The sequence below is a fragment of the Microbacterium sp. C23T genome (genome assembly GCF_053345975.1).
Genome location: NZ_JBKFBD010000008.1, coordinates 57,672 through 115,068 on the forward strand (window position 1 = coordinate 57,672; position 57,397 = coordinate 115,068).

50 protein-coding genes (2 of these 50 only partly in view) are annotated in these 57,397 nt (G+C 70.8%); 25 read left to right on the forward strand and 25 right to left on the reverse strand.

From position 1 onward, the window contains the following. From ACLBXX_RS06325 to ACLBXX_RS06340, 4 genes are all read right to left on the reverse strand, one after another. On the reverse strand, positions 1–1,203 hold the 5' portion of the coding sequence (locus ACLBXX_RS06325; RefSeq protein ID WP_387142269.1) for a dihydrolipoamide acetyltransferase family protein. The gene continues 162 nt to the left of window position 1, outside the view; only the first 1,203 of its 1,365 coding nucleotides appear in the window; its start codon is at positions 1,201–1,203; its stop codon lies off the left edge, out of view. Positions 1,204–1,317: 114 nt separating this feature from the next. After that, positions 1,318–2,283 (reverse strand): alpha-ketoacid dehydrogenase subunit beta, encoded by a 966-nt coding sequence (locus ACLBXX_RS06330; RefSeq protein ID WP_447657388.1) that lies wholly within the window; start codon positions 2,281–2,283, stop codon positions 1,318–1,320. Positions 2,284–2,357: 74 nt separating this feature from the next. Then, a complete protein-coding gene (locus ACLBXX_RS06335; RefSeq protein WP_447657331.1) occupies positions 2,358–3,488 on the reverse strand; it encodes a thiamine pyrophosphate-dependent dehydrogenase E1 component subunit alpha in 1,131 nt (376 codons plus the stop codon). Positions 3,489–3,583: 95 nt separating this feature from the next. Continuing rightward, complete coding sequence (locus ACLBXX_RS06340) at positions 3,584–4,672, reverse strand: histidinol-phosphate transaminase (RefSeq protein WP_447657332.1); 1,089 nt, start codon at positions 4,670–4,672, stop codon at positions 3,584–3,586. A gap of 108 nt (positions 4,673–4,780) precedes the next feature. Between ACLBXX_RS06340 and ACLBXX_RS06345 the strand changes: the two genes are divergently transcribed. Next, on the forward strand, positions 4,781–5,170 hold the full coding sequence (locus tag ACLBXX_RS06345) for a phage holin family protein (protein WP_045301844.1): 390 nt from the start codon (positions 4,781–4,783) through the stop codon (positions 5,168–5,170). A gap of 1 nt (position 5,171) precedes the next feature. On the opposite strand, the gene ACLBXX_RS06350 is transcribed toward ACLBXX_RS06345, so the two are convergent. From ACLBXX_RS06350 to ACLBXX_RS06360, 3 genes are all read right to left on the reverse strand, one after another. Beyond that, positions 5,172–6,674 carry a hypothetical protein gene (locus ACLBXX_RS06350; RefSeq protein WP_447657333.1) on the reverse strand — a complete coding sequence of 501 codons (1,503 nt, stop codon included), beginning with the start codon at positions 6,672–6,674 and terminating at the stop codon, positions 5,172–5,174. Further along, the gene (locus ACLBXX_RS06355) at positions 6,671–6,973 is read right to left on the reverse strand and encodes a hypothetical protein (protein ID WP_447657334.1); all 303 of its coding nucleotides are present in this window, start codon (positions 6,971–6,973) and stop codon (positions 6,671–6,673) included. Before ACLBXX_RS06355 ends, ACLBXX_RS06350 begins: the two co-directional genes overlap by 4 nt. A 139-nt stretch (positions 6,974–7,112) precedes the next feature. Beyond that, positions 7,113–9,731, reverse strand: a complete 2,619-nt coding sequence (locus ACLBXX_RS06360; RefSeq protein ID WP_447657335.1) for an ExeM/NucH family extracellular endonuclease — start codon at positions 9,729–9,731, stop codon at positions 7,113–7,115. Positions 9,732–9,891: 160 nt separating this feature from the next. Here ACLBXX_RS06360 and ACLBXX_RS06365 point away from each other — a divergent pair, with 160 nt between their 5' ends. Next, a complete protein-coding gene (locus tag ACLBXX_RS06365) occupies positions 9,892–10,395 on the forward strand; it encodes a low molecular weight protein-tyrosine-phosphatase (protein WP_310286741.1) in 504 nt (167 codons plus the stop codon). 47 nt (positions 10,396–10,442) lie between these two features. Then, positions 10,443–11,825: an adenylosuccinate lyase gene (gene purB, locus ACLBXX_RS06370; protein WP_447657336.1), complete on the forward strand. Its 1,383-nt coding sequence runs from the start codon at positions 10,443–10,445 to the stop codon at positions 11,823–11,825. 92 nt (positions 11,826–11,917) lie between these two features. Here purB and ACLBXX_RS06375 read toward each other — a convergent pair whose 3' ends face one another. The 5 genes from ACLBXX_RS06375 to ACLBXX_RS06395 all read right to left on the reverse strand — a co-directional run bounded on the left by ACLBXX_RS06375 (position 11,918) and on the right by ACLBXX_RS06395 (position 18,143). Further along, positions 11,918–12,262 (reverse strand): amino acid transporter, encoded by a 345-nt coding sequence (locus tag ACLBXX_RS06375; protein WP_375870307.1) that lies wholly within the window; start codon positions 12,260–12,262, stop codon positions 11,918–11,920. Continuing rightward, complete coding sequence (locus ACLBXX_RS06380) at positions 12,259–12,987, reverse strand: acyl-CoA synthetase (protein WP_447657337.1); 729 nt, start codon at positions 12,985–12,987, stop codon at positions 12,259–12,261. Before ACLBXX_RS06380 ends, ACLBXX_RS06375 begins: the two co-directional genes overlap by 4 nt. Positions 12,988–13,083: 96 nt before the next feature. After that, a complete protein-coding gene (locus tag ACLBXX_RS06385) occupies positions 13,084–14,469 on the reverse strand; it encodes a pyridoxal phosphate-dependent decarboxylase family protein (RefSeq protein WP_447657338.1) in 1,386 nt (461 codons plus the stop codon). 90 nt (positions 14,470–14,559) lie between these two features. Continuing rightward, positions 14,560–14,958: a hypothetical protein gene (locus ACLBXX_RS06390; RefSeq protein WP_447657339.1), complete on the reverse strand. Its 399-nt coding sequence runs from the start codon at positions 14,956–14,958 to the stop codon at positions 14,560–14,562. 23 nt (positions 14,959–14,981) lie between these two features. Next, positions 14,982–18,143, reverse strand: coding sequence for a M36 family metallopeptidase (locus ACLBXX_RS06395; protein ID WP_447657340.1), 3,162 nt, complete (start codon positions 18,141–18,143; stop codon positions 14,982–14,984). Between the two features lie 311 nt (positions 18,144–18,454). On the opposite strand from ACLBXX_RS06395, the gene adhP reads away from it, so the two are divergent. Both adhP and ACLBXX_RS06405 read left to right on the forward strand, forming a co-directional pair. Further along, on the forward strand, positions 18,455–19,525 hold the full coding sequence (gene adhP / locus ACLBXX_RS06400; protein WP_447657341.1) for an alcohol dehydrogenase AdhP: 1,071 nt from the start codon (positions 18,455–18,457) through the stop codon (positions 19,523–19,525). A 167-nt stretch (positions 19,526–19,692) separates the two neighbouring features. After that, on the forward strand, positions 19,693–20,130 hold the full coding sequence (locus ACLBXX_RS06405) for a hypothetical protein (RefSeq protein ID WP_447657342.1): 438 nt from the start codon (positions 19,693–19,695) through the stop codon (positions 20,128–20,130). Positions 20,131–20,207: 77 nt separating this feature from the next. Here ACLBXX_RS06405 and ACLBXX_RS06410 read toward each other — a convergent pair whose 3' ends face one another. Together ACLBXX_RS06410 and ACLBXX_RS06415 are read right to left on the reverse strand one after the other, a co-directional pair. After that, on the reverse strand, positions 20,208–20,516 hold the full coding sequence (locus tag ACLBXX_RS06410) for a SelT/SelW/SelH family protein (protein WP_447657343.1): 309 nt from the start codon (positions 20,514–20,516) through the stop codon (positions 20,208–20,210). Next, entirely contained in the window at positions 20,513–21,325 is an 813-nt protein-coding gene (locus ACLBXX_RS06415) for an alpha/beta fold hydrolase (RefSeq protein ID WP_447657344.1), read from the reverse strand. Before ACLBXX_RS06415 ends, ACLBXX_RS06410 begins: the two co-directional genes overlap by 4 nt. A 162-nt stretch (positions 21,326–21,487) precedes the next feature. Between ACLBXX_RS06415 and ACLBXX_RS06420 the strand changes: the two genes are divergently transcribed. Beyond that, positions 21,488–22,243, forward strand: a complete 756-nt coding sequence (locus ACLBXX_RS06420) for a YrzE family protein (RefSeq protein ID WP_447657345.1) — start codon at positions 21,488–21,490, stop codon at positions 22,241–22,243. A gap of 41 nt (positions 22,244–22,284) precedes the next feature. Next, positions 22,285–22,464, forward strand: a complete 180-nt coding sequence (locus ACLBXX_RS06425) for a CsbD family protein (RefSeq protein WP_310286763.1) — start codon at positions 22,285–22,287, stop codon at positions 22,462–22,464. A 63-nt stretch (positions 22,465–22,527) separates the two neighbouring features. Here ACLBXX_RS06425 and ACLBXX_RS06430 read toward each other — a convergent pair whose 3' ends face one another. Then, entirely contained in the window at positions 22,528–23,427 is a 900-nt protein-coding gene (locus ACLBXX_RS06430) for a LysR family transcriptional regulator (protein ID WP_447657346.1), read from the reverse strand. Between the two features lie 118 nt (positions 23,428–23,545). Between ACLBXX_RS06430 and ACLBXX_RS06435 the strand changes: the two genes are divergently transcribed. Together ACLBXX_RS06435 and ACLBXX_RS06440 are read left to right on the forward strand one after the other, a co-directional pair. Beyond that, on the forward strand, positions 23,546–23,968 hold the full coding sequence (locus tag ACLBXX_RS06435; RefSeq protein WP_447657347.1) for a DJ-1/PfpI family protein: 423 nt from the start codon (positions 23,546–23,548) through the stop codon (positions 23,966–23,968). Further along, a complete protein-coding gene (locus ACLBXX_RS06440) occupies positions 23,965–24,231 on the forward strand; it encodes a hypothetical protein (RefSeq protein WP_447657348.1) in 267 nt (88 codons plus the stop codon). Before ACLBXX_RS06435 ends, ACLBXX_RS06440 begins: the two co-directional genes overlap by 4 nt. Positions 24,232–24,288: 57 nt before the next feature. Here the strand turns inward: ACLBXX_RS06440 and ACLBXX_RS06445 are convergent, their stop codons facing one another. After that, positions 24,289–24,744 (reverse strand): GyrI-like domain-containing protein, encoded by a 456-nt coding sequence (locus ACLBXX_RS06445; protein WP_447657349.1) that lies wholly within the window; start codon positions 24,742–24,744, stop codon positions 24,289–24,291. Positions 24,745–24,840: 96 nt separating this feature from the next. Here ACLBXX_RS06445 and ACLBXX_RS06450 point away from each other — a divergent pair, with 96 nt between their 5' ends. Beyond that, positions 24,841–25,653 carry a shikimate 5-dehydrogenase gene (locus ACLBXX_RS06450; RefSeq protein ID WP_447657350.1) on the forward strand — a complete coding sequence of 271 codons (813 nt, stop codon included), beginning with the start codon at positions 24,841–24,843 and terminating at the stop codon, positions 25,651–25,653. Positions 25,654–25,756: 103 nt separating this feature from the next. On the opposite strand, the gene ACLBXX_RS06455 is transcribed toward ACLBXX_RS06450, so the two are convergent. Next, positions 25,757–26,692, reverse strand: a complete 936-nt coding sequence (locus ACLBXX_RS06455) for an aldo/keto reductase (protein ID WP_447657351.1) — start codon at positions 26,690–26,692, stop codon at positions 25,757–25,759. 112 nt (positions 26,693–26,804) lie between these two features. Between ACLBXX_RS06455 and ACLBXX_RS06460 the strand changes: the two genes are divergently transcribed. The 4 genes from ACLBXX_RS06460 to ACLBXX_RS06475 all read left to right on the forward strand — a co-directional run bounded on the left by ACLBXX_RS06460 (position 26,805) and on the right by ACLBXX_RS06475 (position 32,196). Continuing rightward, complete coding sequence (locus ACLBXX_RS06460; RefSeq protein WP_447657352.1) at positions 26,805–27,692, forward strand: LysR family transcriptional regulator; 888 nt, start codon at positions 26,805–26,807, stop codon at positions 27,690–27,692. Next, positions 27,689–28,165: an ATP-dependent endonuclease gene (locus ACLBXX_RS06465; protein WP_447657353.1), complete on the forward strand. Its 477-nt coding sequence runs from the start codon at positions 27,689–27,691 to the stop codon at positions 28,163–28,165. Before ACLBXX_RS06460 ends, ACLBXX_RS06465 begins: the two co-directional genes overlap by 4 nt. A gap of 164 nt (positions 28,166–28,329) precedes the next feature. Then, the gene (locus ACLBXX_RS06470) at positions 28,330–30,612 is read left to right on the forward strand and encodes an esterase-like activity of phytase family protein (RefSeq protein WP_447657354.1); all 2,283 of its coding nucleotides are present in this window, start codon (positions 28,330–28,332) and stop codon (positions 30,610–30,612) included. A 141-nt stretch (positions 30,613–30,753) separates the two neighbouring features. Then, entirely contained in the window at positions 30,754–32,196 is a 1,443-nt protein-coding gene (locus ACLBXX_RS06475) for a DUF1254 domain-containing protein (protein WP_447657355.1), read from the forward strand. A 66-nt stretch (positions 32,197–32,262) separates the two neighbouring features. On the opposite strand, the gene ACLBXX_RS06480 is transcribed toward ACLBXX_RS06475, so the two are convergent. From ACLBXX_RS06480 to ACLBXX_RS06490, 3 genes are all read right to left on the reverse strand, one after another. Continuing rightward, complete coding sequence (locus tag ACLBXX_RS06480) at positions 32,263–33,513, reverse strand: alpha/beta fold hydrolase (protein WP_447657356.1); 1,251 nt, start codon at positions 33,511–33,513, stop codon at positions 32,263–32,265. Positions 33,514–33,568: 55 nt separating this feature from the next. After that, the gene (locus ACLBXX_RS06485; RefSeq protein ID WP_447657357.1) at positions 33,569–34,108 is read right to left on the reverse strand and encodes a hypothetical protein; all 540 of its coding nucleotides are present in this window, start codon (positions 34,106–34,108) and stop codon (positions 33,569–33,571) included. 166 nt (positions 34,109–34,274) lie between these two features. Beyond that, complete coding sequence (locus tag ACLBXX_RS06490) at positions 34,275–35,792, reverse strand: MATE family efflux transporter (RefSeq protein WP_447657358.1); 1,518 nt, start codon at positions 35,790–35,792, stop codon at positions 34,275–34,277. A 369-nt stretch (positions 35,793–36,161) separates the two neighbouring features. Between ACLBXX_RS06490 and ACLBXX_RS06495 the strand changes: the two genes are divergently transcribed. Further along, positions 36,162–37,406, forward strand: coding sequence for a DUF222 domain-containing protein (locus tag ACLBXX_RS06495; protein WP_447657389.1), 1,245 nt, complete (start codon positions 36,162–36,164; stop codon positions 37,404–37,406). On the opposite strand, the gene ACLBXX_RS06500 is transcribed toward ACLBXX_RS06495, so the two are convergent. Further along, positions 37,403–38,320, reverse strand: a complete 918-nt coding sequence (locus tag ACLBXX_RS06500) for an EamA family transporter (protein ID WP_447657359.1) — start codon at positions 38,318–38,320, stop codon at positions 37,403–37,405. The two genes, ACLBXX_RS06495 and ACLBXX_RS06500, sit on opposite strands and share 4 nt — an antisense overlap. Positions 38,321–38,393: 73 nt before the next feature. Here ACLBXX_RS06500 and ACLBXX_RS06505 point away from each other — a divergent pair, with 73 nt between their 5' ends. After that, positions 38,394–39,305, forward strand: a complete 912-nt coding sequence (locus tag ACLBXX_RS06505) for a LysR family transcriptional regulator (protein WP_447657360.1) — start codon at positions 38,394–38,396, stop codon at positions 39,303–39,305. 28 nt (positions 39,306–39,333) lie between these two features. On the opposite strand, the gene ACLBXX_RS06510 is transcribed toward ACLBXX_RS06505, so the two are convergent. Further along, positions 39,334–40,005: a FadR/GntR family transcriptional regulator gene (locus tag ACLBXX_RS06510; RefSeq protein ID WP_447657361.1), complete on the reverse strand. Its 672-nt coding sequence runs from the start codon at positions 40,003–40,005 to the stop codon at positions 39,334–39,336. A 111-nt stretch (positions 40,006–40,116) separates the two neighbouring features. On the opposite strand from ACLBXX_RS06510, the gene ACLBXX_RS06515 reads away from it, so the two are divergent. Next, positions 40,117–41,376: an MFS transporter gene (locus ACLBXX_RS06515; RefSeq protein ID WP_447657362.1), complete on the forward strand. Its 1,260-nt coding sequence runs from the start codon at positions 40,117–40,119 to the stop codon at positions 41,374–41,376. Between the two features lie 13 nt (positions 41,377–41,389). Here ACLBXX_RS06515 and ACLBXX_RS06520 read toward each other — a convergent pair whose 3' ends face one another. Together ACLBXX_RS06520 and ACLBXX_RS06525 are read right to left on the reverse strand one after the other, a co-directional pair. Further along, positions 41,390–42,667, reverse strand: a complete 1,278-nt coding sequence (locus tag ACLBXX_RS06520; protein ID WP_447657363.1) for an MFS transporter — start codon at positions 42,665–42,667, stop codon at positions 41,390–41,392. 7 nt (positions 42,668–42,674) lie between these two features. Then, the gene (locus ACLBXX_RS06525) at positions 42,675–43,241 is read right to left on the reverse strand and encodes a dihydrofolate reductase family protein (protein WP_447657364.1); all 567 of its coding nucleotides are present in this window, start codon (positions 43,239–43,241) and stop codon (positions 42,675–42,677) included. 181 nt (positions 43,242–43,422) lie between these two features. Between ACLBXX_RS06525 and ACLBXX_RS06530 the strand changes: the two genes are divergently transcribed. Together ACLBXX_RS06530 and ACLBXX_RS06535 are read left to right on the forward strand one after the other, a co-directional pair. Next, a complete protein-coding gene (locus ACLBXX_RS06530; protein WP_447657365.1) occupies positions 43,423–45,963 on the forward strand; it encodes a transglycosylase domain-containing protein in 2,541 nt (846 codons plus the stop codon). A gap of 142 nt (positions 45,964–46,105) precedes the next feature. Next, positions 46,106–49,180, forward strand: a complete 3,075-nt coding sequence (locus tag ACLBXX_RS06535; RefSeq protein WP_447657366.1) for a hypothetical protein — start codon at positions 46,106–46,108, stop codon at positions 49,178–49,180. A gap of 137 nt (positions 49,181–49,317) precedes the next feature. Here ACLBXX_RS06535 and dnaB read toward each other — a convergent pair whose 3' ends face one another. Further along, a complete protein-coding gene (gene dnaB / locus ACLBXX_RS06540; protein WP_375870274.1) occupies positions 49,318–50,691 on the reverse strand; it encodes a replicative DNA helicase in 1,374 nt (457 codons plus the stop codon). A gap of 606 nt (positions 50,692–51,297) precedes the next feature. On the opposite strand from dnaB, the gene ACLBXX_RS06545 reads away from it, so the two are divergent. The 6 genes from ACLBXX_RS06545 to ACLBXX_RS06570 form a co-directional block, all read left to right on the forward strand. After that, the gene (locus tag ACLBXX_RS06545; RefSeq protein ID WP_447657367.1) at positions 51,298–52,275 is read left to right on the forward strand and encodes a hypothetical protein; all 978 of its coding nucleotides are present in this window, start codon (positions 51,298–51,300) and stop codon (positions 52,273–52,275) included. Positions 52,276–52,395: 120 nt separating this feature from the next. Continuing rightward, positions 52,396–53,871 carry a chaplin family protein gene (locus ACLBXX_RS06550; protein ID WP_447657368.1) on the forward strand — a complete coding sequence of 492 codons (1,476 nt, stop codon included), beginning with the start codon at positions 52,396–52,398 and terminating at the stop codon, positions 53,869–53,871. A 326-nt stretch (positions 53,872–54,197) separates the two neighbouring features. After that, entirely contained in the window at positions 54,198–55,472 is a 1,275-nt protein-coding gene (locus ACLBXX_RS06555; RefSeq protein WP_447657369.1) for a GNAT family N-acetyltransferase, read from the forward strand. 75 nt (positions 55,473–55,547) lie between these two features. Next, the gene (locus ACLBXX_RS06560; RefSeq protein ID WP_447657370.1) at positions 55,548–56,486 is read left to right on the forward strand and encodes an ABC transporter ATP-binding protein; all 939 of its coding nucleotides are present in this window, start codon (positions 55,548–55,550) and stop codon (positions 56,484–56,486) included. Further along, positions 56,483–57,301 (forward strand): ABC transporter permease, encoded by an 819-nt coding sequence (locus ACLBXX_RS06565; RefSeq protein WP_447657371.1) that lies wholly within the window; start codon positions 56,483–56,485, stop codon positions 57,299–57,301. Before ACLBXX_RS06560 ends, ACLBXX_RS06565 begins: the two co-directional genes overlap by 4 nt. A gap of 82 nt (positions 57,302–57,383) precedes the next feature. Continuing rightward, positions 57,384–57,397: the start of a sensor histidine kinase gene (locus ACLBXX_RS06570; protein ID WP_387142414.1), read on the forward strand. 1,168 nt of this gene lie beyond the right edge of the window; the window shows 14 of its 1,182 coding nt (coding positions 1–14); its start codon is at positions 57,384–57,386; its stop codon lies beyond the right edge, outside the window.

Sequence of the window (57,397 nt, forward strand, 5' to 3'; positions counted from 1 at the left end):
GGTGCCGAGCGCCACGATCCCGGCCTCGCCGGGGTTGATGATCGGGGTGCCCGCATCCATGCCGAAGACGCCGATGTTCGTGATGGTGATCGTGCCGCCGTGCTGGTCGGCCGGGGTCGTCTTGCCCTCGCGCGCCGTGAGCGTCAGCTTCTCGAGCGCACGGGCGAGCTCGCGCATCGACAGGTCCTGCGCGTCCTTGATGTTGGGCACGAGCAGGCCGCGCGGGGTCGCGGCGGCGATGCCGAGGTTCACGTAGCGGCGCACACGGATCTCGGCGCCGTTCTCGGCATCCACCCACGCCGCGTTCACCATCGGGGTGCGCCGGGCCGCCCAGATGACGGCGCGCGCCATGATCAGCAGCGGCGAGACCTTGATGTCGGCGAAGTCGGGCGACGTCTTCAGGCGCTTGACGAGCTCCATCGTGCGGCTGGCGTCGACGTCCGTCCACACCGAGACGTGCGGCGCGGAGTACGCCGACTGCACCATCGCCGACGACGTGGCCTTGCGCACGCCTCGCACCGCAATGGTCTCCTCGCGGCCGGCCGCGTCGGGCGCGGGCGTCGACGGTGCGACGGTTGCGGGACCCGGCGCGGGCGCGGGCGCCGAGACCGGGATGGTCTCCTCGCGCACGTCGCCCCACTCGGGCGTCTCGATGTTGCGGAAGACGCTGGCCTGCGACGCGTGTCGCACGACGTCCTCGCGGGTCACCTCGCCGGCGGGGCCGCTGGGCGCGACGGCCGAGAGCTCGACGCCGAGGTCGCGCGCGAGCTTGCGGATCGGGGGCTTCGCGATGACGCCGACGGATGCTGCGACCCGCTCCTCGGCCGGAACCGCGGGCTTGCGCCGCCGCGACTGGACGTGTCCGCCCGTGCCGTAGCCGACGAGCACCGCACCCTCGCCGGCGGCCTCGGCGGGCTCGCCGTGCTCGGACTGCCCGACGGTGGCCGGGGGCGCAGCATCCGTCGCCGAAGCGATCGTGATGATCGCGGCGCCGACGTTCACGGTCGTTCCCTCGGCCGCGAGCAGCTCGCCCACGGTGCCGGCGAACGGCGAGGGCAGCTCGACGAGCGACTTCGCGGTCTCGATCTCGACGAGGACGTCGTTGACGGCGACGCTGTCACCAGGGCCGACGCGCCACTGGACGATCTCGGCCTCGGTGAGGCCTTCACCGACATCGGGGAGGACGAACGTCTGGGTGCTCATGCGGAGCTCCTTTCGATCCCGCCCTTTTCGCGAGAGTACAGCTGGTCGCCGAGAGGTGGGGAAGCAACCCGCATCTCGGCCACCAGGTGTTCTCTCGCGGTCAAAGGGTGGAGGTCAGTAGGCGAGGGACCGGTCGACGGCCTCGAGAATGCGGTCGGCGTCGGGGAGATACGACCCCTCGAGCTTGGCCGGGGGGAACGGAGTGTCGAAGCCCGACACGCGCAGCACGGGGGCCTCGAGCGCGTAGAAGGCGCGCTCCATGACGGTCGCGGCGACCTCGGAGCCGAGCGAGGTGAAGCCCGGCGCCTCCTGCGCGTAGACCATGCGGCCGGTGCGGCGGACGGAGTCGAGGATGGGCCCGTAGTCGACCGGCGAGAGCGAGCGGAGGTCGATGACCTCGATGCTGGTGCCCTCGGCCTCGGCGAGCACGGCGGCCTGCAGCATCGTCGTCACCATCGCGCCGTGGCCGACGAGGGTGATGTCGGTGCCGCGACGGACCACGCGGGACGCGTGCAGCGGCAGGGCGCGCGCCGAGGTGTCGACCTCGCCCTTCTGCCAGTACTTGCTCTTCGGCTCGAGGAAGATCACCGGGTCGGGCGAGGAGATGGCGTCCTGGATCATCCAGTAGCCGTCGTTCGGCGTGGACGGGCTCACGACCCGGAGGCCGGCCGTGTGCGTGAAGTACGCCTCGGGGCTCTCCTGGTGGTGCTCGACGGCGCCGATGTGCCCGCCGTACGGGATGCGGATGACGACGGGCATCTGCAGCGCGCCCTCGTGGCGGTTCGTGAGCTTGGCGAGCTGCGTCGTGATCTGGTCGAACGCCGGGAAGACGAACCCGTCGAACTGGATCTCGACGACGGGGCGGAAGCCGACCATCGCGAGTCCGATCGCGGTGCCGACGAGCCCCGACTCCGCGAGCGGGGTGTCGAGCACGCGCTGCTCGCCGAACTCGGCCTGCAGGCCCTCGGTCACGCGGAAGACGCCGCCGAGCTTGCCGATGTCCTCGCCCATGAGCAGTACCCGGTCGCTGCCGGCGAGCGCCGCGCGAAGTCCGGCGTTGATCGCCCGGCTGAACGGCATGATCTGCACCGTGGGCGTTGCGGCCTCCGCGGCTGCCGCAGCCTCCACCGCCGGTCCCTGAGCCTGTCGAAGGGTCACGCTGCGCCTCCTTCGAAGGATGCCTCGTAGTCGGCGAGCCACTGCCGCTGCTCGTCGATCAGCGGGTGCTGCTCGGAGTACACGTGCGCGAACATGTCGTCGCGCTCGAGCCCGCCCAGAGCGTTGGTGCGGGTGCGGACGTCGTCGGCGAGCGCCTGCGACTCGGCCTCGACGTCGGCGAAGAACGCCTCCGAGGCACCGCGCCCGATGAGGAACGCCTTCATCCGCGCGATCGGGTCGCGGCGGCGCCACGACTCCTCCTCGTCGGAGGTGCGGTACTTGGTGGGGTCGTCGCTCGTGGTGTGCGCGCCGAGGCGGTAGGTCATAGCCTCGATCGCCTGCGGTCCGCCGCCGGCGCGCGCCTCGTCGAGTGCGGTGCGCGTCACGGCCCAGCTCGCGAGCACGTCGTTGCCGTCGATCAGCGTGCTCGGCATGCCGTAGCCCTCGCCGCGCTTGTACAGCGGCGAGCGCGACTGCGTCGCGACGGGCACCGAGATCGCCCACTGGTTGTTCTGCAGGAAGAACACCTCGGGCGTGCGGTAGCTGTTCGCGAAGACCATCGCCTCGTGCACGTCGCCCTGGCTGGAGGCGCCGTCGCCGTAGTAGACGATGACGGCCTCGTCGCGGTCGAGGTCGCCGGTGCCGCAGCGGCCGTCGAAGACGAGACCCATCCCGAAGCCCGTGGCGTGCAGCGTCTGCGACCCGAGCACGAGCGTGTAGATGTGCGTGTTGCCGTTCTTCGGGTCGGTCGGGTCCCACCCGCCGTGCGTCAATCCGCGCATCACGCGGATGATGTCGATCGGGTCGACGCCGCGGATCTTCGTGACCACGTGCTCGCGGTACGACGGGAAGAGGTGGTCCTGTGCGCGCGCGGCGCGGGCCGAGCCCACCTGCGCGGCCTCCTGTCCGTAGCTCGGCGGCCAGAGGGCCAGCTGCCCCTGCCGCTGGAGGTTCGTCGCCTGCACGTCGAACGCGCGGATGACGGCCATATCGCGGTAGAAGGTCTCGAGGTCGGCATCGCCGAGACTCTCGACGGCCTCCCGATACGGTTCGGCGGCAGGGCTCGGCGCGAACGTTCCGTCCGCCTCCAGGAACCGCACCAGGGCGTGATCGTCGACCGGGATCATGAATTCACGCTATCTCTCCGTGCATGCGCGATTCTGCATGCGTTCGACAACGGTTGTTGAGATCCACCGCACGCGATCGACAACCGCACCGGCAGTCATCCCTCGCCGCGGGCGGCGACCGTCGCCGCGATCCGCAGCACCTGCTCGACGGATTCCTCCTCGCCGACCGAGATCCGGATGCCGTCCCCGGCGAACGGCCGCACGATCAGTCCGGCCTCCTCGAAGGTCGCCGCGAACGCCATCGTGTCGTCGCCGGTGGGCAGCCACACGAAGTTGCCCTGCGCGACGGGGACGTCCCACCCGGCCTCTCGGAGGCCCGCCGCCAGCCGGTCGCGACGATCGGCGATCACGTGGACGCGCTCGAGCAGCTCGTCCTCGGCGTCGAGGCTCGCGAGCGCGGCCTCCTCGCCGTGGGCGGTCACCGACAGCGGGATCGCGGTGCTGCGGGCGGCGTCCAGCACGCGAGGGTGTCCGATCGCGTACCCGACGCGGAGCGCGGCGAGACCGTACGCCTTCGAGAACGTGCGGAGCACGACGACGTTGGGCCGGTCCGACCCGCCGAGCACGCGCAGCCCGTCGACCGACTCGGGGTCGGTGACGAACTCGGCGTAGGCCTCGTCGAGGATGACGAGCACGTCGGACGGCACCTTGTCGACGAAGGCGTCGAACTCGGCCTGCGTGACGATCGGGCCGGTGGGGTTGTTGGGGCTGCACACGATGATCGCGCGGGTGCGGTCGGTGATCGCCGCCGCCATGGCGTCGAGATCATGGCGGGCGCCCTCGGCGAGCGGCACCTGCACGGCGGTGGCACCGGCGACGACGGCGAGCCAGGGATACGCCTCGAACGAGCGCCAGGCGTACATGACCTCGTCGCCGGGGCCCGACGTCGCCAGCACGAGCTGGGCGAGGATGGAGACGCTGCCGGCACCGATGTGGACGGAGTCGGCGCCGACGCCGAACCGCTCGGCCAGCCGCTCGCGCAGCCGTGCGGCCGTCGCATCCGGGTATCTGTTGAGCGCCGACGCGTTCCGAACCCGCTCGAGCACTCCGGGCAGCGGGTCGAACGGGTTCTCGTTGCTCGACAGCTTGAACGCGTCCGCACCGGCCTGCCGGCCCTGCTTGTACGGCGGCAGGGCGGCGACCTCGGGGCGCACGCGGACGGGGATCTCGGGAGCGTCGGTCACGCCCCGAGTCTACGAGCGGGGGATCAGATGCGCCTCCTGTCCCCGGCCCCGCAGGGCACGGTGTGGCTCCTATCGGTCGCGGGCGCGGGCGTGGAAGACTGGCGGACTATGGGCTTCCTCATCCGCGTGGTCATCAACGCCTTCGCGATCTGGGTCGTCACCCTGATCCCGGCGCTCCAGGTCTCGGTCATCCCGTTCCCGCCCGGCGAGACGCTCCAGCTGATCCTGACGCTGCTGATCGTCGCCGCGATCTTCGCGCTCGTGAACACGATCATCGGCACCGTCATCAAGGTGCTGGCGTTCCCGCTCTACATCCTGACGCTGGGCCTCATCGGCCTCCTCATCAACGCGTTCCTGCTGTGGCTCACCGCGTGGTTCACGAGCTTCTGGAACTGGGGCCTGCGGGTCGAGGACTTCTGGTGGGGCGTCGTCGCGGCGATCATCATCACCCTCATCAACTGGGTCGTCGGCATCATCATCCGCCCGCGCAAGGACTGACTCACCCCGCACCGCGGGTCGCCGCGTACTCGGTCACCTCGACCGATTCGGCGCGCGCGAGCTCGGCGAAGACGCCGCGCAACGCGTCGACCCGCGGGTCGGTCGAGGCATCCACCAGGGCCGCCGTCTCGGCGTAGGCGTTGAGCCGATGCGCGGGCAGCCGGGGCTCGTCGGTGCCGACGTCGGGATCGAAGACCCGCTCCGCGACGAAGCTCCCGGGCGCGCCGACCGCGGCGGCGTGACCGCCGCCCGCGAGGCCGGCGACCGGGTCGTCGGTGTGCCGCAGCGTCACGCTGAGGGTGCCCGATCCGACGTCGGTGTCGACGGGCGACCCGATCGAGACCAGCGTCTGCGTGTCGTAGCCGCCCTCCAGCGCCAGGTGCCCGGCGATCATGGCCCCCTGCGAGAACCCGAAAAGGTGCACGGCGTCGCCCGGCTGCACGCCCGCCTGGGCGAGCGCCGCCTGGGTGGCCGTGTACGAGTCCGACCTCTGCCCCGCGTACAGCTCCACGTTGGAGGCGTTGTCCCAGGGTTCCTCGCCTCCGACGTCGAACGACTGCATGCCGGCGAGGTACACGGCGTACTGCCGCGATCCGTCGGGCATCGTGTACCGCTCGACGCGCACTCGCGAGTCACCGGCCCCCGGCATCCGTTCCGTCACGGCGGCCAGGCTCTGCGGCGCCACCGATGCGGGCGACCGCGACGGCGGGGACGCGGCGATGCCGGCCGAGGTCGCGCCCGCCGGCGGGCCTGCTGCGACCGGGGTCACCGTGACCGGCCCCGCCGTGCCCGAGAGCCGCGCGTCGCGGGACACCAGGCCGGCGCCCGAGAGCCCCACGACCGCCGCGCCGCCCAGGGTGAGCAGCCCCGCCGCACCGCCGACAACGACCGAACCGGGGTCGCTGACCTCGCCACCCGCTGCGACGCCCCACTGCGTGGCCTGGCGGACGAGCTCGGACGGCCACATAACGGCGCGCTCGAACTGCGCTCCGAGGGCCATGCGCCACGCGTCGGGGTGCGCGTCGACGAGAGCGGTCATGCGGGCGTCGAGGCGCTGCGCACGGTCGGTGTCGCCGGCGAGCGCGGCGGCGCGGTGCGCCGCCTCGATCTCCACCATCTCGTACGCCCAGCCGGCCTGCCTCAGTGCCGCGGCGATCTCGTCGGCCTCGACCTCCACCGCGTCGAGCTTCGCGGCGAGGACGGATGCTGCGGCCCGCGCATCTGCGGTGTACTCGGGGTGCGCCCCCAGCTCGGCGCGGAGCGCGCGCAGTCGCCGGCCGATCGAGGTGAGCTCCTCCCGCGAGGTGTCGAAGCGGACCGCCGCTGCCGAGAGCGTCGCGGTGTCGACGGCGACGGCGCCCCCGCCGCGGATCTGCAGGCCGTCGTCGACGCGCGGCCAGTGCTCGGCGAGGAGGCCGATGGCGCCCTCGTTCGGGCCGAGGCGCCCCACCTCGGGCGCCAGCTCGGGATCGAGGAGGTTCGGGCCGGGCTTCGTGTCGCTCATCGCGCCGCCCCCGGGAAGAGGCCGGGGAAGGAGCCCGCGAACGCGGCGCGGTCCCGTGCCCGGGAGACGTCGTACCGGGCCGTCTCGGCCAGGCACGCGAGGCCGGACACGTCGCCCGCCCACGACGTCGCCCGATCGTGGAACGCGGTGGCGGCCTTCGCCTGCCAGTCGACGGCGTCGGCGAGCCCGCGGGCGACGAACGCGGCATCGGCGATCCGGTCGATGATCCGCGCGAGCTCGCGCGCGACCTGGGCGAGATGGTGAGAAGCCGCATCGGCGGCCGGTTCAAGCAGTGTCACCCGTCGATCGTCGCGGGGAGCGACCTTCCCGTGGCCGCGCGAGCGACGATCTGTTCACGGCGCAGCGCCCCACCCCGGATGTGGAGGAGGGGCGCCGCTCCTTTCAGAGCGACGCCCCTCCGGGCGGAGCGATCGCGGGCTACTTGCCCACGACCACCTCGACCGTGTCGGTCGCGGTGTTGCCCGCGGCATCCGTCGCCGTCCAGGTGAAGCGGTAGACGGCGCCCTTCGCGGCCTTGACCGTGAACGTGTCGTCGTCGACCTGGGTCCACGACGCCTTCGCGCCCGAGACGCTCACGTCGGTGAGTTCGACGGTCACGTCGCCGCGGTCATCGGCCGCGTCGATCGTGAACTCCACCGTGCGCATCTTGTTGTTCGGCGGCCAGATCAGCTCCGGGTCGGCCGTCACATCGATGGTCGGATCCGTCGTGTCGGGCGGCGTCAGGTCGAGCCCGACGATCACCGGGTCGTGGTCGCTCGAACGGTAGGCGTCCGGCGCATACAGCGCGTCCTGGGCCGGGAGCTTGAACGACATGTCGTAGTCGATCAGGCTCGGCTCGTCGGAGTTGATGTGCCACGACGAGACTCCCGACACGTCCGCGGTGAGCGCGGGCTGCGCGAGCGCGTAGTCGAGGTAGCCCAGCTGGCCGTCGAAGATGTACGAGTACGCGTGCTCGCCGTTGAACTGCTTCTCGAGGTCGGTGAAGCCGCCCGCGACGAACGCGTCGATCGAATCCTCGTGGTCGTACGAGTTCAGGTCGCCGATGACGATCGCACGACCGTCAGGAGCCACCGTCTCGTTGAGCCACTTCGTGAGCGCCGTGGCGGCCGCCGTGCGCGACGCGCTGCAGTTGCCCTGGCCGTCACCGAGGTCGGGGCTCTCGGAGCATGCCGAGCCCTTCGACTTCAGGTGGTTGACCGACACCACGAACTCCTCGCCCGTCTCGGTCGACGCGAACCGCTGCGTGACCGCGGGGCGGTGCCGCGCGTCCGACCAGGTCGGGTCGACCGCGCTCGTCATCAGCTGGTACGCCCCGACGGGGGTCACCGTCGACGGCTTGTAGATGACCGCCGTGGTGATCGCGTCCGTGCCGATCACGCCGGTGATCACCGGCACGTAGGTGCCCGGACCCACCTTCGTGTTCAGCGCGTCGGCCAGCGCCTGGACCGCGGTGCCGTTGTTCTCGATCTCGAGGAGGCCGAACACGTCGGCGTCGATCGCGGCGAGCGCAGCGACGATCTTGTCCTGCTGGCGCTGGAACTCCTCGGCCGTGTCCGCACCTCGGTAGTAGTCGTCGTCGTTCGAGTTGGTCGGCGTCGGATCGATCGAGGTGAAGTAGTTCAGCACGTTGAAGCTCGAGATCTTCAGGTCGCCGCCCACGTCGGGCACGCCGGTCCGCGCGTTGGCGACGGTGAAGTCGGCACCCTCGGTCGGCTGGACCCCCCACGTGTCGAAGCGGTAGTCCAGGATGCCGGTGGCGTTCTGGACGAGGTCGCCGCTGCGGAACGAGTGGTCGAGCGTGAAGACCGCGCCGTCCGGGTGGATGGCCGGGTCGGGGTTCTGGCTGCCGCGGCCATCGTCCAGCGTGATGCTGTTCTCGAGGTTGGCGGCGGCGAGCGCGTTGGCCGCAGCCCCCGGCTCGACGACCGCGGTCGGCGTGTCGAGGCGGCCGTTGGTGAGGGTGATCGTGCCGAAGCGGCCGTATTCGAACGTCTCGCCGATCGCGAGGTTCTGCGGCAGCGTCACGTACATGCCCTCGAGCGCCTCGCGCTGCGCGTTCGTCGCCGGGAGGGTGAGCGGCGTCGCCGTCGGCAGCGCCTGGTCGGTCGCGCACACCTCGACGTCGGCGGCCACGACCTGCGTGAGGCCGAAGAACTCCGCGACCTCGCCGGCGACGCTGACGCTGTCGCCCACGTCCACCGGCGCGCCGCCCGGCGCGTACACGAAGATGCCGTCGGAGGTCGCGGCGTTGCCGTCACCCGCGTCCTGCACGTAGTACCCGTCGAATCCGCCGGTCTGGAAGTCGCCCACGACGACGCCCTCGATCAGCACGTCCTGCCCCTGGATCGGCGACGCCGCACCGGAGCCCTGGACGGAGCCGATCGTCACGGGGGTCGCTGCGCAGTCCGCCACGGGCCCGGGATCGGGGTCGGGAGGAGTCAGGTGCCAGCCGAGGCCGTCGAACGTGTCGTTGGCGAAGCCGGTCCATTCGACGGCGGGATCGAACGCGTCCGAGCCGTTCGTGTCGCCCTGCACGATGTTCGCGTTGCGGCGCAGCGTGTTGTCCATCGTCGACGCGAGCCCGGTGCCCCACTGGGAACCGGGGTCGACACCGATCTGACCGATGACGTCGACGATCTCGGTGCCCTTGACCAGGGCGACGGCGTCATTGCCGTTGAAGAGCCCGAGGTTCGCCGACTGGTCGGCCTGAGCCAGGATGGCCGCGTTGGCGAGCGCGTGGGAGAACACGAAGACATCCCCGCCGGCGACCGTGCCGGTCAGGTTGATCGTCAGGCTGACGGTGGCGCTTCCGTTGGAGTACTGCTGCAGCTTGTATCCCGCGGCGGCGAGGTCGACCGCCGTCGTGCCGGGGTTGTAGACCTCGATGGCCTTGTTGTTCGACGAGCCTTCGACGTACTCGCTGATGAACAGATCACCGGATGCTGCGGCCGCGGGCGCAGCGAATGCCACGACTCCTCCGGCGGCGAGCGCCGCGGCTGCGATCGCAGCGGCGATGGGACGGGGTGCTGGGGACACGAAACCTCCACAGGATGACGGCGGTCTGTGGACCGCGTGGGGAAGGACAGCCTGGTCGCCGCCCATTCGTCACAAGCTAGGGGAGCAGCATCCGTCATCGAAAGACCCTGAGAGGAGAACTCCTTAACGTTCGGTGTCTGCTCGGTCCAGAATGGAACTCATGACCGCGACCGACGCGACGCCCTTCCGCGTCGTGTTCGTGTGCACGGGGAACATCTGCCGCTCGCCGATGGCGGAGGTGGTGTTCCGGGGATTCGCGGATGCCTCGGGCCTCGGTTCCCGCGTCGCCTCGACGAGCGCCGGGACCGGCGACTGGCACGTCGGCGAGCAGGCCGACCTCCGCACGATCGAGGCGCTGGAGCGCGCCGGCTACGACGGTTCGCACCACCGCGCGCGGCAGTTCACGCACTCGGACTTCGCGCGCAGCGACCTCGTGGTGGCGCTCGATCGCAGCCACGAGCGGATCCTGCGCGGCTGGGCCCGCACCGAGGGCGACGCCGACAAGATCGCCCTGCTGCTGGCGTTCGATCCCTCGGCCCGCACCCTCGACGTCCCCGACCCGTACTACGCGGGCCCCGGAATGTTCGACGAGGTGCTCGGTATGATCGAGAGCGCGAGCCGGGCGCTCTTCCGGCAACTCGAACCCGCCATCCGCCCGGTGTGAAGACACCGGATCGACGGTCGTCTTCGGCGATACCGACGGGAGCCCCCATGACTTCTCTGCCTCCTCAGCCGCTCAGTCCCCTCGACGGGCGCTACCGCCCCGCCGTGAGCGAGCTCGGCGAGTACCTCTCGGAGGCGGGCCTGAACCGCGCCCGCGTCGAGGTCGAGGTGGAGTGGCTCATCGCCCTCACGGATCGCTCGCTGTTCGGCACGTCGCCGCTCGCCGACGCCGACAAGGAGCGCCTGCGGGCGCTCTACCTCGAGTTCGGGCAGGCCGAGATCGACTGGCTCGCCGAGAAGGAGTCGGTGACCCGGCACGACGTCAAGGCCGTCGAGTACCTGGTGCGCGACCGCCTCTCGGCGCTCGGCCTCGACGCCATCGCCGAGCTCACGCACTTCGCGTGCACCAGCGAGGACATCAACTCCACGTCGTACGCCCTCACCGTGCAGCGCGCGGTGCAGCGCGTGTGGCTGCCGAAGCTGCGCGCCGTCATCGCCGCACTCGCCGAGCTCGCGGTGAACCACCGCGACGCCGCGATGCTCTCGCGCACGCACGGCCAGCCGGCGACGCCCTCGACCATGGGCAAGGAGCTCGGCGTGTTCGCGTGGCGCCTCGCCCGCGTCGCCGACCAGATCGAGGCCGGCGAGTACCTCGCGAAGTTCTCGGGCGCCACCGGCACGTGGTCGGCGCACCTGTCGGCCGCGCCCGACGTGGACTGGCCCGAGGTCTCGCGCGCGTTCATCGAGGGCCTGGGCCTCGACTTCAACATCCTCACGACCCAGATCGAGTCGCACGACTGGCAGGTCGAGCTGTACGACCGCGCCCGTCACGCCGGTGGAATCCTGCACAACCTCGCGACCGACATCTGGACGTACATCTCGATCGGCTACTTCACGCAGATCCCGGTGGCCGGCGCCACCGGCTCGTCGACGATGCCGCACAAGATCAACCCGATCCGGTTCGAGAACGCCGAGGCGAACCTCGAGATCTCGGGGGGCCTCCTCGCGACCCTCTCGCAGACGCTCGTCACGAGCCGCCTGCAGCGCGACCTCACCGACTCGACGACGCAGCGCAACATCGGCGTCGCGTTCGGGCACTCGCTGCTCGCGCTCGACAACCTGCAGCGCGGCCTCAAGGAGATCTCGCTCGCCGAGGACGTGCTGCTGGCCGACCTCGACCAGAACTGGGAAGTCCTCGCCGAGGCCATCCAGACGGTCGTGCGCGCCGAGATCGCCGCCGGCCGCTCGCAGATCAGCGACCCCTACGCGCTCCTCAAGGACCTCACCCGAGGCCGTCGCGTCGGCGCCCACGAACTCGCGGAGTTCGTGCGCGGACTCGACATCGGCGACGAGGCGAAGGAGCGCCTGCTCGCCCTCACGCCCGCGACCTACGACGGGCTCGCGTCGCAGCTGGTCGACGAGCTCGGCTGACCTGGATCCGGCGTCCTCGGGACGCGAAAGGGGCGATCTCCGCGTGCGGAGATCGCCCCTTTCGCGATTCTCGGCGCGGGGTGTCGCGAAGCTCAGGCCTTCGGGTCGCCGGATGCTGCGGCATCCGGCTTCTCGCCCTGCTCCGGCTCGTCGGACTTCTCGTCGAAGAGCACCGGCTTGTCGATCTGCTTCGTCACCTGGGCGGGGTCGACCGCCAGCAGGAGCAGCGACACGATCAGCAGCACCGCGATGAAGCTGATGCCGGCGATGACGAGCGCCGTGACGACCGCGCGCTCCGCCTCGCCGGCGGCGCGCTGCTGGAAGAAGCCCATCGACACGAGCGTCACGATTCCCGCGAACAGAGCGGCTGCGAAGGCCAGCCCGAGCAGCTGCAGGGGCTTCATGAGGTCGCGGCGGGTGGGGCTTTCGTGGCTCACGCGGAGTCCTTCTGCGGGGTGGGATCGGCGGACGCGGACGCCCCCGCCGTGAAGTCAGGGGTGTCGGCGGACTCGGCCGGGCGCGGCGAGAAGCCGGCGATGCCGAGGTACACGGCGACGATCGCGGCGTAGCCGCCGAACAGGCCGACGCCGATCGTGATGCCGGTGAGCGTGAACGTCGCGTGGGCCTCTTCGATCGTGTAGTCCAGCGCGTACGCGGGCTGCACGAACAGCAGCGCGATGCCGAGGAGGATCGTCAGGGCGCCGACGACCGCCGCGTCGCGGCTCTCCGAGCGCGGACCGACGAGCGCGGCGGGCCGCGCATCGGCGACGCCGGGCGCGATCTCGCGCCGCTCGCGGCGGCCGCGGAGGCCGCGCCAGCCCGCGATGAGCTCGAGGACGCCGCTGATGAGCGCCCACGCGATCACGATGACGAAGTAGCCGGTGACGGTGCGGAGCGGGAGGAGTCCGCTCGCCATGCCCGCGACGATGGCGACACCGCCGAGCGCGGCTGACGACCAGCGGAGTCCCTTCGGGTAGACCAGCCACACCGCGAGCAGCAGCACGAGGCCGGTGGCGATCGCGAAGCCGCTGAACACCGAGCTGCCGACCAGGGCGGAATGGTCGGGCGAGAACGTGATCATGAGTGCCGCGAGCGCCGCGAACGCGGCGCGTGCGAGCTGCACGTGGCGCACGGCGAACGTGCGGGAATCGGCTGAGGTCACGGTGATCCTGCGGAGCGGCGGGTTCTCAGGGACGAGAACGGATGCCTCCAGTCTACGTGCGCGGAGGCTGGGAGCTTCCGGGCACCGTCGGAGGCCTCAGTCCAGGGTGTCGAGGATCGCCGTCAGCAGCTCGAACGTGGTCAGCGGCGAGATGATCGCGAATCGCAGCACGGGCTCGCCGGCGTGGGAGCTCGGCACGACGAACGCGTGCTGCTCCTCGAGCAGCCGGCTCGACCACGCCTCGTAGTCGGCGAGCGTCCAGCCCTCGCGACGGAACACCACGACCGACAGCTGCGGGTCGCGTACGAGCGAGAGGCCCTCGCGCGACTCGATCTCATCGGCGATGCGGCGCGCGAGGTCGATGCCGTACTCGATCGTGGCGCGGTACTGGTCGGTGCCGTGAGTCGCGAGCGAGAACCACATCGGCAGGCCTCGTGCCCGGCGGGTGAGCTGCACGGCGAGGTCGGACGGGTTCCAGTCCGGCTTGCCGGTGAGGGTGTCGAGGTACTCGGCCTTCTGCGTGTGGGCCGACAGCGCGAGGGCGGGCTCCCGGTAGATCAGCGCGCACGCGTCGAAGGGCGCGAACAGCCACTTGTGCGGGTCGACGATGACCGAGTCCGCGAGCTCGACGCCCGCGAAGACGGGCCGCATGCTCTCGACGAGCATCGCCGCGAGGCCGTACGCGCCGTCGACGTGGAACCAGATGCCGCGCTCGCGCGCGAGGGCGCCGACGCTCGCGATGTCGTCGACGATGCCGAAGTTGGTCGTGCCTCCGGTGGCGACGACCGCGAACACCGCGTCTCCGTGCTCGTCCAGCACGCGGGCGACGGCGTCACCGTGCAGGCGCCCGTTCGCGTCCACCTCGGCCGTCGCGACGTCGACGTCCATGACGGCCGCGGCCGACGCGATCGACGAGTGTGCCTCGGCACTGCACACGACGACCCACCGCGGCGGGGTCGCGCGTCCCTCGTCCGCCGCGCGGCGGCGCGCAGCATCCCGAGCCGTCACAAGGGCCGAGAGGTTGCCGATCGTGCCGCCCTGCACGAACACGCCGCCCGCGCCCGCCGGCAGGCCGAACTCCTTCGCGAGCCAGTGCAGCACCTCGTTCTCGGCGAACACCGCGCCGGCACCCTCGACCCACGAGCCTCCGTAGATGGCGGATGCCGAGACCACGACGTCGAACGCGAGCGAGGCCTTGCTCGGCGCCGAGGGGATGAACGAGAGGTACCCGGGGTGGTCGGTCGACACGCACGCCGGGGCGAGGACGTTCTCGAAGAGGGCGATCGCGCGCCGCGAGCCGATGCCCTCGGGGGTGATCGAACCGGACGCCAGGCGCTCCAGGTCGCGCGGGGTCATCGGCTTGTCGAGCGGCACGTCCTCGTAGAGGGCCCGGCGCCGCGCGTACTCCAGCACGTCCTCGACGGTGTGACGGGTGTCGGCCGAGATGGCGTGCATCTCCTCCGGGGCGGTGGGCGAGGTCATGGGTGCTCCTGGCGATCGGGTGACACCTCACGCTAGAGGGGCGCGCGGCGGCGTTCAAGGGAGGCCGGGGGGAGGCACCCGTCCACCCCGTCAGCCCTCCGCCACCGTCAGCGAGATCTCCCACGAGGGCTCGCCCGTCGACCGGACGACCGCGGTGCCCGGTTCCACCGCGCGCACCTCCCACTCGCGCGCCCCGGCGGCCGTGACGTTGGTCACGGGGATGAGCAGCACGGCGGTGCCGACCGCCTCCGGCTCGGGGGCCTCAGCATCGGTGATCCGCAGCGTCGTCGTCTGCCCGACCGTCATCGCGAACGTGCGGCCGTCGTCGGCGGGTCCGATGAACCGGGGCGCGGGGGCCGTCGCCGAGGGCGACGGCTCGGCCGGCGCGGACTCAGGGCCGGCCGTGGTCGCCTCCGTAGGCGGCTCCCCGCTCGCGCAGCCCGCGAGCGCGGCGAGCAGGAGGAGGGTGGGCAGCCATCGCCTTCTCACCGCACCCTCGCCTCCCGCTCGTCTCAGTCGCCGCTCTGCGTCGCGATCCGCTCGACGATGTCCTTCTGCGCCTTGATCTGCGCGGACGTCGATGCCGGGTTCATGCGCACGGTCTCGGCCGCCAGCATGACGGCTCCGAACGTGCTGTCGAGGCTGCCGTTGCGGTCGGTGTCCACGGGGGTGTCGAGGCTCACCGAGCCGTTCGCGAAGTTGAGCCACGCCCCGAGCGCGTGCTGATCGAAGATGACGTCGGCGGGCGCCTTCGCCGGGTTGTTCAGCACGAGCGTCGCGGCGGCCCGGGTCGAGGCATCCTTCCCCTCGTCGAAGACCAGGCTGAAGTAGCCCACGATGTCGAGGTAGCACTGCAGCTCCGCGGGAGTGAAGTCGTTCGACTTCTTGACGCGGTACTGGTTGAGCCACCAGCCGTGGCCCTTCGACACGGTGGCGTTGCCGGTGATGATGACGGCCGCCGTATCGGTCGCCGAGACGCCGCCGTCGTCGTCCTCGGCGGTCACGCCCAGCTCGTACAGGCACGCGTCGGTGTACGCGTGGGTCGCCTCGAGGGTGATGTCGCGCGGCTGCACGCTGGGCGACTTCAGCGGGTCGGACGCCGGCGGGTTCACGAGCGACGTCTCGCTGTCGCTCGTCGTGTCGCCCCACTCCCACGTGAGGGTGAGGTCGTCACTGCCCGGATCGGTCGAGCCGGCGGGCACCGTGAGGTCCTCGCCCGCCTCGACGACGAACGCGCTCTTGCCGTCGTAGACCTCCTCGCCAGACGAGTCGATCGTCGCGGTGGGATCGACGTTCGCCACGGCGGCCACCGCGGTGTCGCAGTTGCCGGTGGTGTCGTCGTCGGCCGCGCACACCTCGACCGTGTACGCCCCGTCATCGCCGTACTGGTGCTGCACCGAGAAGGTCAGCGTGGCGTCGGGTCGCGTGTTCTCCTCGACGCCCGGGAGTGCGACGGCGGCCGCCCCGTCGTCGTACGAGATCGTGGCCGACAGGTCGTCGAGCCAGCCGGGGTCGGTGACGGTGCCCGAGACGGTCACCGCCCCGAACTCGTCGATCGGCGCGATGGCGTCGATCGACACGGTCGGCGCCACGTTGGTGACGGTGACCGTGCTCGTCGCAGTGGACGTGCGGCCGAACGCGTCGGTGACCTGGAGGCCGATGGGATAGACGCCGTCCTGGCCGACCGCGGTGAACGACGGCGACGCGCCGGTCGCGTCGTCGTAGGCGCCGTCGTTGTCGAGGTCCCACGCGTACGTGGCGATCGCCCCGGCGCTGGGGTCGCTGCCCGTGGCGGAGCCGGTGCCGTCGAGCACGGCGTCCGTGCCCTCCGGCGTCACGTACGGGCCGCCGGCGTCGGCGGTCGGCTCGCACTCGGCCGGCACGGCGGAGCTCGCCGTGGGCACGGTGTCGAGGCCGGTGGTGGACGCGGTGCCGAGCCCGCGGCCCGCGAACGCCGACCAGATGAGGCACTTGTTCGCGCCGCCGTCGGCGGTGAGCAGGGCGTTGCGCGCATCGATGTAGTTCGGGCTCGCGGGCGTCGCCTTCATGCCGTCGAGGACGAGCGTGGCGAGCGCCTCGGCGCCGCCGGGGAACAGCTCGCGGATGTCGTAGATCGTCGCCGCCCAGATCTCGCCGTTGCCGTGGCCGCTGGTCGACGTCGTGTTGTACGACTGGTACGTGCGGGTCGAGATGTCGTAGCCGACGGAGCGGATGCCGTTGACGGCATCGCCCGTGACGTACTCGCCGACCACGGCGTCGTCCCACTTCAGGAACGAGATCACGTCGCTCCAACCCTCGCCGAGCGCACCGCGCTGGTCGAAGTCGTTGTAGCCGAGCGCCCCGCCGCCGACCAGGCGGCTCGAGACGCCGTGCCCGTACTCGTGCGCGATGACGTCGCCGTCCATGTCGCCGTCGCGGAACGGGCGGCCCGGCGCCCACATGTACATCTGCATGCGCGGGCTGGTGCCCTCGGCCGGAGTGCCGAAGTTCGCATTGTTCAGGCAGCGCACGGGCACGTCGTCGCCCGGCGCCGGAGTGTCCTGGTCGTCGATGCAGCCGAAGTCCCAGCCGTCCTGCGCCTCGGCCAGCACCGGGTCGCCGCCCGAGCCGCCGTTGCCGAAGTTGTCGACCTGGAAGTTGCCGCTCGCCTCGTCGAACCCGTGGCCGTACAGCCAGTCGTGCATGACGTTCGTGTAGTAGAAGAGCTGCGTGATGATCGCGTCGCGGTCGGCGTCGAGCGCGACGAGCGAGTCCACGTCGGCGGTGGTGCGCCAAGCATCCGTCCACGCGTAGAGGAACTGCTGGTAGCCGGGGTCGCCGTTCGCCGGCGTCTGCGGCTGGTACTCGTTGTTCGCGTCGTCGTCGTTGCGGTCGAGGTACGCGTTGACGTTGTTGCCGTTCGTCGTGCGGTCGTCGACCCATGTGCCGTTGATGCCCGAGAACGAGGTGGTCTGGCGCGTCGCGCCCGCCGCCTCGGGGTGCTCCTCGCGGAACACGTCGCCCTCGGGAGCGGCGTGCGCGTAACGGCTCCGCTGATCGATGACCTCGCCGGTGTTCGCATCGACGACCGTCTCGAACCACGCCTGGCCCGACGACTCGATGTCGGTGAGCCACGCGAGCCGCAGCGACGTGCCGTCCTCGCCCGGGTACCAGACGAGCTCCGACGTCACGGGCGCCGGGTCCGTCAGGCCCTCGGCATACACGTTCGGGTACTCCTGCGGTGCGGGCGACCGCGTCGCGGCCTCGCGCAGCGGCCGGGTCGCATCGGCGTCCTGCGCGTCGGCGGCGACGTCGATCGCGGCCTGCGCCGTGAGTGCGGCGCGCGTGCCGGTGCCGTCACCGGGCGCCAGGAACCCCGCGACCGACAGCACCCGGCCGTCGGCGGCGACGACGACGGTCATGACCGCGTCGCGCACGCGCAGCCCGTCGATGCGCTGGCCCAGATGGACGGCCGTCGACCCGTTCGAGAGGGCGAGCTCCTTGTGGACGTAGATCCCGGATGCTGCGTCCCCGGCGAGCCCGAAATCACCGGCGTGCGCCCGCACGTAGCCGAGGGCGACGTCGCCCGGCGACGCCTCGCTCGGTCCCGTGAACGCCGCCGACGACGGGTCCGCCACGACGCGGCCGCTCGCCGGATCGATCGTGACGGACGGCGGTTGCCCGGTGTCGTCCACGGGTGCCGCCGCGGCAGGAGAGAGCCCCGACGCGAACAGGCCTCCGACCAGAAGAGCCCCGATCCCGATAGAAAAAACCCGCGGTCGCACAGACATGGCGAATCGCCCCCCGGCGGGCCGGCGCACCCCCGAACGGTGCCGAAGCCGGTCCGTAGCGCCCGTCACGCTAGTCCTGGTCTCGGTTCGCCACAAGAGACCTGGCGAAACGGCACCCTCGCGTCGCGACCGGTGCACCGCAACGTCGTGCAACGTACGCGCGCCTACCGTCGCATCAGAGGGCGGCGAACGCCCGCCCCAGGGAAGTGATATCGATGACGATCCTGACCGACTCGCACGCAGCACACGGCACCGCGACCCCCACCGGCACGATGCGCGCAGCCGTGGTCACCGCGCCCGACCGACCTCTCGACGTGCGCGACGTGCCCATCCCCACGCCCGGCCCCGGCCAGGCGCTCGTCAAGGTGCTGACCACCGGCGTGTGCCACACCGACCTCCACGCCGCCCGCGGCGACTGGCCGGTCGCCCCCAAGACCGACCTCATCCCCGGGCACGAGGGGTACGGCCGCGTCGTCGCCCTCGGCGACGGCGTCACGTCGCTCGCTGTCGGCGACCTCGTCGGCAACGCGTGGCTCTGGAGCGCCTGCGGCGTCTGCGAGTTCTGCCGCACCGGGTGGGAGACGCTGTGCCCCGACCAGCAGAACGGCGGGTACTCCGTCGACGGCAGCTTCGGCGAGTACATGCTCGTCGACGAGCGCTTCGCCGCCCGCATCCCCGACGGTGCCGACCCCGTCGAGGTCGCGCCGATCCTGTGCGCCGGCGTCACCGTCTACAAGGGCCTCAAGATGACCGAGGCCCGCCCGGGCGAGTGGGTCGTGATCTCGGGCATCGGCGGACTCGGCCACATCGCGGTCCAGTACGCGCGCGCCATGGGCCTGCGGGTCGCCGCCGTCGACATCGACGACGCCAAGCTCGAGCTCGCCCGCCGCCACGGCGCCGAACTCACGGTCAACGCGCTCACGCAGGACCCGGCCGCCGTCGTTCAGGAGCAGACGGGCGGCGCGCACGGCGTGCTCGTCACCGCCGTGCACCCGAAGGCCTTCGGTCAGGCGCTGGGCGTCGCGCGCCGCGGCGCGACCATCGTGTTCAACGGCCTTCCTCCGGGGGACTTCCCCGCGGACATCTTCGACATCGTGCTCCGCGCGATCACGATCCGCGGATCCATCGTCGGCACGCGCCAGGACATGATCGAGGCGCTGGACTTCTATGCGCGGGGCGAGATCCACCCGACCGTCGCGGTGGAGTCGATCGACGACATCAACGACATCTTCGAGCGCATGGAGCACGGCAGGATCGACGGCCGCATCGTGATGCAGTTCGAGTGACAGCGGCGGGGTGACGCGGGAGGCGCAGGGGCGGGGCGGATGTCTCGCCCCTGCGTCGTGCCACGGCCATCACGATCAAGCAGGAATGGAGAAGCACCCTCCGGAGCGCCTCGGTAGCGTGAGGATCACGGGACGCGAAGGCGCCCACGAGCGTGAGGAGGAGCATCATGGCGAAGACGGCATCCGACGGACTGTCGCAGGAGGAGCGCGAGGCGGTCAAGAACCGCGCGAAGGAGCTGCGCGACCAGGCCAAGGCGGGCAAGAGCCGCGAGGCGGGCACCAAGCAGGTCCGCGAGGCGATCGAGAAGCTCGAGGGCACCGATCGCGACATCGCCGAGGGCCTGCACAAGGTGGTCGGCGAGGTCGCCCCCGACCTCGTGCCCAAGACCTACTACGGCTTCCCGGCCTACGCGAACGCGGCCGGCAAGGTCGTCGTCTTCACGCAGCCGGCCTCGAAGTTCAAGACCCGCTACGCGACCATCCAGTTCGACGAGACGGCCCACCTCGACGACGGCGACTTCTGGTCGACCGGCTTCGCGGTGCTCGCCTGGACGCCCGCCGTCGAGAAGAAGATCACCGAGCTCGTCGCGGCCGCCGTGGCCTGAACCGAACGCGACCGACGTACCGCGGGGCGCAGCATCCTTCATCGACACGGATGCTGCGCCCCGCGGTCGTGCGTGTCTCAGATGTCGGGGGCGGCCGGGGTCGCGGCGGCGCGATCGGCGTGGCCGAGGGCCCGGCCGGGAGCGATGCGGTCCCGCACCCGGCGCTTCAGCGCCACGATGTCGGGGAAGCCGCGGTCGGCCTTGCGGGACCAGACGAGCTCGTCGTCGGCGTAGACCTCGAAGATGCCGCCGGTACCCGGCTCGAGGGTCGCGCCGCCGCCCATGAGCTCGTCCTGGAAGGTGGTCAGGAGCTCCTGCGCGACCCATGCCGCACGGAGCATCCACGCGCACTGGGTGCAGTAGACGACACGGATGCGGTGGGTCATGCGCCCGTCCCGTCCGCCGCCAGGAACTCCCCGGCCGCATCGCGGAACGCCCGCGAGCCGGGGGCGTTGAAGTGGTGCCGCCCCGGGATCTCGAGGAACCGGCCGTTCGGCGCCGTCGCGGCCAGCGTCCGCGAGCGCTCCAGGATCGCATCCTCCGTGCCCGTCGCGAACAGCACCGGCTGGCGCGGGGGCCGCTCGGGGTCGGGGTCGGCGTCGCCGAACCGCATGCCCTCGGCGAGCGCGATCAGGGCGCGCAGATCGTTGTCGGGCACACGCTCTGCGAGCTTCACGTAGTCCTGGGTGACCGGATCCTCGACGGGTATGCCCTCCTCGGCATACGCGCGTGCCTGTTCGATGCGCAGCCGTCCGAGCGGGCGGCCGTCCGGGATGCCGCCCAGCACCGCGCGGCTCACGTGCTCCGGGGCGTCGACCGCGAGCTGCCAGCCGACCCGCGCCCCGAGCGAGTAGCCGACGTAGCGGACGTCGTCGACGAGATACGTGTCGAGCACGGCGATCAGGTCGCCGACGAAGGCGCTCATCGAGTAGGCGACGGGATCATCGGGCTTGTCGCTCGCGCCGTGGCCGCGCTGATCGACGCCGATGACGCGATACCCGGCGCCCGTGAGCATGCGCACCCAGCCGGTCTCGACCCAGTTGTCGCGGCAGCTCGACGCGAACCCGTGCACGCACAGCACGGGGTCGGCGTCGGGCTCGCCCCAGGTGTAGGTCGCAAGCTGGTACCCCTCGGCCGACATGATGTAGCTGGGCGGCGGCATCTCGGTGCGCAGGATCGGGGCGACGGCATCCATATCGCCATTCTGCTCCCGCCCCCGCGCGCTCACCCGCAGCACGGCGACGCGGGAGGGTCCCCAGTCCTTTCCGCCCGGGCGGAAAGGCCGGACAGGTTACCTCGCACCGTGCCGGATATCAACCGGGCTGAGTGTCAGGGCGTGCTCCCCTACGTTCACGTCATGAGCACCGACAACCGCGACGGCGTCGCCGACGACACCGAGCGCATCTACCGCGACCGCGACGCCGACGTGGTGCGCGATCGCGACGGCGACGGCGTGCCGGACGCCCAGGAGGCGCGTCGCGCCCGTGACATCGACAGCGTCACCGAGACCCGCGAGGCGTCGTTGCGCGACGTCGTCGTCGGACGTGAGCGCGAGCGCTTCGGCGGGATCAAGTTCGGCAGTGCCTTCTTCGGCTGGCTCACGGCACTCGGCGCGCTCGTCGCGCTGACCGCCGTGGTCGCCGCGATCGGCGCTGCCACAGGCCTCACCTCGCCCCAGGCTGTCGACGACGCCACCGAGGCCGCGGCCGGCAACATCGGCGGAGCGACCATCATCGGCGCGATCGCCATCGCCGTCGTGCTGTTCATCGCCTACTTCGCCGGGGGCTACGTCGCCGGCCGCATGGCGCGGTTCAGCGGCGCCAAGCAGGGGTTCGCGGTCTGGCTGTGGGCGATCCTCATCGCGATCGTCGTCGCCGTGATCACACTGATCGCCGGCGGCCGGTGGGACATCCTCGCGAACGTCGACATCTTCCCGCGCATCCCGGTGACCGCCGACACGGCCACGCTCACCGGCATCCTGACCGCGATCGGCGCCGCGGTGATCACGCTCGTCGCCGCGGTCCTGGGCGGCATGGCGGGCATGAGCTACCACCGCCGTGTCGACCGCGTGGGCCTCGACGGCGTGAACCGCGTCGACCGCGTCCGCTCCTGAGCCTCGCCGTACGAAAGACCACGAAGAAAGGGGATCCACCCATGGGTATGGATGACGACATCAAGCACAATGCCGAAGACCTGAAGGGCAAGGTGAAGGAGAAGGTCGGCGACGCGACCGACAACGAGAAGCTGCAGGCCGAGGGCGTGGCCGACCAGGCCAGCGCCAAGATGAAGAAGGCCGGCGACGACATCAAGGACGCGTTCACCGACGACCGGTGATCTGCCGACGACGATGCCCCGGGCTCCCGGCGGACCCGGGGCATCGTCGTGCGTGCGCACCGGTCAGAAGACGTCCCATTCGCGCGCCCGCTCCGTCAGCGCGTCGATGACACGGGCGGTGGCGGGCGTCGGGGGTTCGGCGGCTCGGATCGCGAGGTGCAGGGTGTTGATCGGCGCCTCGGCGGAGCGGTGCAGCACCTCGACGGTGCCGGGGCCGATGGCGGGCTCGGCCAGGTAGCGGGGCAGCGCCGAGATGCCGGCGCCCGCCACCACGGCGGCGAGCACACCGCGCAGGTCGGGCACCGTGACGGCCACGGGGTTGGCAGGTCGATGGCCGAACTGACTGCGCCAGTATCTGCGCACGATCGACAGGTCGGTGTCGTAGGCCACGAGAGGCAGGTGCTGCAGCGCTGCGGCAGGGTCGGCCGCGAGACGCCCCCGGTCGATCGTCCGGGCGAGCGTCGGCGCCCCCACGAGCACGAACTCCTCGTCCACGAGACCGCGATAGCGGATGCCGCGCACCGGCGTCCGCACCGACGACACCACGACGTCGAGTTCGCCGTCCGCGAGGTGCGCGAGCAGGTCCTGCGCGAGACCGAGCGTGAACGCGAGGCTCACGCCCTCGCCCGTGAGCGGCGCCAGGGCCGGGATGACCCTCGATGCGACGACGTCGCTCGCACCGCCGATCCGCACCGCCTCGACCGGGCCCGAGACTGGCGCGACCCAGACCTCGCGCAGGCGGTCTACCGGGCCGGCGACGCGCACCGCCAGGGCATCGCCCGCAGGGGTCGGAGTCACCCCACGGGCCGAGCGCGTGAACAGCGGCGTGCCGAGCTCGCCCTCGAGCCGGCCGATCCGCTCGCTCACCGACGGCTGGCTGACGCCCAGCCGCGCCGCGGCCGCGGTGATCGACCCCGCCCGGTGCACCTCGAGGAACGTGTGCAGCAGGTCGAGCTCTTGCATGGGGCATCCATTCATCAAGAAATCTATGGCTATACACCATGGTAGGAAATGATGCCGATGGATGCCTCGTTCCTTCCCGCAGCGGCTCGCACGGGTCGCCGACCTGAACGGAGAAGACATGGCACACGTACTCATGGCGGTCACCGGCGCGGACGCCATCGCGCTCACCGACGGCACACTGCACCCGACCGGATTCTGGGCGGAGGAGCTCGTCGAGCTGCACCGTGGGCTCGTCGCCGCGGGTCACACGGTCGACATCGCGACTCCGGACGGCGTGCGCCCCACCGTCGACCCCGGCAGCCTCGGCGGGGAGTCCGCCGACGAACTGCGCGCCTACCTGGCATCGATCGGCGACCTGCTCGCGCACCCGCGCGCCCTCGCCGACGTGACGACCGGCGAGTACGACGCGATCGCGCTGCCGGGCGGGCACGGGCCGATGGTGGACCTCGCGACCGATGCCGACCTCGGACGGCTCCTCGTCGACGCCGTCGACCGCGACGCGGTGGTCGGCGTGCTCTGCCACGGCCGGCCGGCCTCTTGAGCGCGGTGCGCGAGGACGGCTCGTTCGCCTTCTCGGGGCGCCGGCTCGCCGTCTTCACCGACGAGGAGGAGCACCAGGGCGGCCTGGGGGACGCCTCGCCGTACTTCGTCGAGTCGCGGCTGCGCGACCTCGGCGCCGTCGTCGCGTCAGGTGAGCCGTGGTCGGTCACCGTCGTCACCGACGGCTCGCTCGTGAGCGGACAGAACCCGCAGTCGAGCGTGGCCACGGCCCAGCGCCTCGTCGAGGTGCTCGCCGCTCGCTGACGCCGGAGCTGGGCGGATGCCGCGGCCCGCGGCATCCGTCCAGCGTCTGCACGACGGTCAGGCGACGGGCTGCTGCAGCTCGGTCACCCACGTGGACTGCGGGCCGTCGGCCTGGAGGTACACCTCGCGGCACGGACCGTCGAACTCGCCGCCGTCTGCAGCGACCGCCTGCATGAACGCGCCCCACGCCTCGCCGATGCCGCTCATCTCGCCCCGGTAGGTCGTGACGGCCGAGCGCTCGGCGGCGGGCAGCTCCACGACCTGCCAGCCGTCGCCCTCCACCGGCTCGTCGCCCGCGATCCACGAGACCCACACGCGCAGGTCGCCGCCGTCGAGCGGCTCGTACCAGAACGTGCCGGGCTCGCGGTACTCGACGCCGGCAGCCTCGAGGGCGTCGTGCAGCGGGGGCAGGATGCGGTCGACCACGGCGGAAACGCCCTCACTGCCCGGGGCGACGCCCGATGCCGCATAGACGGTGACGGGCTCGAGCCGGCGGTATTCGATGGCGGTCATCCTGTGCTCTCCTTCGAGGGTCGGGGCGGCGTGTGCGTCTCGCCTCCTGCATCGTGGTCCAGGGGTCGGACATCGGCGGCGGGGCACAATGGCACCGTGCCCATTCTGAACAAGGACATGGTCCTCTGCATCTCCCTTGCCGCGCGCCCCTCCAACATCGGCACGAGGTTCCACAACTTCCTCTACGACGAGCTCGGGCTGAACTTCATCTACAAGGCGTTCACGACGAACGACATCGAGGCCGCGATCGGCGGGGTGCGGGCGCTCGGCATCCGCGGGTGCTCGGTGTCGATGCCGTTCAAAGAGGCCGTGATCCCGCTCGTCGACGAGATCGAGCCCTCCGCCGCGGCGATCGAGTCCGTGAACACCATCGTCAACGACGGCGGGCGCCTGATCGCCTCGAACACCGACTACGAGGCGGTTGCCGAACTTCTCGAGCGGCACGCCGTCGACCCCGCACTCCCTGTGCTGGTGCGCGGATCGGGCGGCATGGGGAAAGCGGTCGTCGCGGCGTTCCGCGGTGCGGGCTTCGACCACGTCACCGTGGTCGCGCGCAACGCCGAGGCCGGCGCGCAGATCGCCGAGAAGTACGGCTACCGCAGCACCACGACCGACCCGCCGCCCGGGCACGCGGTGCTGGTCAACGTCACCCCGCTCGGCATGGCCGGGTCCGACGCCGACGTCCTGTCGTTCTCACAGGAGCACGTCGACGCGGCTCAGACCGTGTTCGACGTCGTCGCCTACCCCGCAGAGACGCCGCTGATCCGGGCCGCGCGGAGCGGCGGCATCCCGGTCATCACGGGAGCCGAGGTGATCGCGCTGCAGGCGGCCCGGCAGTTCGAGCGGTACACCGGCGTCACGCCGACGCTCGACCAGATCCAGCGCGCCTCGGAGTTCTCGCGGCAGTAGGCCGGCCCGCACCCGACCACGAGCCAGGGGATTCCCGCCGAGACCGAGGACGTCGCCCTCGGTCTCGGCGGAAACGCCTCGGCTCGACGAGACCGGCGTCGGGTCAGGGCACGCGGTAGCCCGCGGCCCGGAACAGCTCGTACCACTCGGCACGGGTGAGCGGGATGTCGGAGCCCTCGGCGGCGCCGCTCACACGCTCAGGGCTCGTCGTGCCGAGCACGACCTGCATGCGCGCCGGATGGCGGGTGATCCACGCCACCGCGATCGCGATCGGCGGCACGTCGTACTTCTTCGCGAGACGGTCGATCACGGCGTTGAGTTCGGGGTAGTCAGGCGAGTCGAGGAACACGCCGGTGAAGAATCCCGCCTGGAACGGCGACCAGGCCTGCACCGCGATGTCGTGCAGGCGGCAGTAGTCGATGATCCCGCCGCCGTCGAGCGTGAGGGACTGCTCCTCACCGTGCATGTTCGCGGCGACGCCCTGCGCGATGGTCGGGGAGTGGGTGATCGACAACTGGATCTGGTTCGCGACGATGGGCTGGCGCACCGACTTCTTCAGCAGGTCGATCTGGCGCGGCGTGTGGTTCGAGACGCCGAACGCCCGCACCTTGCCCGCGGCCTCGAGCTCGTCGAACGCACGGGCGACCTCGTCGGGCTCGACCAGCGCGTCGGGCCGGTGCAGCAGCAGGATGTCGATGTAGTCGGTGCCGAGCGCGCGGAGCGACCCCTCCACCGACTCGACGATGTGCTCGTACGAGAAGTCGAAGTACGGCCCGTCGCCGACGATGCCGGCCTTGGTCTGGATGGTGATCTGCGCGCGCTCAGAGGACGAGAGCCGCATCGCCTCGGCGAAGCGGAGCTCGCAGCCGTGGAGCGAGCTGCCGTAGATGTCGGCGTGGTCGAAGAAGTCGATCCCCGCGTCGCGGGCGGTGCGGATGAGCGTGCGCACGGCGTCGTCGTCGAGGTCCTGGATGCGCATGAGGCCGAGCACCACGTTGGGTGCCGGACGCTCGACGCCGGTGAGTTCGATGGTCTTCATGGGTCCGCTCTCGGGTGGGGTCAGTACTGCCGGGTCCACGTTAGGCACCGCCCACAAAGAAGTCCAACAACTGTATATTCTGCGATTGAGAATCGCAGCGAATGGATATGCCATGGAGCATCGCCAGTTGGAGTACCTGGTCACCCTCACCGAGGAACGGCATTTCACCCGCGCCGCGGAGCGGTGCCGGGTCTCGCAGTCCGGGCTGTCGGCGGCGATCCGCCGGCTCGAGCAGGAGCTCGACGCGAAGCTCTTCGAGAGGACGACGCGCTCGGTCGAGCCGACGCCGGCCGCGCTCGCGCTCCTGCCGCACGCCCGCGAGATCCTCGCCCAGACGGCCGCCGGACGGGACGCCGTCGTCCGCGCGTCGCACCAGCTCGCCGGCTCGCTGCGCATCGGCGCCGAGCAGTGCCTGGGGGCCCTCGACGTGAACCTGCTCCTCGAGCGGTTCCATCGCCGCCACCCCGCCGTCGACATCCAGTTCGTGCAGGCGGGATCGCACCAGCTTGTCGACCATGTCGCGGCCGGCGAGCTGGACGTCGCCTTCGTCGCCAGCGCAGACCCCGCGCCGGTGCCCGCCGTGGCGGAGCTCGCGCGGATCCCGCTCGTGCTCATCGTCCCGACCGCCCACCCGCTCGCTGAGCGTCCGGTGTCGCGGTGGAGGGACCTCCGCGACGCCGACTTCGTCGACTTCCGGCCGGCGTGGGCGCTGCGCACGATCAACGACGACGCGTTCCAGCGGCACGGCGTCGAACGGCGGGTGCGCTGCAGCGTCGACGATGTGCACACGCTGCTCGACCTCGTCGTGCGCGGGCTCGGCGTCGCGATAGTGCCGCAGCACGTCGCCAACAAGCCCCAGGCGAAGGGCCTCGTCGCCCTGCCGGTCCCCTCCGGCGCGCCGGAGTGGATCGTGTCGACCCTCATCGCGGGGACCGCCTCGCTCGCGCCGCGCCTCCTCGAGATCCTCGACGAGGAGCGTGCCGAAGCCGAGGCCGCATGACCGTCGTGCTCGTCGAAGGCGAGAGCGATCGGATCGCTCTCGAGACGCTCGCTGCGCGGATGGGGATGCGGATGCCGGAGATCCGTGTCGTGGGCGGCTCCAAGGGCGCCCGCCGCGCGGCCGGTGAGCTCGTCGGCGTGCCGGTCGTCGGTCTCGTCGATGTGGGGGAGCGAGGCGACTTCGAGCGCGTGCTCGACACGGTGTTCGTGTGCGACCCCGACCTCGAGGCCGAGTTCGTGCGCGCTCTCGGCGTCGCGCGCGTCGAGGCGGTGATCGCGGAGCAGGGCGAGCTCGAGTCGTTCCGGAGTCTGCAGCGCCAGCCGTTTCAGCGCGAACGTCCGGTCGACGCGCAGCTCGCGCGCTTCTTCGGGGGCCGCAGCGGCAACAAGGCGCGCTACGCCCGGCTGCTCGCGGAGGCGGTGCCGCTCGATCGCGTGCCGCCGCCGCTCGCGGCGCTGCTGGCCGCGCTCTGACCGCGCCCGCATCGGGCCCTGATCAGGGGTTGTGCGGCAGCATCCATCGTCCTTCCGTCGGTGAGATCGTTCTCACGCGCCGCTTGCCACCCGTTCACCGGGCCGTCGCGGAGTGGTCGGCGATCGGTCAGCACGCGGCCGAACGTCCCCGGTTGCGTCGAGGCATGAGTCGAATCCCCACACGACGCGTCCTGCCGCGCCTTCTCGCCGCGGCAGCAGCGACGGCCACCGCCGTCGCCCTCCTCCCCGCCACGACCGCCTACGCACAGCCGGTCGCCGCCGCATCCCTCCACTCGCAGTCGCCGTACGTGCAGACGCACGTGCCGACGCTCGTCGCGCGGGCCACCCTGTCGGCCGATCACCTCGAGCCGGGTCCGGCGTCGGGTGCCCTGGCCAGCTCGGCCAACGGGCGCACCGGCCCGTGGGACGGGCAGGTCATCCCCGGCTTCTCGGCCGCGATCGACAACGGCGACGGCACGTTCTGGGCTCAGCCCGACAACGGCTTCGGCGCCAAGGGCAACTCCGCCGACTTCCTGCTGCGCAACTACCTCGTGCGTCCCGCGTGGCAGACGGCCGCCGGTGGCGCCGGCGAGATCCGGATCGAGCGGTTCGTGTCGTACAACGACCGCAACCACGTGCTCGACTTCCCGATCGTGAACGACGGCACCGCCGAGCGCCTCCTCACCGGCGCCGACTTCGACATCGAGTCGGTCGTCAAGGCCAAGGACGGCACGTTCTGGGTCGGCGAGGAGTTCGGCCCGTTCCTGCTGCACTTCGACGCCGAGGGCACGCTGCTCGAGAAGCCGTTCGCGCTCGACGGCGCGAAGTCGCCGCAGAACCCGTACCTGCAGCCCGGTGAGACCCCGCGCGTGCGCGCCAGCCGCGGCTTCGAGGCCCTCGCGGCGTCGGTGAACGGGCGCTACCTGTATCCGGTCGTGGAAGGCTCGTATGCGGACGACAGCGACCTGCGCCGCCGGGAGATCCTCGAGTTCGACACGCGCGCGGGCGCCTACACCGGCCGCACGTGGAGCTACCAGACCGATCAGGAGCCGAACGTCATCGGCGACGCGTTCACCGTCCGGGGCGGCGCGCTGCTGCTCATCGAGCGCGATGACTTCGAGGGCGAGCAGGCCGTCACCAAGCGCGTGTACCAGGTCGACCTGCGGCGCACCGACGCCGAGGGCTACCTCGAGAAGACGCTCGTGCTCGACGCGCTCCGCATCGCCAACCCGCACGGCATCGGCGCGGGCGACGGCTACGGCACCGGCGAGATCTACTCGCTGCCCGTGCAGTCGTTCGAGACCGTCGTGCAGCTGAAGGACGGCAGCCTGCTCATCGGCAACGACAACAACTACCCCGGCAACGACGCGCGCATCCCCGGAACGCCCGACGACACCGAGTTCGCGATCATCGACCTCGACAAGACGAAGATCGAGCCGTCGACGGTCAGCCTCATCGGCCATCGGGGCGCGAGCGGCTCGCGCCCCGAGCACACGCTCGCGGCGTACGAGACGGCGATCGTCCAGTGCGCCGACTACATCGAGCCCGACGTGGTCTCGACGAGGGACGGCGTTCTGGTCGCGCGCCACGAGAACGAGATCGGCGGGACGACGGATGTCGCGGCCCACCCCGAGTTCGCCGCGCGCAAGACCACGAAGCTCATCGACGGCGCCTCGGTGACGGGCTGGTTCACGGAGGACTTCACGTTCGCCGAGCTGCGCACCCTCCGCGCGAAGGAGCGGCTGCCGCAGACGCGTCCCGCGAACACCGCGTTCGACGGGCTCTACGTCATCCCGACGCTCGACGAGGTCATGGACCTCGCTCGCCACTCCGTGAGCTGCGACGGCCGGCCCGTCGGCGTGTACCCCGAGACGAAGCATCCGTCGTACTTCGACTCGATCGGCCTGTCGCTCGAGGAGCCGCTCGTCGCGGCCCTCGAGGCGAACGGACTCGACCGCGCGAACGCGCCGGTGATCCTGCAGAGCTTCGAGACCGCCAACCTGCGGGAGCTCGACGGCATGACCGACGTCACGCTCGCCCAGCTCGTGAACGCGTCGGGTCGTCCGTACGACTTCACGCTCGCGGGCGACACGCGCACCTACAAGGACCTCGTGACGCCGGCGGGCCTCGCCGAGATCGCGACCTACGCCGACGGCGTGGGACTCGAGAAGTCCGTCATGATCCCGCGCACCGCCGACGGCCGCCTGGGCACGCCCACCGCGGTCATCGCCGACGCGCACGCCGCGGGGCTCACGGTGCACGGCTGGACCTTCCGCGCCGAGAACCAGTTCCTGCCCGTCGACTTCCGCTCCAGCATCGACCCCGCCGCGTACGGCGACCTGGACGGCGAGATCCGCGCATTCGTCGCCGCGGGCATGGACGGCGTCTTCAGCGACCACCCCGGCATCGCCGCGGTGACCATCGACACGGTGACGCTCGCGAGCTGAGTTCGGGCGCGGCGACCGTACGAACGGAGTGGGTGATGCTGCGGCATCACCCACTCCGTGCGTTCCGGTGCGACATTGCCACCTGGCACAATGCGGAGGATGGTGCCGCCGGGGGGCGGCGCCTGCGACGAAGGGACGTGTATGGCCATCGAAGGCACCCCCGGAGCGGGACTGACGAAGGAGCAGCTTGCGGAGGAGGTGACCCACCTCGCCACACCGGACCTGCTGAAGACGCCGTTCGGAGACTTCGAGTTCTTCGACGGAGTACCCAAGACGGACTCGGTGCAGTCGATCTACGACGCACTCGATCTGCTGCGCGGCATCGACGCGTTCCTGACCGCCGTGCCCGGCGCCTCGCTCGTCGCGATGCGTCGTGGTCTGCGCAGCGCGGGCGTCGACGCTCCCGACAAGATCGGCTTCACCGACCCGCGCGCGAACTCGGGCAGCATGTTCCTCACGCCCAACACCGAGACCACCTACGGCACGACGTTCCTGGATCTCAAGGCGTGGGGGCCGACGGTGATCGAGGCGCCACCGCAGTCGCTGTGCGTCGTCGACGACTTCTGGTTCCGCTACGTGGCCGACATGGGCCTCGCGGGGCCCGACAAGGGAGCCGGCGGGAAGTATCTGTTCCTGCCGCCCGGCTACGACGGCGAACGCCCCGAGGGCTACTTCACCTACGAGTCGCCGACCTACACCAACTGGGTGGTCCTGCGAGCGCTCGGCGGCGTTCCCGCGATGAAGCAGACGCGGATCTATCCGCTGGCCGAAGCGGAGTCACCGCGGGAGAACACCTTCCTCAACATCGCCGCCGTGCTTCAGAACACCGTGCACGCCAACGACTTCTCGTTCTTCGAGGAGATCGCCGAGCTCGTCGAGGAGGAACCGGAGACGGCGCTCGACCCTGAGCGTGCAGGCACCCTTGCGGCGATCGGGCTGGCGCACGGCACGCCCTTCGCCCCCGACGAGCACCGGCGCGGCATCCTCGATGACGCCGCCCGCCTCGGTGCCGCGATCTCGCGCGCGCTCGTCTACAAGCCGCGCGACCCCGACGCCTTCTTCTGGGAGGGCTCGTCGTGGAAGAACGCGTTCGTCGGCGGCAGCTATGAGTTCCTCCGTGGTGGCGCGCGCAACCTCGATGCCCGCACGCAGTTCCACTACTTCGCCACGGTGATCACGCCCGCGATGGCGCACGCACAGGTGGGCGCCGGCTCGGCCTACGCCTACACCGCCGAGGACGGCGAGGGGCACGTGCTCGACGGCTCCGCGACGTACTCGCTGCGCATCCCCGCCGACCCGCCGGCGAAGAACTTCTGGTCGGTCGACCTGTACGACACGCAGACCCGCTCGCTCCTGCAGTCCACGGAGTACCCCGCGCTCGCGAGCCTTTCGGGCACAGTGCAGGCCGAGGACGACGGTTCGTATGTGCTGTGGTTCTCGCCGACCGCGCCCGAGGGCAAGGAGTCGAACTGGATCCCGACGCTCCCCGGCAAATCGTGGTTCCCGGTGGTGCGGCTCTATGGCCCGCTGGAGCCCTGGTTCGACAAGACGTGGCAGCTGCCGGAGATCGTTCGCGAGGTCTGAGCTCGCGCCGCGTGCGACGGTGAGGGGACGGATGCTGCGGGCCGCGGCATCCGTCCCCTCACTGATTCACCGCACCCGGCGGCCGTGCGCGAGGTCGATGAGGCGCGACAGCACGTCGCCGCCGCCGCGCAGACCGTTGTGCTCGTGCTCGCTCGTGATCCACGGCGTGACGCCGGGCAGGAGCCGTGCCGTCTCCATCGAGAACTCGAACGGCACGTACACGTCGTTGACGTACACGGCGGTGGCACCGCGTGCGTCGGACGCGGCGAGCGCGTCGGCGTCGTAGAGCGACGGCCACTCGAACTCCGCGAGCGCGAGGGTCACGTCGCGCCACGGCTGGAAGCCGGGCACCGTGTCGAGCCACTCCCGGCGCACGTGCTCGCCGGTGAAGAGCGTCGGGTCTTCGCGGAAGTCTGCGGGCTCGGTGCGCTCGGCCGACCAGCGGGTCGCGTAGCCGTCGGCGTAGCTGGATTCGTGAAAGACGAAGTACAGCGGGTTGCGGGTGCCGAACGGCATCGCGGCCGCGAGGTCGTGGCGGAAGGCGTTCGATCGCGGGTCGCGTTCGAGCAGACCCCACACCGTCTGCCACCCGTCGTTGAGGCCGAGCGCCGATCCCACCGAGCGCACCCGTGAGACCGACGCCACCTCCCCGCCGGGCAGGATGAGCTCGCCGTCAACCGCGAGGTCGATCACGCGCCGCATCGCGTCGCGGTGCGCGGGGAAGCGGCGGTAGTACTTCTCCGACTCTTCGCGCATCTTGTCGTAGGTCACGGCGTAGACGTCGTCGGGGTGGCGGCCCACGGCGCTCAGACCGCCGGTGATGTAGACGTGCTCGAGGGACGCAGCATCCGTCGAGAGATACGCCAGGGTGGTGAACCCGCCGAAGGACTGGCCCAGCACGCTCCACCGCTCGGCGCCGAGGTGCTGCCGCACCGCCTCGCCGTCGCGCACGATCGCGTCGGCGCGCAGGTGCGTGATGTACTCGGCGAGCTCGGACGCGTCGCGCTCGAGATCGTCGTCGCCGACGGGCGTCGAGAGCCCCGTGCCGCGCTGATCGAGCAGCACGACGCGGTAGTGCTCGAGCGCCGCGTCGAGCCACGACGGCCCCGACGGCGAGTGGAACGCGCGCGGCGCCTCGTGCCCCGGCCCGCCCTGCAGGAACACCAGATACGGCAGGCTCTCGCCGCCCTCTCGCGTGACCACCGCCGCGTGGATGTCGATCGTGCGGGCGTCCGACGGATCGCCCCACACCAGGGGGACCGTGAGGAAGTGGTCGTCGATGGTCAGATCCTGCATGCGGCGCGTCGTCACGGACATGGCACGAGCCTATTCGCGACCGCCGACGTCGACCGTGGGACGGACGGAAGCCGGCTCAGCCCGCGGCTGCGAGGGCCGCCCACGCGCCTGCGACGAGGAAGACCGGCGCGCCGAGGATGCCGCACCAGAAGCTGCGCGCGACGTCATCCGACGGCGCGAACAGCGCCCACCCGGCGACGCCGACCAGCAGCACCGCCGGCACGAAGAGGAACGGCTGGTGCAGCGCCGGCGCGAGGACGACGAGGTCGAGGCCGACGAACGCGAGGAGGGCGGGCGAGGCGAAGTCGGACCATCCCCCGCGGACCGCGAGGATCGCGAGCACCACCGCGAACGCGAGCTCGACCCAGAAGACGACGACGTACACGACGAACGCCGTGGTTCCCGGCTCGATCGCGGTCGGTGTCGCCCACAGCCGCGCGAGGAGGACCGTGCCGAGCACCGCGAGCGCGATCCCCGCGAAGCTCCCGAGGCCGAGCACCGCTCGCCACCACCAGCCGCGCGGCGGATGCTCCTGCGCCCACGTCGCCCACAGCAGCGAGGCCAGGCCGAAGACCGCCGCGATGACGGCGAGGTCCCGCGGGTAAGCGCCCGTCATGGCCGCACTCTACTGAGGCCCGGCCGCCCACGCCGGGGTACAGCATCCGTTCCAGGTCCGAACGCCCCGTCGAGACCGGGGATCCGCCGCGAGACCCATGGTGTCGGCCCTTGTCTCGGCGCCAGGCCCCGGTCTCGGCGAGACAGCGGCGACCGGTGGCGCCGGATCAGCCGCGCGTGCGCCTCTTGTCGCGCGACGGCACGAACCGGAACCGCCGCGGTCGCCGGGTCGCGCCCTGGGCGACGGCCGGCAGCACGATGGGCTGCGTGACGATCGCGTCGACGACCATCGAGCCGTCGGTGGGTCCGATGACCGGGATCGGGGTCGTGAGCGTGGCCTCCATCGGGGCGATCGGCGCCTTGGCGAGCTGACGGTGCGCGTGGATGTACGCGGGCACGAGCACGACCACGGCGCCGAGCCACGCGAGCGGGTTGCTCGCCGCGACGCCGATGAAGCCGAAGATGCTGCCCAGCACGACGGCCGCACCGACGCGCATGACGAGCTCGATCACGCCGGTCACGGTGGGGATGAGGGTGTGGCCGAGTCCCTGCAGAGCGCCGCGGAGGACGAACAGGATGCCGAGGATCCAGTAGGTCGCGCCGTTGATGGCGAGCATCTGCGCGGCGAGGTCCACGACCTCGGCCGAGCCTTCGTCGATGAACAGGCGCACCGTCATCGCGCCGAAGGCGATGAGCAGGGCACCGAGCACGATGGCCGCGCCCACCGACATCCACGTCGCCTCGATCACGCCGCGGCGGATGCGGTCGGGCCGGCCGCCGCCGTGGTTCTGCGCGACGAACATCGACACGGCGAGGCCGAGCGACTGCAGGAGGGCGACGGCGAGACCGTCGACCCGGGATGCCGCGGTGTACGCGGCGACCGCGTCCGCGCCCAGCTCGTTCAGCGCGACCTGCACCGAGAGGGTTCCGATCGCGATGATCGAGGCCTGGAAGCCCATCGGCAGACCGAGGCGGAGGTGCTCCGCGAGCTCGGCCCGGCTGACACGCCAGTCGCTGCGGCGGACGTGGAGCACCGGCATCCGTCGCCGTACGAACTCGAGGCAGAGCAGCACCGAGATCGCCTGCGACACCACCGTCGCGAGCGCCGCGCCGCCCACGCCCCAGCCGAGCGGGCCGACCATGACGATGACGAGCACGACGTTGAGCACGCAGGCGAGCGTGAGGAAGACGAGCGGCGTGCGCGAGTCGCCGATGGCGCGGATGATCGCCGACAGGTAGTTGAAGAACATCATCGCGCCCGCACCGAGGAAGCTGATCTGGGCGAAGACGATGGCGTCGTCCATGAGCTCGGCAGGGGTCTGCAGCAGCTCGAGCAGCGGCGCCGTCAGCAGCGGTGCGCCGACGGTGAGCAGGAGGGTGCAGATGCCCGTGAGGATCGTGCCCGCCGCGACGGAACGGCGCACCGCCGCATAGTCGCGCGCCCCGAACGCCTGCGCGGTCGGGATCGCGAAGCCCGACGTGAGACCCCACGCGAACCCCAGCAGCAGGAACAGCATGCTGCCCGTCGCTCCCACCGCGGCCAGCGCATCGACGCCGAGCTGGCGCCCCACGACGACGGCATCGACGAAGTGGTACAGCTGCTGCACCACGTTGCCGATCAGCAGCGGGACGGAGAACAGGAGGATGACGCGCCAAGGGCGGCCCGTCGTCAGGGCGGTGGTCATGAGGGCGGCTCTCGAACGAGAAGGCGAGGAGGGGGACGGATGCCGCGCCCGCAGGCGACGGAGAGGTGCCGAGTGGCAGAGGCCAGTGTATCGAATCGATTCGGGAGCACCATCCCCAATTCTGGATCTTGCGCAAAACCCGGCCTGATCGGACAGTGGCGCGTGGGGTGAATGATTCACATATTTGTTCTTATTTGCGGTGCCACGACAGGCTCCTTTGCGCTAGAATATCGATCAGAGATTCGAAGATAGGATCGGCCCGTTCAGGGCGTCGACTGGAGCGGTTTCCGCCGCGGGCAGGTGTTGAGGCAGACCGCGAGTGATGCGCGGGAATCTCGCCCCACCTCATCCTGACTGCGAGCCTCATGTCTGCGATTCCCGACCCCGGCACCGACGGGGGCGACCCCGGATCGGTCGCGGCGGGCGGAACTCGACCGCCGGGCACTGGTCGCCGACCTGGCGACGTCGACCCAGGTGTCGGAGTGGAGCGTGAACCGACTGCTGTCGGAAGCGGCCGACTTGTGTGCCCGTTTCGCCGGCGGGGTGGAGGCCCTCGAGCGCGGAGAGATCTCTCGGCAGCACCTCTCGGTGATCCACGACGCCGGCGCCCCGATCGTCGACGACACCGCGCGCGCCGAGTTCGTCAGGCTGGCGCTCGAACGCGCCGCGAACCTGACCGCGGGACGCCTGGCCCCGGTGCTCCGGGTGATCGCCGAACGATTCCTCGAGCGCACCCTGAAGGAGCGCCACGAGGAGGCCGCAGTCGGGCGCCGCATCGAAGTCGTCGACCTGCCGGACGACATGGCCGCGCTGACGGCGATCCTGCCGGCGACGCTGGCGCACGGCATCGAGGATCGCCTCACCCAGCAGGCACGTTCGGTCATCGCCGCGCGGGGCACGGGCGAGGGTGACGACGAAAGCGTCGGCGAGGCGGCCGAAGTCGACGAGCGCACGATGGACCAGCTCCGCGTCGACATCTTCACCGACACCCTGCTCACCGCCGGACCCGAGGACTGCGTCGCCGGGACCGGCCTCGACGCCATCCGCGCCACCGTGCAGGTCACCATCCCGGTGCTCACGATGACCGGCGCATCCGCCGAGCCGGTGCTGCTTGCCGGGTACGGCCCGATCGATACCGACACCGCTCGGGTCCTCGCCGCCCGCGCCACCGGCTGGGAACGCGTGATGACCTCCCCGGTCACGGGCAGCGTCCTGGCCGTCGACCGCTATCGACCCGGACCCGCGCTGAACCGGTTCCTCGCGGCCCGTGATGAGCACTGCCGCTTCCCGGGCTGCCGTCGCCCCGTCTGGCGCTGCGACATCGACCACACCATCCCCGCCGCCGAAGGCGGACCCACCCACCACGCGAACCTCGCCCACCTCTGCCGTGGCCACCACACCCTGAAGGGCGTCACGGCGTGGACTGTCGAGCAGATCTCGCCCGGCGTCATGGTGTGGACCAGCCCGACCGGCCGCAGACACACCGACCGCCCCGAACCGGTCGTGAGATTCACCTCGGACCACACCGCTGACCGGGTACGCCGCATGATGCGCGAACCCTGGCTCTTCCCCGTCGACGATCCGCCTGAGTCCCCCGACGCGCCACCCTTCTAGCCGGACCGCCGGGTCGCAGCATCCGTTCCACGAAGCCCGCGAATCGACACGCGACGCAGTCCTGTGACGAGCACACCTCCGACCAGGAGCATGCCGCCGATGATCTCGGCGGCCGTGGGGATCTGCCCGAGCAGCAGCGCGGCCGACGTCATCGCGACCACGGGGGCGAGCAGCACCCACGGCACGACGGCCGCAGAGGGGTTCCGGGCCAGGAGGCCGTTCCAGATCGAGTAGCCGATGATCGTGCACAGCACAGCGGTGTAGAGCGTCGACAGCAGGGACTGCCAGCCGAATGCGGCGATACCCGAGGCGATCGCCTCCGGACCCTCGACCACGAACGACAGCATCAACGCCGGAACGGGCACCACGAGCGCCGACCACACCGTGAGCGACAGCGACCCCAGACGCCCGGGACCGCTGACCACCCCGGCGCGGCGGGAGATCACGTTCCCGATCCCCCATGAGAATGCCGCGGCGAGAGCCAGCGCCACCGCGAGCGCGGGAGCGTCGCCACCGCGACCGGCCGCCACGATCGCGAGACCGACGATGCCCAATCCGATCCCGGCGATCTGCGGCACGGTCGGGCGCTCCCGCAGCACGGCGGCGGCGATGAGGATCGTGAACACCGCCTGCGCCTGCAGCACGAGCGCGGCGAGCCCCGGCTGCAGCCCCAGCGCCATCGACGTGTACAGGAGCCCGAACTGCCCGAGGCTCATGAACAGGCCGACGCCGATGACGGTACGCCACGAGGTGCGGGGCCGCGGAACCACGAACACCGCGAGCGCGACCACCAGGAAGCGGATCGCGACGAACAGCAGCGGCGGCACGCCTGTCATCCCCCAGTCGATCACGACGAAGTTGAACCCCCAGAGGGATGCCACGGCCGCGGCGAGCATCATGTCGCTTCTCTTCACGACTCTCACTTCATCCCATCGCGGGATGAAGCACCAGCGATGCTTTTGCCATGAAACGATGTAGCGTTGCTTCATGATCGATCTCGAAGCCGTGCAGTCGCTTCGCGCGGTCGCCACGCAGGGCAGCGTGGTCGCAGCGGCGACGAGTCTCGGGTACACGCCGTCCGCGGTGTCGCAGCAGGTCAAGCGCCTCGAACGTGAGACCGGCGTCGCCCTCCTCGAACGCGCCGGCCGCGGAGTCATCCTCACGGACGCCGGCACGCGCCTCGTCGTCGCATCGACGCCGATCCTCGCCGACCTCGAACGACTCCGCGCCGATCTCCAGCTCACCGCGGGGCCCGACGATCGGGTGGTGGGCGAAGTCCGGCTCGCCGCCTTCTCGACCGTCGTGCGGGGCGTGGTCATTCCGGTGCTGACCTCGCTCGCCGAGCGGCATCCCGAACTCGCTCTGCCCCTGCGCGAGAGCGAGCCGTGGGAGACGATCGCGCTCGTGGCGTCGGGCCAGCGCGACCTCGGCATCGTGCACCGCTGGGGCGGCGTCGCCCTGGCGATGCCCGATCACCTCGTCTCGACACCGCTGTTCACAGACGTCGCCGACGTCATCCTGCATCGCGACCATCCGCTCGCGGGCCGCACGGTGCTGCATCCCGAAGAGCTGGCGGGGGAGACGTGGGTCGCGACGTTCGAGGCGACGATCTGCCGCCAGTGGCTGCGCCGGCTCTTCGACGGCGTCCCGAACGCCCCGCGCATCGTGCACGAGTCGATGGAGTTCCAGAACCACCTCGAGCTGGCGCGCGCGGGCCGCGCGGTGGCACTGGTGCCCCGGCTCGGCCGTGGCGAGCTCGGGCCCGACCTGATCGCGATCCCGACCGTCGAACCGGCGTCGACGCGCGACGTCCTCGCGGTGCATCGCCGCACCCAGGAGGATTCCCCCGCCCTGCGCGCGGCGCTCGACGCAATCGTGGAGCACGCGCGCGCGATGTGACCCGGGCCGACCCGAGCACATCCCCAGCTCAGGCGAAGGCGAATTTCAGCGTGTTGAGGTGCGCGCGGCTGAGCTCGGCAGCCCGCCGGGCGTCACGGTCGGCGATCGCGTCGACGACGGCGGCATGGGCGGCCTGATCGGCCTCATGCGAAGCCGTCGGACGGATCTTGAGCATGTCGACCATCGCACTGCGCACGCGCGGCGTGAATCCGTCGAAGAGCTCGAGAAGCACCTCGTTCCCGGAGGCCGCGACGATGAGCCGGTGCAGCGCGGTGTCGACATCGACATGCGGCTCCGGCGCGGGATCGGCCGTCGCGCGCGCCGCGAGCGCGGCCCGCATCGCACGCAGCTGCGCCGGTGTGCGCCGCTCGGCGGCGAGCGCGGCGGCCTCCGCTTCGATGGCGATGCGCGCCTCGAGGACGGTCGTGATCGAGGCGCGTCGAAGCACCGTGTCCCAGTCGTCGGTGACATCGAGCGCGGTGACGAAGACTCCGGCACCCTGGCGCGAGTCGAGCACACCCTTGCCGGCGAGCTCGCGGATGGCCTCACGGATCGTGGAGCGCCCCACGCCCAGCTGGGCGGCGAGCGTCGTCTCGCCCGGCAGCCGCTGGCCCAGCGCGAACTCGCCATCGCGAATGCGCCCGAGCAGCACCTCCGCCGCCTGCGCCGCGAGCGGTGCGCGATGGACGATCGGGGCCATTCAGATCCTCCGGTTGTCAGACGGGCGGCGGACGAACACATCGTGAGCTTAGCCTGCCCCTCTTGTTGTTCGACTTTACTTGTCGACTTGTCTGAGGAGTAGAGTGCTCGCATGACTTCTCCTCCCACCACCTCCGTACGCCGGCGCGCGCGCTTCTGGTCGCTCGTCGGCACTCACGTGATGAACGACTTCCAGACCGGCGCCGCGGCTGCCCTGCTCCCGTACTTCGTGGTCGAACAGCACTACGACTACGCCGCGGTCGCCGGGCTGACCCTCGCCGCGACCGCGCTGTCGAGCATCTTCCAGCCGGTCTTCGGGTGGCTCACCGACCGGTTCTCGCTGCGACCACTGGTCGTGATCGGCCTCCTGGTCGCGGCACTGGGCATCGCCCTCGCCGGCCTGACCTCGGCGAACTACTGGCTCACATGGCTCGTCATCTCGCTCTCGGGGCTGGGCGTCGCCGGGTATCACCCGGCAGCGACCGTCGCCGCCAAGGAAGCGGGTGGCGGCACCAACCGGTCCATGAGCATCTTCTCGGTGGGCGGCAACGTCGGCGCGGCGATCGCACCGATCGGTGTCGGCCTCACCGTCGGCATTCTCGGCCTCCAGGCGACGCCGCTGCTGCTCATCCCCACGATCGCGGTGGCCGCGATCTACCTGGTGCTGAATCGCCGCGCCACAGCTCCGCTCTCGGCCGCCTCCGCGAGCAGAGCCGAGGACGCGGCATCCATTCCTCCCCGCGATCTGTGGGGGAGGTTCGCGTGGCTGCTGCTGATCGTCAGCCTGTGGTCGATCGCCTATGTGGGCGCTCGGTCCTTCGTGGCGCTGGACGTGATGGACCGGTTCGGCACGACCGCAGAGATCGGCACGGTCGCGCTGACCGTGTTCTCGCTCGCAGCCGCGCTCGGCACTCTCGTCGGCGGGTTCTTCGCCGACCGATTCGGACGCGTGCGAATGATCGTCCTCGGCTACGCCCTGGCCACGGCATCGGCGGTGGGCTACGTCTTCGCGTCCGGCGAGATCACGGCGATCGTGCTGGCCGGCGTGCTCGGCTGGGCGCTGTTCCTCCCGTTCGCCCTGCACGTCACGCTGTCGCACGCCTACCTGCCGCGGCACCTCGGCACCGCGAGCGGGGTGACCCTCGGCATGGCGACCGCGCTCGGCGGGCTGCTGACACCGCTTCTCGGGGTGCTCGCCGACCATGCGAACCCGCAGGCAGTGTTCGTGGTGCTGGCCGGCGTCATCGCGGCGGCGCTCGTCTGCTCGCTCTTCGTGCGTGAACGCACCGACGTCACGTCCCGCGGGCGGACCGAGGAGGCGACGGATGCCTCGACAGCAGCATCCGATGGCGTGCCGGCGGGTCGGCGCTGAACGCCGACACAGCTCAGTCCGAGGTCCCGCGCCCAGAGCGCAGAGGTGAGAACCAGGCCAGGAGCGCCGCGATCGCGAAGATCACCGCGACGGCGATGAGCGTCCAGCGATCGCCGACGAGCGCGACCGCCGCGCCTCCGGCGAGCGCGCCGATCGCGGCCGCGGTGCGGTTGGCCGAGCGGATGTTCGCATTCACGCGGCCGAGCAGGCGGTCGGGGGTGACCGTCTGTCGCAGGGCCATCTCGTTGGCGTTCTCGACACCGCCCGCGAGCCCGTGGAGCGCGAGCGCGGCGAAGAGGAGCGCGGGTCCGGCGGGGACCCAGGCCGCCACCGCGGCGAGCGCCCACGCTATCGGGTACATCGCCCGCGCCACGACGATGGTCGGGCCGATGCCCAGCAACTCGCCGATCCGAGCCGCGAACGTCGCCCCGACCAGCGCACACGATCCCGACACCGCGAGCAGCAGGCCGAACGTGAACGCCGTGAACCCCAGCGCGCGCAGCGCCAGCAGCGACAGGACCGTGAGCGCCAGGCCGTTGGCGAAGAACCACACGTGCGTGGACACGGCGAGCGGGCCGAGGGTGCGGTGCGCGTACGCCCACCGGAGGCCCTCGCGGATCTCGCGGCCGAGATGCCGATCGCGCCGCCGCTCGCGGGTCTCCTCGACGCGGATGCTCGCGTTCAGCGCGTCATCCACGATGTAGCTGATCGCGTCGACGAGCAGCGCGATCGGCGCGCCGAGCAGCGCCACGAGGCCACCGCCGAGGGCCGGACCGAGCGTCTGGGCCGCGGCATCCGTCTGATCCAGTCGCGCGTTCGCGACGACGAGCCGGGAACGGGGCACGAGCCGGGGGAGGAAGGACTGCGTCGCCGCGAAGCCGAAGACGGAGAATGCGCCGAACAGCAGCAGCAGCACGACGAGCATCCAGATCTGGAGCGCGCCGACGAGCCACAGCACGGGGATCGCGCCGAGCGACACCGCCCGCCCCACGCTCGCCCACACGAGGATCGGGCGGCGACGCCAGCGGTCGGTGTACGCGCCGGCGAAGAGCCCGAGCACGGCGTACGGCACGAACTGCGCCGCGCCGACGATGCCGACCTCGAACGGCGTCGCGTGCAGCAGCTGCACCACGAGCACCGGCATCGCGACGGCGGTGACCGCCGTGCCGAACGAGCTGATGGCCGCCGCGGTCCAGAAGCGGGCGAACGACGACCGGGGTTCCGGCCCGCGCCCACCCTCCACCGGATCGCTCACGACCGCCGATCCGGCGAGGTCACCCCCATCCGCCACGTACTCATCATGCCCCGGGCGGGCCGTCGAGCACCGTCGGGATGTACTCGAGCAGCTGGATGCGCCCGTCGAACGTGCGTGCCTCCACGAGATCCAGGCGCACGTCGGGGTAGCCGTCGAAGATCCGGTCCTGTCCGGTTGCGCCCGTGATCACCGGGAACACGCCCACCCGGTAGCGGTCGACGAGGCCCGCGAGCAGCAGCGACCGGCAGAGGGCGACACTGCCGAGCGTGCGGAGCGGCCGGTCGGACTCCTCCTTCAGCCGCCGGACGAACGCGACAGCATCCTCGCGGACGAGCGTCGTGTTCTCCCAGGCGAGCGGCTCCTCGAGCGTGGACGAGAAGACGTACTTCTGGATGCCGCCGAGCATGTCGGTGCCCTCCTCGCCGCCGGCGGTGAGCTCCGACATGAGGCGGAACGTCGTCGCCCCCATGAGCAGCGGATCGTCCTTGTCCGGCGACTCGGCGAGCCAGCCCAGGTACTCGGGACCTTCCATCCCCCAGAAACCCGGCCACCCCTCCGCGGCGCCGTAGCCGTCGAGAGAGATGATGAAGTCGACCGTCACGGTCTGCATGGGACTCTCCTTCGTGTCCGGTTCTCGCCGCGTTCTGCGGGAGTTCTTTTCTCGAGCGGATGCCTCGACCGAGCCTATGCGCCGCCTCCGCGCGCCGACACCCCCCGCGTCGCGAACCGAACCCATCGCGGAATCGGGGACGGTCTGACATGATTTCTCCCACCGCAGATTGGAAGCTGTCGTGAAGCAGCCATCAGAAGGTTCTTCACCGGTCGCGCCGATACCCCGCTACCGGCGCACATTCGCGGGGGTTCTCGGGGGCCTCGTCGGCCTCCTCGCGCTCAGCGTCATCGCGGGTGTGCTGGTCGTCGCGCCGCTTGCGCCGGCCATCGCGATCGGCGGGCACGCGGCCAGCAGCGCGGTGTCGCTGTTCGACCACATGCCGAGCTACCTCGAGATCGACCGTCTGATGCTGCCGACGACGATCTACGCCCGTGACCCGTCGACCGGGCAGGACGTCGAACTGACGTCGTTCTACGACCAGAACCGCGAGCCCGTCGCGTTCGACCAGGTGTCGCTCGTCATGTACGACGCGATCCTCGCCTCCGAGGACCCGCGGTACTACGAGCACGGCGGCGTCGACATCCTCGGCACCACGCGCGCCCTGATCAAGAACGCGCAGGGCGGTCAGACGCAGGGCGGTTCCTCGATCAGCCAGCAGTACGTGAAGAACGTGCTGGTCCAGCGCTGCGAACGCGACGCGGAGACCGTGTACGAGACGAACGAGGCGGGCGAGACGGTCGTCGACGAGAACGGCGCCGCCGTCGTGAAGATGACGCGCGACCAGGTGCTGCAGCAGTGCTGGCTCGACGCCACGCAGGCGGACGGAGTGCAGGGCTACGAACGCAAGCTGCAGGAGATCCGCTACGCCGTCCAGCTCGAGCAGAAGTACTCGAAGAACGACATCCTGCTGGGCTATCTCAACATCGCGAACTTCGGCGGCACGACCTACGGCATCGAGGCGGCCGCGCGCTACTACTTCAGCACCACGGCCGCCCAGCTCACGCTGACGCAGGCGGCGACGCTCGCGGGCATCGTGCAGAACCCCAACACGTTCCGGATCGACCGGGCGCAGGGCTCGATCTTCGGAGGCGACGGCACCAGGTACAACAAGGCCGCCGACGGCTCGGTGGACGACGTGACCCCCGGCACGCTGGCGGGCCTGGACACCCTCCTCGCCGACGGCACGATCACACCGGAGCAGTACCTCGCAGCCGGGGACGCCTACAGTGCGACCAAGGGGCGCCAGCTCTACGTGCTCGACAGGATGCGCGAGGACGGCCGCATCACCACCGCGCAGTACATCGCCGCGGCGATCGAGCCGATCACCCCGGCGCTGCAGCTGCCGCCCACCCGGTGCGGGTCCAGCGCGGCCCCGTTCTTCTGCCAGTACGTGGTGAATACCGTGCAATCGGACCCCGACTACGCGAGCGCGTTCGGCGCGACGCCGGAGGACCGGCAGAAGTCGCTGACGCGCGAGGGCCTGAACATCTACACGACCCTGGACTGGAACCTGCAGAACGCGTCGCAGGACGCCATGCACCGGTACGCGCCCGAGACCGTGGCGGGCATGTCGTTCGGGTCGGCGTCGGTGAGCATCGAGGTCAACACCGGCCGCATCCTCGCGATCAGCCAGAACAACCGGTTCACGGAGGACCGCGACCTCGCCCTCACCGACCCGGTGTACAGCTCACTCGTCTACGCCGGCGACATGATGCACGGGGTCTCGACGGGATTCCCGACCGGGTCCACCTTCAAGCTGTTCACCCTCGTCGACTGGCTCGAGACCGGGCACACGTTGTCCGACACGGTCAACGGCACCCTCCGGGCCATCCCCCGGCTCCGGGACCGCTGCGAGGGCACGTGGATCAACCGCGAGAACCACGTCGTGCGCAATTTCGGCGGCGCGGCCGGCTACGTGGGAACGCCCTTGCAGTTCACCGCACAGTCCCTCAACAGCGGCTTCCTCGGCATGGCGGAGCAGCTGGACCTCTGCGACATCGAGAATGTCGCGGCCCGGATGGGCGTCGCCCGCGGCGACGGCGACCCTGTGGACCTCGACGGCGCCGCCTCGATCATCGGGACCAACAACATCGCCCCCGTCGCCATGGCCGGGGCGTTCGCGACCGTCGCGAACGGCGGCGTCTACTGCATGCCGCGCGTGATCGAGCGCGTGGTCAACGCCGACGGCACCGAGCTTCCGGTGCCGGGCAACCGGTGCACACAGGCCATCAGTCCCGAGGTGGCGGCGGCCACGGCGTTCGCGCTGCAGGGCGTCATGCGTCCAGGCGGCACCGGGTCGGGCGGCAACCCCAACGACGGCACGCCGATGCTGGGCAAGACCGGAACGCACGAGAACATCCAGACGTGGCTGGTCGAGTCGAGCACCCGCGTGACGACCGCGGTGTGGGTCGGAAACACCACCGGCTTCGGCGACGTGTTCCGGTCCTTCTACAACGGCCGGGCGCTGTCGACGATCCGACTGCCGATGACCCGCGACATCCAGGCGGCCGCGAACCAGCTCTACGGGGGCAGTGACTTCCCCGCGCCTCCCGCGAACCTGGTGCGCCGCGCCGCGCCGCCGCGCCCGGGTCCGGCACCCGCTCCCGGTCCGGACCAGCCCCCGGACGACAACGGCAACAGCAACGGCAACGGCAACGGCAACGGCAACGGCAACGGCGGGAATGGCAACGGGAATGGCAACGGCAACGGCAACGGTTGAGACTCGTCGTCGCCCGAGGGTTTGAGCGGACCCCGGGCGACAGCATCCGTTTTCCCGATCGTGTATCTGGCGAAGACGTCGGCGACTCTCGGTGCCTCGGAACATCCGTTCTGCACGTCCGTTTCCTTGGGGAGGAAAGCCCATGTCTCGAACCGCCGGCCGACGCCGCAGCTTCACGAAGCTCGCAGCCGGCCTGACCGCGACCGCGGCGCTCACCGTGACGACACTCGTCGTCAGTGCGCTGCCCGCCGCCGCCTTCAAGCCGTACACCCACAACGCCACCGCCGAGAACGCCTACGACGACGTCACCGACGACGGGAAGGTGACCGTCGAAGGCGCCGAGTACACCGTCCGCGCCGAGATCGTCACCGCGCTGCGCAACCAGCCGGCCGCGTACAACGCGGGCGTGATCGGCCCCGACGGGTTCCCCGACCTGGCCTACGGCCAGTCGGCGATCCACCCCGACGAGACGGGCAGGTGGCTGCAGCACATCATGACCGCAGCGTGGGACGCGCAGGACGACACAGGCCGCAGCGCCACCGAGAAGCAGCAGATCCTCGCCTTCGCGTACGGCTTCATGACGCATGCCGCCGGCGACATGTGGGCGCACACGCTGATCAACCAGGTGGCAGAGGGCATCTTCCCAGGCGTCGGCGAGATCCTCGACCTCGAGGACCCGACGGCGCTCGAGATCGCCCTGCGCCACGTGATCGCCGAGGGCTACGTCGGCGATGCGACGGCGGGCTTCGACGGCAACTCCCGGCGTTCGCAGGTCGCGGGCGAGACCGACGAGACCGGACCCGAGTACAGCAACGACTCCACGCCGGCGTTCGAGTACTCCGCGCCGACGGCGTGGATCTACGACACCCTCGTCGACCCGAACAACCCGCTGCCGGTCGGCACGTGCGGCGACGGCATCGACGACGACGGCGACGGGACGGCGGATGACGGATGCCCCGGCCTCGCGTACACCGTGGGCGACGAGCCCGAGCCGAACCGCGGCCCGCTCATCGACTACTTCATCGACCTCAAGGCCAAGCTGCAGGTCGAGCGCGCGGCGATGCAGAAGGACCTCGACTACGAGGACTGCAACATCGTCGACTGGGACTGCTACGAAGTGGTCGAGAACGTCACGGTCGACACGGTGCGCGGCGTGACCGTGAAGCCGGTGACCGTGCAGGAATGCCGGGCCGAGTACTTCTGCGTCACGAGCCCGATCGACGAGGCCGACGATGCGATCGTCAACCCGGCGATCCTCGCCTACCTCGACGCGTGGATCGCCGACATCGACCGCGGTCTGCAGCACTGGCCGGAGCTCGGCGAGGCGCTGTCGAAGACGCTGTTCGACGCCGGCACCTTCCGCGACGCGCAGAACTTCCTGTGCGACGGCGACGCCGAAGAGGGCGAGACCGACGAGGTGCTCGACACCGACCGTGCGAAGTGCGAGGACGGTATCGGCATCTTCCAGGTCGCCGGCTACACGCTCGGCGGGCTGAACGACAGCGACAAGCCCGGCTTCATCAACGAGTACCTGCTGTCGATGCTCGGCGCGCCCGACTTCGTCGGCGAGGTCGTCGAGGAGGGCGGCGCCGTCTTCCTGTGGCTGCAGGACTTGCTGCAGTCGATCATGCCCGACATCGACTTCCTCGACCCGCTGGTCGCCGACGCGAAGGAGCTCGTGCTCGAGCTCGCGTCCGAGGCTCTCGGCTTCGACGTCGAACTGCTGTCGGACTTCCTGAAACACCCGACGCACTGGATGGAGGTCGGCTCGGCCGACATCGACGTGCCGTTCTCGGACAACGACGTGCACGTGGATCTGTTCGACGAGGGCGACCGCGAGTACCTCGACGCCGTCATGGGTCTCGTCGACCCGCTGGTCGGCGACCAGGTCGAGCTGCCGGACGGCACGGTCGTGCCCTCCTCACGCCTGAAGGACAGCGCCCAGTGGACGCTCGAGGACTTCGAGCCCGCCTATGACGCCGTCCAGATGTCGAAGCTCCTGCTGCTCGATGCGAACGGCCTCAACCAGGTCATCTCGGATCACCGCAGCCCGGGCCTCCTGCCGAGCGTGTCGACGGCGATCTACACGGATCCTGCGGGGCGTCCCGCGAACGTCATGATCGACGGGCTCGACGGGCAGCCGTGGCTGCGGAGCATCGACTCCGACCACTCCTGGCGCGCCGATCGCCTGCCTGTCTTCGACTCGCCCGACCCGGGCCACAGTTCGGAGGAGGAGCCCCGGTACGCCGGCACCGGCCAGATGCCGCTGTGGGAGTCGTGCGTCGCGCGCTCGACCTTCCGCGACGTGTTCCGCGACTGGGAGAACGGCGCCTGGTACCTGCCGGGGAAGAACTTCCCCGACCACGGCGACGCCCCGAGCGCGCCGGCGTGGATCGCCGGGTCGCTCAGCGCGGACTTCCAGATCACCGGTGACGAGGCCGTCGTCTCGGGCGTGCAGTGGGTGGGTGTGGACCACACGTTCACCGTCAGCGCCGCCGACGACTCCTTCACGCCGGAGTCGCTGACGACGACGTACGCCGTCCACCCCGCCGGCTCCGAGCCGACGTGGACGACGGTGAACGGTGCGGTCGCCGAGTTCGCCCTGCCGACGGACGCCGATGAGAACCTGGAGTGGGTCATCGAGTGGAAGACGTCGAGCGAGTGCGAGACGGTCACCGGAAGCCAGACGGTCCGCGTCGACCGCACGGCGCCGGTCGTCGACCTGAGTCAGCCGGCTGCCACCGGCTACGACACCGACGACTTCGCGAGCGTGCAGTACACGATCACGGATGCACTGAGCGGGGTCGAGTCGCAGTCCGTCACGTTCGATGGCACCGCGGTGCCGACGGGCTACGTGCTCGACATGTTCACGCTCGACACCGGTACGCACACGGCGGTGGCGACGGCGACCGACTTCGTCGGCAACACCGGCACGGCCACCCGGACATTCACACTGCTGGCCACGACCGAGTCGCTCAGCAACAACCTCACGCGGGCCGTCGCCGAGAAGCTTGTGACCGACCCGAAGGTCGAGAAGGGTCTGCGCGACAAGCTCAACGCGGCGCTCAAGAGCCACGCGACGGGCAAGCATCCGACCGAGGTGAATCAGCTCGGCGCCGTCGTGCAGCAGCTGGAGGGTCAGCGCGGCAAGGGCGTGAATGCGGTGTTCGCACAGCGCATGATCGGCTGGACGAACGATCTGATCGCTGTCCACTGACCCGGTGAGACACCGAGGCGGCCGGTCGGGACTTCCCGGCCGGCCGTCTCACTCTCCGTCGAAACACTCCCCGTTGCCTTCGGAGATCACCTCGATCGTGCCGTCGACGACGGGATCAGGTCGGCGAGGCCCGACTGCTACCCGAAGTCGCCCGGGGCCATGTCGGTGAAGCGGGAGAAGTGGCCCTGGAAGGCGACCGTGATCGTGTCGGTGGGGCCGTTGCGGTGCTTGGCGACGATGAGGTCTGCTTCGCCGGCGCGCGGGGAGTCCTTCTCGTAGGCGGCCTCGCGGTGCAGGAGCACCACCATGTCGGCATCCTGCTCGATCGAGCCCGACTCACGCAGGTCGCTCAGCGCCGGTTTCTTGTCGGCGCGCTGCTCGGCGCCACGATTCAGCTGCGACAGCGCGATGACCGGCACGCCCAGCTCCTTCGCGAGGAGCTTGAGTGCACGCGAGAACTCCGAGACCTCCTGCTGGCGCGACTCGACGCGCTTGCCCGAGGTCATCAGCTGCAGGTAGTCGATGACGACGAGCTTGAGGCCCGCGCGCTGCTTGAGCCGGCGGCATTTCGCGCGGATCTCGACGAGGGTCATGTTGGGGCTGTCGTCGATGTACAGCGGCGCGTCGTTGATGCGGCCACGGGTCGCGGCGACGGTGGTCCAGTCGCGCGAGTCGAGCGTGCCCTTTCGCATCGACTGCAGCGGGATCGCGCCCTCGGCGCTCAAGAGGCGCATCGCGATCTCGCTGCGCCCCATCTCGAGCGAGAAGAAGATCGTCGGCATGTTGGCCTTGATCGCCGCCGAGCGAGCGAAGTCGAGCGCGAGCGTCGACTTACCCATCGCGGGTCGCGCCGCGATGATGATCATCTGACCGGGGTGCAGACCGTTGGTCAGCGCATCGAGACCCGAGAAGCCGGTCGGGATGCCGGTCATCTGGCCGTCGCGACCGCGCGCGGCCTCGATCTCCTCCACCGCGGCATCCACCGCGATCGTGAGCGGCACGTAGTCCTCGGCCTGCTCCGCACCGGTCACCGAGTAGATCTCGGCCTGCGCGTTGTTGACGAGGTCGAGCGCCTCGCCCTGACCCGAGTACCCCATCTGCACGATGCGGGTGCCGGCATCGACGAGGCGACGCAGCAGGGCACGCTCCGACACGATCGAGGCGTAATAGCCGGCGTTCGCGGCGGTCGGCACGATCGAGGTGAGCGTGTGCAGGTAGTCGGCGCCGCCGGCGCGCTGCAGCTCGCCCGTCTTGATGAGCTCGTCGGTGACGGCGACGACGTCCGTCGGCTCACCGTGCGAGTAGAGGGTGAGGATCGCCTCGAAGATCAGCTCGTGCTTGGGCACGTAGAAGTCGGTGCCGCGCAACGTCTCGATGACGTCGGCGACCGCATCCTTGGACAGCAGCATTCCACCCAGGGCGCTCTGCTCGGCGAGCAGATCGTGCGGGGGGGTGCGCTCGAAGTCGCGAGGAGCTCCCATGCGCTCTTCTGAGATGTCGGCGATCGACATAGGCTGCGCGTCCTCCCTACCGTTGTTCACATCATCCGAGCTCTCTCGGCGGTATCGGGACGGCTCGCCGAATCGGCGCGCCTGAGCACGAGCGATCGGCGAGATGCCACGGCATCTCGCCCCCCGCTTGATTCCGTCGTGCGATCGCGGCCGCCGTCGCGTCACCGAACCCAGCACGGAGGCGCGACGCCCGAATGGGCCGCACCCCACGCTAAGGATGGCCCCCGACAGTCGCAACACACCCTGTGGATAACTTTGTGGAGAGTGGGGGAGAAACGCCGTCGCTCCTGTGAACAACCCCTGTGGAGAACCCCCCGTCCTTCTGGGGGTTAAGTCATCGAAATCCCCGCTGACCGGGGCCTGCCCAATCCACAGCCTGTGGAGAGAGATGTGGTTGAAGTCGGGGTTGAAGGTTTGCTCGCGAACACCGTCCTGTGCACAATCGCCCGCCGGCCGTGCGGTCTCCGGATGCCGGGCCGAGACAAAGGGACTCACCGTCCAAAGGGTCTGGACAGACCGAATCGGCAAGGAGTACCCTCGGGGTCCCAGGCACCCTCACGCACGATCCGTCCGGAACGTGCGGCTCTTTCGTCGTGGGAGGTGAACGTGGAGATCGCAACCTCGCAGCTGCCGAGGATCGTGCGGCTGGCCCTCATCGGGGCCGCAACCGCGTTCGCCTGGATCGTCGTCTCGCTGGTCCTCGGCCTCGGCCTCGGACAGGCGCACGCCGACGAGCCCGACGACGCAGGAGCGCTCGGGGGTGCCCTCGGCGCCGTGACCTCGCTGGTCGACACGACCGCCTCGACGGTCACCGGCACCGTCTCGACCGTCACGACCGGCGTGACCAATGCGGTGAACAACGTGGTCGCCGCCGCTCCCGCTCCCGTGCAGCAGCCCGTGAGCCAGGTCGTGCAGACCGTTGGCGCCGTCGTCACGACGGTGACCCAGCCGGTCACGGAGGCCGTCTCGGGTGGTGTCGTGAGCCAGATCGCGGAGCCGGTCGTCGACCTCGTCACCGAGGTGCCGATCGTCGGCGGAATCGTCTCCGGCGTCGGCCTCGACGATGCCGTGACAGACCTCGGCGGCACCGTCGACGCGACGCTCGGTGGCCTCGTCGGCGCCGTCGACGAGACCGGCTCGACGATCGGCCGGCCCCCGGCGACGGGGCTCCCCGCTCTCCCCGCCATCCCCCAGCTTCCCGGCCTCCTCGACCCGTCGGCCGACTCGTCGGCACCGACCGCGATCGCACTTCTCTCCGGGCGGACGGATGCTGCCGCCGCCCTCTTCACGACGACAGCGGGCGCGTTCGGCCACTGGGCTGCCGCATCCGTCTCCGAAGCGGCCACGCGCGCCGCTCTCGTCGCCTCTTCCGCCGCGCTGGTCGCCGGCGGATTCCTCGGCTCTGCAGGCGGACTCTGCCTGTCGATCGCTTCCGCGGGACCCCGTGGTGCGGGTCCCGGCGCCTGGGCGCTCGCTGCCCTCCTTCCGCTCGTCGCACACCGTGCCTGGGTGCGCCGAGCAGGACCGCAGGACGAGCACGCGCCGCCGGCGCCCGCCGGATCCACCGACGTCTCCCCCGACTGATCGGCTCGCCGCCGCTTCTGCTCACCCGAGCGTGAGCGGCAGAGCATCAGCGCGCCCTCCGCGCTGAGCAGCGCGACCCTTCCGCGCTGCGATCCGATCAATCCACAAAAGGGGAACATCATGCGCACTTTCTACAAGCGCGCCCTCTTGGGCACGCTCCTGGCCGGCGGCATCACGCTGCTCGGCGCGACGGTCGCCAACGCGGCCGAGACCACCGGTGACGACGGGCTGCTCTCGGGCAGCCAGGCGATCATCGGCGTCAACCTCCCGATCACGGTCAGCGGCACCTCGCTCTCCGTCCTCGGTGACTCCTCCTCGAGCGGCGCGACCACCGCGGCTCCCGCCCCGGCGGCGGCTCCGGCCGCGTCCACCGGCGGGTCCGACGGCGTCGGCTCGGGCACGCAGGCGCTCGTGTCGGTGAACGTTCCGATCACCGTCAGCGGCAACTCGGTCGCGGTCGTCGGTGACAGCTCATCGACGGATGCTGCGACCGCCGCACCCGCACCCGCGCCGGCTCCGGCCGCCGCGACGTCGGGTGACGACGGCGTGGTCTCGGGCACGCAGGGCCTCGTATCCGTCGCCGCTCCGGTGACGGTGTCGGGCAACGCGATCTCGGTCGTCGGCGACAGCTCGAGCGAGGGTGCGACCACCGCGCCCGCCGCCTCGGGCTCCTCTTCGGGTGCCGATGCGTGGACCGACGGCGAGGACGCGATCCTCGGCGGCACCCAGGTCGTCGCCCCCGTCACCGCGCCTGTCACGGTCACGGGCAACGCGATCTCCGTCCTCGGCGACAGTTCGTCGACGGATGCCGCCACCGCGGCTCCTGCGGCCGGCTCCGCGAACGGCGGCCCGACGGGCACCACGACCGGCGAGGACGCTATCCTCGGCAGCACCCAGGTGCTCGCACCCGTCGCCGCCCCGATCACCGCGGTCGGCAACGCCGTCTCCGTGATCGGCGACAGCTCGAGCGAGGGCGCCGCTGCGGCTCCCCCCGCCGGCTCCGCGAAAGGCGGCCCGACGGGCACCACGACCGGCGAGGACGCGATCCTCGGCGGCACCCAGGTGCTCGCACCGATCGCCGTGCCCGTCACGGTCGTCGGCAACGCGATCTCGGGAGTCGGCGACAGCACCTCCACGGGCGCCGTCGCGACCCCGGGGACCGGCACGGGCGGCACGACCGGCAGCACCGGCGGATCGGGCTCGATCCTCGGCGGGACGCAGATCCTCGCGCCGATCTCGCTGCCCGTCACCATCGGCGGCAACGCGGTCTCGGTGATCGGCGACAGCACCACGGTGGATGCCGTCGTGCCGACCGACCCGACGGACCCGGTCGACCCGACCGACCCGGTCGACCCGGTCGACCCGACCGACCCGACGAACCCGACCACACCGGGGGACACCGGAACCCCGGGCACCGACGGGACCGTCGCCGCGACCGCCTCGGTGGCCGCGATGACCGGCTCGGCGGCTACGGCCGGCACCGCCACTCAGCTCGCCGCGACGGGAGGGACGGGTGTGATGCCGTTCCTGCTGCTCGGGCTCTCGCTGTTCACAGCGGGCGCCATCGCACGCGCGTCGCGGCGGCGCTCCGCGTGAGTCGAGGGGCGCCTCGGCGTTCCCCGGGTGCCCCACCCCTCCGACCCGCGTGAGCACGCGGGAGGGTCGCCTCGGCGGCCCTCCCGCCCTGAACGCCCCCGATCGCGAGTGCCGGCTCTGCCTGGACCGCACCTCGTGATCGGGGGTTCCAGACCCATCTCCGCACCGCGGTGCGCCGGCAACGCCTGGATCGGCGCCCCACGGCAGGAGATGTCACGAGCGGATGCCGCGACCCGGGGGGCTCGCGGCATCCGCCTCGTCATGCCTCCTGCGCCCGCCTCAGCCGCTGCGTTGCGCGGCCGTCGCGTCCTCGCCAGAGTGGAGGAATGCCGCTCCCCGAGCCCTATCGCCTCACCCCCGTCGACGCCGACCGGCTCGAAGACGTCCTCCGCCTCGACACGTGGGCCTTCCCCACGGAACGCTCCGTCGAGGCGCTGCGGGAGCTTCCGAGTCCGCTCAGCTGGGATCGCACGTACGGCGTCGCCCGCGTCGACGACGACGAGGTGCTCGCCGGCTTCCACGGCGCCTATCCGCTGCGCGCCTACCCCGTCCCCGGCGCCGAGATCGCGTGCGGCTGGCTCACGTGGGTCGGCGTGCACCCGGGACACCGGCGGCGCGGCATCCTCCGCGGCATGATCGAGCACCACTTCGCCGACTGCCTCGAGAACGGCGAGGCGATCTCGGGCCTCATGGCGGCCGAGACGCCGATCTACGGCCGCTTCGGCTATGGCATGGCCTCGACCCAGCTCGACCTCACGATCCCGCGCGGCGCTGCGCTGCGCCCGGTGGCCGGGGCCGCCGAGCTCGAGGTCGAGTTGGAGGAATGGGATGCCGAGATCCACGGCGATCTCGTCGCCTCGATCCATCGCGACTACGCGCGGCTGCCGGCTGGCCTCGGCCGCCCGGGCTGGGCGACGCGCGAGACGCCCGAGCAGCGCACCGCCCGCGAAGCCGACCCGCCCGCCTACCGCGGCGGCAAGGAGTCGCTGCGGCTGCTGCTGGTGCGCGATGCCGCCGACAACACGCTCGCCTTCGCAACCTTCCGGCGGACCATGTCGTGGGAGCGCGCCGGCGCCGAGGGCACCGTGCACGTGCGCGAGGCCGTCGCCCTCACCGCGGCCGCGGCCCACCGCATGTGGTCGGTGCTGCTCGACCTCGACCTCACGAGCCGCGTCAAGATCTCGAACCTGCCCATCGACGATCCCATCGTGTCGCTCCTCGTCGACATCCGCCCCGCGGTTCCCGACTACCAGGACAACTCATGGATCCGCATCCTCGACCTGCCGACCGCGCTCGGCCAGCGGCGGTACGCGGGCGACGTCGACGTCGTGCTCGAGGTGACCGACGCGATGCTGCCCGCGAACGCGGGCCGGTGGCGCGTGCGCGCCGCAGCGTGGGAGCACGCGGAGGTGGCAGCATCCGATTCCGAACCGGACCTCGTGCTCGACGTCCGCGAACTCGGAGCGGCACACCTCGGCTCGGTCTCGCTCAGCTCGCTCGCGCAGGCGGGACTCATCGAGGTGCGCACGCCCGAGGCGCTGCGCGCGGCCTCGGCCGCATGGTCGTGGCCGGTCGCCGCCGGCGCGAACTGGATCTTCTGACCCGTGACGTTTGTCACGGGCACATCGTGACGCCTGTGTGAGGGTCGCGCGCGGCCTCGGCGAGACGCTGAGGGCATGGAAACCACACAACCCCTCGTCCGAGCGGCGGCCGCGGTACCGGGTCTCCCGCTCGCCGTCGACGCCACCGCGCTCCGCAAGTCGTTCGGCTCGGTCCACGCCGTCGACGAGGTCACGCTTCAGGTGCGCCCCGGCGAGATCGTCGCCTTCCTCGGCCCGAACGGTGCAGGCAAGACGACCGCCATCGACATGATGCTCGGCCTGTCGAACCCCGACTCGGGCACCGTGACCGTCTTCGGCGAATCGCCCCGCGCGGCCATCGCGCACGGCCTCGTCTCGGCGGTGCTGCAGACGGGCGGACTGCTCAAGGACATCTCGGTGCGCGAGACGCTCGAGCTGACCGCGAGCCTGTTCGCCGACACCCGTCCCGCCGATGAGGTGATGCAGCGTGCCGGCATCGCCGAGATCGCCGACCGTCGCGTCGACCTGTGCTCGGGCGGTCAGCAGCAGCGGCTGCGCTTCGCGATGGCGCTGCTCTCGGACCCCGGCCTGCTCATCCTCGACGAGCCGACCACCGGCATGGATGTCGAGGGGCGGCGCTCGTTCTGGAACGCCATCCGGGCCGACGCCGCCAGGGGTCGCACCGTGCTGTTCGCGACGCACTACCTCGAGGAGGCCGACGAGTACGCCGATCGCATCGTCCTGATGAGCCGCGGACGCATCGTCGCCGACGGGCCGACCGCCGACATCAAGAACATGGTGTCGGGCCGGACCGTGACGGCGACGCTCGCGGACGCCGATCCGGTCGCCCTGGCGGCACTGCCCGGCGTCGACAGCGTCGAAGCGGCGGGCGAGCGACTCACCATCCACACCAGGGACTCGGATGCCGTCGCCCGGCATCTGCTGACCCGCACCGCCGCGCGCGACATCGAGATCGCGGCACAGAACCTCGAGAGCGTCTTCCTCGCCCTCACCTCCGAAGGAACGGCATCATGACCATCACCGCCCCGACCGCAGACCGGGTGTCGCTCGAGCGGCGGGTACGGCCGCTCGGCGGCTTCAACCTCACGTATCTGGGCATCGAGCTCAAGCGCAAGCTCCGCAACCGACGCACGGTGGTGTTCATCGTCGCGTTCCCGATCGTGATGTTCGTCATCATCGGGCTCCCGCTGCGCGACCAGCAGCTCACCGCCACCCCCCTCTCCGAGGGCGGCCCCTCGGTGGCCGCCTACATCATGGTGTCGATGGCGATGTACGGCGCCATGATGTCGGCGACGCAGACCGGTGCGGGCGTGGGCATCGAGCGCGCACAGGGCTGGAGCCGCCAGCTGCGGCTGACCCCGCTGAACCCGATGGTCAACGTGATCATCAAGATGATCGCCGGCATGATGCTGGGCCTCCTCGCCGTCGTCGCGACCTACATCGCAGGCGCGGTCAGCGGCATCCAGCTGGCTCCGGCGCAGTGGATCGCGACGGGACTCAGCGGCTGGCTGCTCGCGAGCGCCGTCTTCACGACGCTCGGACTCATGGTGGGCTACCTCGTGCCCGGCGAGAGCGCAGCGCAGATCACGAGCCTCGCGATCGTGCTGCTGTCGTTCCTCGGCGGCCTCTTCACGCCCCTCAGCGCGATGCCCGACTTCATGCAGACGATCGCCCGGTTCACGCCCGTGTACGGCATCAGCGAGATCACGCGCGCACCGCTGACCGGTGAGCCGTTCGACGTGCTGTGGCTGGTCAACGCTCTCGTGTGGCTCGGCATCTTCGTCGCCGGTGCCGCATGGGCCTTCCGTCGCGACACCAAGCGCGTCTGAACCGCCGCTCCGGCCGCACGACCCGCGAGGCTCGTGCGGCCGGAGCTGTTCCCGTCCGCCACCTGCGAATACGGTGAGAGCCATGCACGCGACGCC

Coding starts and splice junctions, on each gene's coding strand:
- ACLBXX_RS06330 (WP_447657388.1), bottom strand. CDS start 2,283: ATGCCGTTCAGCCGGGCGATCAACGCCGGACTTCGCGCGGCGCTCGCC.
- ACLBXX_RS06335 (WP_447657331.1), bottom strand. CDS start 3,488: ATGATCCCGGTCGACGATCACGCCCTGGTGCGGTTCCTGGAGGCGGAC.
- ACLBXX_RS06345 (WP_045301844.1), top strand. CDS start 4,781: ATGGGCTTCCTCATCCGCGTGGTCATCAACGCCTTCGCGATCTGGGTC.
- ACLBXX_RS06350 (WP_447657333.1), bottom strand. CDS start 6,674: ATGAGCGACACGAAGCCCGGCCCGAACCTCCTCGATCCCGAGCTGGCG.
- ACLBXX_RS06365 (WP_310286741.1), top strand. CDS start 9,892: ATGACCGCGACCGACGCGACGCCCTTCCGCGTCGTGTTCGTGTGCACG.
- purB (WP_447657336.1), top strand. CDS start 10,443: ATGACTTCTCTGCCTCCTCAGCCGCTCAGTCCCCTCGACGGGCGCTAC.
- ACLBXX_RS06385 (WP_447657338.1), bottom strand. CDS start 14,469: ATGACCTCGCCCACCGCCCCGGAGGAGATGCACGCCATCTCGGCCGAC.
- adhP (WP_447657341.1), top strand. CDS start 18,455: ATGACGATCCTGACCGACTCGCACGCAGCACACGGCACCGCGACCCCC.
- ACLBXX_RS06405 (WP_447657342.1), top strand. CDS start 19,693: ATGGCGAAGACGGCATCCGACGGACTGTCGCAGGAGGAGCGCGAGGCG.
- ACLBXX_RS06410 (WP_447657343.1), bottom strand. CDS start 20,516: ATGACCCACCGCATCCGTGTCGTCTACTGCACCCAGTGCGCGTGGATG.
- ACLBXX_RS06415 (WP_447657344.1), bottom strand. CDS start 21,325: ATGGATGCCGTCGCCCCGATCCTGCGCACCGAGATGCCGCCGCCCAGC.
- ACLBXX_RS06420 (WP_447657345.1), top strand. CDS start 21,488: ATGAGCACCGACAACCGCGACGGCGTCGCCGACGACACCGAGCGCATC.
- ACLBXX_RS06425 (WP_310286763.1), top strand. CDS start 22,285: ATGGGTATGGATGACGACATCAAGCACAATGCCGAAGACCTGAAGGGC.
- ACLBXX_RS06430 (WP_447657346.1), bottom strand. CDS start 23,427: ATGCAAGAGCTCGACCTGCTGCACACGTTCCTCGAGGTGCACCGGGCG.
- ACLBXX_RS06435 (WP_447657347.1), top strand. CDS start 23,546: ATGGCACACGTACTCATGGCGGTCACCGGCGCGGACGCCATCGCGCTC.
- ACLBXX_RS06445 (WP_447657349.1), bottom strand. CDS start 24,744: ATGACCGCCATCGAATACCGCCGGCTCGAGCCCGTCACCGTCTATGCG.
- ACLBXX_RS06455 (WP_447657351.1), bottom strand. CDS start 26,692: ATGAAGACCATCGAACTCACCGGCGTCGAGCGTCCGGCACCCAACGTG.
- ACLBXX_RS06460 (WP_447657352.1), top strand. CDS start 26,805: ATGGAGCATCGCCAGTTGGAGTACCTGGTCACCCTCACCGAGGAACGG.
- ACLBXX_RS06465 (WP_447657353.1), top strand. CDS start 27,689: ATGACCGTCGTGCTCGTCGAAGGCGAGAGCGATCGGATCGCTCTCGAG.
- ACLBXX_RS06470 (WP_447657354.1), top strand. CDS start 28,330: ATGAGTCGAATCCCCACACGACGCGTCCTGCCGCGCCTTCTCGCCGCG.
- ACLBXX_RS06475 (WP_447657355.1), top strand. CDS start 30,754: ATGGCCATCGAAGGCACCCCCGGAGCGGGACTGACGAAGGAGCAGCTT.
- ACLBXX_RS06480 (WP_447657356.1), bottom strand. CDS start 33,513: ATGTCCGTGACGACGCGCCGCATGCAGGATCTGACCATCGACGACCAC.
- ACLBXX_RS06485 (WP_447657357.1), bottom strand. CDS start 34,108: ATGACGGGCGCTTACCCGCGGGACCTCGCCGTCATCGCGGCGGTCTTC.
- ACLBXX_RS06490 (WP_447657358.1), bottom strand. CDS start 35,792: ATGACCACCGCCCTGACGACGGGCCGCCCTTGGCGCGTCATCCTCCTG.
- ACLBXX_RS06505 (WP_447657360.1), top strand. CDS start 38,394: ATGATCGATCTCGAAGCCGTGCAGTCGCTTCGCGCGGTCGCCACGCAG.
- ACLBXX_RS06510 (WP_447657361.1), bottom strand. CDS start 40,005: ATGGCCCCGATCGTCCATCGCGCACCGCTCGCGGCGCAGGCGGCGGAG.
- ACLBXX_RS06515 (WP_447657362.1), top strand. CDS start 40,117: ATGACTTCTCCTCCCACCACCTCCGTACGCCGGCGCGCGCGCTTCTGG.
- ACLBXX_RS06525 (WP_447657364.1), bottom strand. CDS start 43,241: ATGCAGACCGTGACGGTCGACTTCATCATCTCTCTCGACGGCTACGGC.
- ACLBXX_RS06535 (WP_447657366.1), top strand. CDS start 46,106: ATGTCTCGAACCGCCGGCCGACGCCGCAGCTTCACGAAGCTCGCAGCC.
- dnaB (WP_375870274.1), bottom strand. CDS start 50,691: ATGTCGATCGCCGACATCTCAGAAGAGCGCATGGGAGCTCCTCGCGAC.
- ACLBXX_RS06550 (WP_447657368.1), top strand. CDS start 52,396: ATGCGCACTTTCTACAAGCGCGCCCTCTTGGGCACGCTCCTGGCCGGC.
- ACLBXX_RS06555 (WP_447657369.1), top strand. CDS start 54,198: ATGCCGCTCCCCGAGCCCTATCGCCTCACCCCCGTCGACGCCGACCGG.
- ACLBXX_RS06560 (WP_447657370.1), top strand. CDS start 55,548: ATGGAAACCACACAACCCCTCGTCCGAGCGGCGGCCGCGGTACCGGGT.
- ACLBXX_RS06565 (WP_447657371.1), top strand. CDS start 56,483: ATGACCATCACCGCCCCGACCGCAGACCGGGTGTCGCTCGAGCGGCGG.